This is a genomic window from Amycolatopsis pretoriensis (assembly GCF_900107925.1).
Lineage (GTDB): Bacteria > Actinomycetota > Actinomycetes > Mycobacteriales > Pseudonocardiaceae > Amycolatopsis > Amycolatopsis pretoriensis.
The window spans coordinates 57,672-111,909 of record NZ_FNUJ01000002.1 but is presented as its reverse complement, the minus strand read 5'-3'; the positions used below and the strand labels follow the sequence as shown (position 1 = coordinate 111,909).

The window sequence follows — 54,238 nt, the reverse complement described above, 5'->3', positions numbered from 1 at the left end:
CCTCGGGATCGCCGCGTACGTCGAGATCACCGGCGGTGACGCGGGCGGCGAGAGCGGCCGCGTCGACATCCACCCGGACGGCTCGGTCGTCGCCTGGACCGGCAGTTCGCCCCACGGGCAGGGCCTCGGGACGTCGCTGGCGATGCTCCTGTCCGACCAGCTCGGCGTGCCGCTGGAGAAGATCACCGTTCGCCACGGGGACACCGACGAGGTGCCCAAAGCCGTCGGCACGTTCGGCTCCCGGTCGCTGCAGCTGGGCGGTTCGGCGATCCGGCAGGCCGCCGACGAGGTCATCGCGCAGGCCCGCGAACTGGCCGCCGACCTGCTCGAAGCGGCGCCGGAGGACCTCGAGCTGGACGCCGAGCGCGGTGTCTGGCAGGTCCGCGGCGCGCCGTCGAGCACGGTGCTCAGCTGGGCGCAGGTCGCCGAAACGGCCGGCGGGGGCAAGCTCACCGCCGACGTCTGGTTCGGCGGCGGCAAGCCGACGTTCCCGTTCGGCGCGCACCTCGCCGTCGTCGAGGTCGACACCGAGACCGGCAAGGTCGAGCTGCGGCGCATCATCGCCGTCGACGACGCCGGCCCGATCGTCAACCCGCTGACCTTCCGCGGCCAGCGCCACGGCGGGCTCGGCCAGGGTGCCGCGCAGGCGCTCATGGAGGTCGTCACCTACGACGAAGACGGCAACCCGACGACCGCGACGCTGGCGGACTACTCGTTCGTCACCGCAGTGGAGCTGCCGGACTTCGAGCTGGTCGACATGGCCACCCCGACGGACCGGAACCTGTTGGGCGTCAAGGGGATCGGCGAAGCCGCGACGATCGGTTCGACGCCGGCGGTGCACAACGCCGTGGTGGACGCCCTGTCGTCCCGCGGGGTCCGGCACCTGGACATGCCCACGACCCCGATCCGGGTCTGGGCCGCACTTTCGAAGGGAAACGCGCGGTGAAGGTTTCGATCGAGGTCAACGGGCGCCCGGTGGCCGAGGAGGTGCCGGACCGGACGCTGCTGGTGCACTTCCTGCGCGACACCGCCGGGCTCACCGGCACGAACATCGGCTGCGACACGACGTCCTGCGGCGCCTGCACGGTGCTGCTCGACGGCGAGTCGGTCAAGTCCTGCACGGTGCTGGCCGCGCAGGCCGACGGCCACGCCGTCACGACCGTCGAGGGACTGTCCTCTTCGGACGGTTCACTGCACCCGGTGCAACGCGCGTTCCGTGACCAGCACGGGCTGCAGTGCGGGTTCTGCACGCCGGGCATGATCATGGCTTCGGTGTCGCTGCTGGCGGACAACCCGAAGCCGACGCGCGACGAGGTGCGCGCGGGGCTCGAGGGAAACCTGTGCCGCTGCACGGGGTACCACAACATCGTCAGCGCCGTGATCGACGCGTCGGGTCAGGAGGTGGACCGGTGATCCCGGCTTCGTTCTCCTACGAGCGTGTGTCCACAGTGGACGAAGCGCTGTCCCGGATGGCTTCTCTGGGCGACGACGCCAAGGTGCTGGCGGGCGGGCATTCGTTGCTGCCGTTGATGAAACTGCGGCTGGCGGCCCCGGAGTACCTGATCGACATCGGCCCGATCGACGAGCTGCGCTACGTCCGCTTGGACGGCGACGACGTCGTGATCGGCGCGTTGTCCCGCTACAGCGACCTCGTCCGGGACCCGGTGCTGCTGGAGCACGCGCCGTTGCTGGCGCACGTGTCGGGATCGGTGGGCGACCGCCAGGTCCGCCACCGCGGGACGATCGGCGGCTCGCTGGTGCACGCGGACTCGGCGGCGGACCTGCCGGCGGCGGTCCTGGCATCGGACGCGGTCCTGGTCGCCCGCGGCCCTTCGGGGGAGCGCCGGATCCCCGCGTCGGAGTTCTTCCTCGGCCCGTTCACGACGCCGTTGGAGCCGGACGAGCTGCTGATCGAGGTCCGGCTGCCGCGTCAGACGGGAATGGGCTGGGGCTTCGAGAAGTTCACCCGGCGCGCGATCGACTGGGCGATGGTCGGGGTAGCGGTCGTCGGCGGCCGCGTCGGCTTGGTGAACATGGGCGGAGTCCCACTGCGGGCGACGGCCACGGAGCAGGCGCTGGCGGCGGGGGAGTCCATCGCGGACGCGGCTTCGCAGGCGGCCGCGGACACGAACCCGCCCGACGAGCCCCACGCGACGGCGGAGTACCGCCGCCACTTGGCGCGGGTGCTGACCCGTCGTGCGTTGACTACGGCCGGCTGACGTCCGTCGATCACCGGCGCCGCCTGTTCGCGGCGCCGGTGATCGCGACGGCCGATTCCCGCCAGCCCGGCTTTCGCGCCTTGGGCAGGATCGAGGCGTGAACACTTCTGCGCACACGCCCATCGAGCCCGGAATCCTGTACTTCGGTACCCCGGTCGTCTTGATCTCCAGCGACAACGAGGACGGTTCGGCCAATCTGGCGCCGATGTCATCGGCGTTCTGGCTCGGGTGGCGGGCGATGCTCGGGCTTGGCGCTCGGTCCAAGACCACCCAGAACCTGTTGCGTACGCGCGAATGCGTACTGAATCTACCTTCGGACGACTTGGCCGCGGCTGTCGATCGGCTGGCTTTGACGACGGGTTCCGATCCGGTTCCGCCTGGGAAGGTGAAGCGGGGATACTTCCACGTCGCGGACAAGTTTTCCCGTGCCGGCTTGACTTCTGTTGCTTCCGAGACCGTTTCGCCGCCTCGGGTTGCCGAGTGCCCGGTTGCCATGGAGGCCGTTGTCGAGGCCGTGCATCCGATCGCCGACGAGGATCCTTCGCAGCGCGGGGGGATTGTGGCCATCGAGGTTCGGGTTCAACGGGTTTTCGTGCATGACTCGATCCGGGTTCCCGGCAGTCCCGACCACATCGACCCCGACGCTTGGCGACCGTTGATCATGAGCTTTCAGAAGCTTTATGGTTTGGGGCCGCAGGTTCATCCGTCTACTTTGGCCCGGATTCCCGAGCGGTTGTATCGGGGTCCTGATATCGATCGGGCCCGTTCTGTCGGTGCGGGGTCTCGTGGTTGAGCATTGCACGCCGCGGGGTCGCCAGGTCGCTTGTGTCGAGCGGCCTGGCGTCCGGAAGGCCTAACCCGCCGTCAAGTCACGTCGCGTCCAGCTGGGTCAACAGCGGCCCCAGCGTCTTGATCCCCGCCGTCACCGCCGCCCGGCCCTTCGCCGAACTCACCGCCGGCTGCTGCGTCAGCAACACGACCACATACCTCCCGCTCACCACCCCGGTCGTGTTCAACACCAGGGCGTTCCGCAAGATCATCCACCCCTGCTTGATCTGCCAAGACCGCCCCGCCAACCCGTCCGGAATCCCGAAGTACTGATCCCACCCGTCGTCCGCCGGGTTGCGCGCTCCGGCCAACGCCGCCAGCAACGGGGCCGCCACCTCGTCCGGGATCACGTCCAGCAAATACTCGTACGTCGCCACCACGTCCGACGCGCTCGTCCGGGCCATTCCCCACTGCGTCGGGTCCGTCGGCGGCGTTGTGTGCGTAAGGCCGATCAACGCCGCCGTTCGGGTCACTATCGCGTTGCCGCCGTTGCGCTCCCAAAACTCCGAGGCGATCGCGTCGTTGCTTCCCTCCAGCATGTCCGTCAGGTCCTCCACCGCGTCCGCGTCCGGCAACGCCCACGTCCCGTCCGCGTGCACCTCGTCGATCGCGATCAGGAGCTTGACCAGCGATGCCGTGTAGTACGAGCTGTCCGCGTCCAGCGAAGCCAGCTCCTTGTCCGACTCCCGGTCGTACAGGACGAACCCGACACTCGTACCGCGCGATGCCGCCGTCACCGCGTCGCTCACCTCGCGAGCCACCGAGGACAAGTCCGGGTACGGCGCCTCGGACGTCGACGCCACCGGGCTGATCGCCGTGTCTTCAGGCGCAGTTGCTACCGCAGGCGACACCGGTGCCGCCCGGTGGGCGTCGGTGGCCACCACCGTCCCGGCCGTCAGCGCGGCCGCCGTCAGGCCCGCGGCCGCCAGCGTCCGGCCGATCCGTCTTCCCATGCCCGCTCAACGTGCGGCACACCCCGATCGACCTGTCGTTTCGCTGTGTCTTGCTGTGGAAACGCTGTGGCCGGGAGCACAGCGGGCCGCCCGCGCGGCAGGCGTAGCGTCGACTCGTGAGCGATGTGAAGATTCTCGTGGTGGGCGCCGGCGCGACCGGCGGGTACTTCGGCGGACGGCTCCTGCAGGCTGGCCGGGACGTCACCTTCCTCGTGCGGCCGGCCAGGGCGAAGCTGCTGCGGGAACGCGGCCTGCGGATCGTCGGCCTCGGTGAAGAGACCACCCTCGACGCGCCGCTCGTCGAGACCGGTTCCCTCGACCGCGCCTACGACCTCGTGCTGCTCGCCGTCAAAGCGACCGGGCTGGCCTCGGCCATCGACGATTTCGCCCCCGCCGTCGGCCCCGGCACGCTGATCCTGCCGTTCCTCAACGGGCTCGCGCACATCGACGCCCTCGACAAGCGCTTCGGCGCGGACACCGTGCTCGGCGGCGTCGCCAAGGTGCAGACGACCGTCGACGACGACGGTGCCATCCGGCGGCTCGGCCCGTTGCAGAGCCTGGCCTACGGCGCCCGAGCCGAAGCGCCCGAAAAGCTCGCCGACGTCCACGCCGCTCTGAACGACGCCGGCTTCAGCGCCACCCTCGACGAGCGGATCACCGAGTCGATGTGGGCGAAATGGGTGTTCATCGCCGCGATCGGCGCCGTGAACAGCCTGATGCGCGGCACCATCGGCGACGTCGTCGCCGTCCCCGGTGGCGCGGAGTTCGCCGAAGCCGTCGTGGCCGAAGCGGCCGCCGTCGCCGCGGCCGCCGGGTACCCCGTGCCCGCCGCCGACCTCGCGGCCACCCGGAAGACCGTCACCGACCCCGCGATGGGGGGATCTTCGCTGTACCGCGACCTGCTCGGCGGTCACCCGGTCGAGGGGGAGCAGATCTTCGGCGATCTCACCGCGCGTGCCCGTGAGCTGGGCGTTGCGACGCCGCTGCTCGATCTCGTCACCCTCCAGCTGCGCGTGCACCAGCACCGCATCGGGTGACGTGATCACCTAGCGCGCTTTGCCCGCACAGGCCGGGGATCGTGGTCTTTCGGGCACCCGCGTGGCGGCGCCGACGCGGGGTTCCCGGGCACTGCTAACCTTCGGCAGGAAAGTTGCTTGAGGGTTTGACGAACGAATGCAGCGAGGGGAAATGGCGGACAGGTTCGAGTTCGTCCTCGAGGTCGTCGAAGCCCTCGTCGTCGGTCAGGCGACCGGCGGCGACATCCGGCGCTACCCGTTGCGCGCGGGCAACCTCCCAGCGGACCCGGTGCGGTTCGTGCGGGTCGCGCGCCAGGTGTACGACGCGCTCGAGGAGCGACGGCTTTCGGTGTCGGGCGAACTGCACCCGGGGGTGCGGACGGCGTTCGAGCTGCTGGCCGAGCCACGGGTTTCGGTTGCGGTCAGCGGGATCGACGGCCTCGGCGCCGACGTCGCCGTGCTCGTGGTCACCGACGGCGCCCAGGCGCTCGGGATCACCCAGGCCCCGGACAGCGACGACCTGCTGTTCTCGCTGTTCGCCGACGAGGAGCTGGTCGAGGTCGTCACCGGCGTCCTGCCGCCCGCCCCGGCCGCGACCACCGGCAGGCACGTCGTGCACCGGGCGGCCGGCCGCGAGGTCTCGGCCATGACGGCGAAGCGGATCGCGGACGCCGAATTCGACGAGGAAGAGACCGACGCCTTCGGCATGATCGAGGTCAAGGCCGTGGTGCGGCCGGGCCGCCGGCCGCCGGCGCCGAAGCCGTCGGACGTCGCGGTGCTCGAACGCGTGCTCGCCGAACCGCGGCTCGGCGGCGGCCACATCGCCGTCACCGCCCAGGGCCGGCGCGGCGAGCGGCTCGCGGGCGACCCGCTGAGCTGGCTGGACACCGCCGACGGCCGCTACCTGGTGCGCACCACGACCGGCGAGGCCGGCGAGCTGACCGCCGAGTACGTACCGGCCGGGCGGGCCGACCTCGCCCGCGCGATCCGCGACGCCATCGCCGCGGTGTACTGACCGGAAAGGGAACAGTCCTGATGACGGAAGAGACCCAGGCGGTGGCCCAGGCTCTCCAGGCGACGGCGCAGATGCAGGCCACGACCGACCCCGCCCAGAAGGCGATGGCGGCGGTCCGGGTCGGGCTCGCCGGCGCCCAGCTGAAGCGGCTCGCGCAGACCGGCGGCTTCGCCATCGACGACACCACGGGCAACCAGCTGATCGAGGCCCTGGAAGGCGTGCTCGAGTCGCTCGAGCAGCGCTGGGCGAACCTGCAGCGGCTGCACGACGCGCCGGCGATGAGCCGGACCGCGACCGGCCAGTGGGTCTCCGCGCACATGGTGAGCACCGCCGCCGACGAGAACGGCCTGGTCACCCAGCTGCAGGCGGCGCGCCAGGAGTTCCCCACCTACATCGAGGCCATCAAGCTGGCCAAGAAGAACTACAAGTCCCGGGAAGAGACCACGCGCGCGACGCTGACCTCGCTCCCGACCGCCGACCAGAGCTGAGGGAGACCGTGGCACCCACCGCCGAGTCCGTCTCGGACCCGTCGTCGCCGGACTACGACAAGCACAGTCCGCTCTACGACGTGACGGCCGATTCGTCGTCGAAGTACTACGTCGGGCCGCTGAAGACGGACAACACCCCCTCGGGTGACGAGATCCGCGAGATGGCCACCCAGCAGATCGACGACGAGATCCGGGCCGGCTGGCTCGGCCCCGCCGTCGACCCGGTGCTGCGCGACAAGAAGATCCAGGAGCTGTACCAGCAGCACCTCGACAACGCCAAGCACGGCCTCGACGAGGGTCTCACCATGCGTGAGAACGGCGGCGCCCCGAAGACGCTCTGGGCCAACGCCAGCCACGAGCAGATGAACGACGCCATCACCCAGGACGCCAACCCGGCGACCGTCGCGGAGACGTCGGAGGAGTGGGTGAGCGTCGGCAACGACCTCGGCACCCACCAGAAGACCCTCGGCGACGCGATCAACGCGAGCACCAGCAACTGGCAGGGCGACGCCGGTGACGCCGTCCGCGAGCACCTCGCCGGCGTCGGCAAGTGGCTCGGCGCGACCGCGCAGGGCGCGACGCTCGCCGGGCGCCAGCAGGAGATCCACTCCCAGGCGCTGAACGAGACCCAGCGGCAGATGGTCGCGAACCCGCCGGTGCAGTTCGACCTGCAGGCGACCAACCAGAAGCTGATGGCCATGACGGACCCGGTGCAGTACGCCGCGGCCGCCGGCGAGGCCATGCAGACCTACCGCGCCCAGACGGCCGCGCGGGACCACGCCGCGCAGATCATGAGCCAGTACGACGAGACCATCGGCGCCGCGGTCGCGACGCCGCGGTTCCCGGCCCCGCCGAAGCTCCCGACCGCCACCGCGTCGGCGCGCACGATGGGCACCGCGGCCGGCGGCGCGGGCACGAGCGGCGCCCAGCCGCTGATGGCGCGCACGGCGATGGACCCGGCGCTCGACCCCACGACCGCGGGCCGGACCCAAGCGGAGCTCGACGCCGCCGGGCTCGGCGGCGCGGGCGGCCCCGGCGGCAGCGGCGCGGGCATCCCCGGCGGGGGCGCGGGCGGCTCCGGCTTCTCCGGCAGCGGCATCCCCGGCGACGGTTCGGGTGCGGGCGGGTCCGGCTTCTCGGGCTCCGGCATCCCCGGTGGCGGCAGCGGCAGCGGTGCCGGCGGCTCGGGCTTCTCCGGGGCCGGCATCCCGGCCGCCAGCGGTGGCGGCGGTGCCGGTGGCTCGGGCTTCTCGGGTGCCGGCATCCCCGAAATCCCCGGCGGCAGCTTCACCGGCTCCGGCATCCCCGGCTCGTCGGTGCCGGGCTTCGACGACTCGACGACGTCGTCCGGCTTCACCCCGTCCGGGATCGGCGGGAACACCGGTGGCACCGGCGGCACGGGCTACACCCCGCCGTCGATCCCTAACATCCTGGACGTCTCGGGCGGGGGCGGCGGGGTCCGCGGCGGCAGCCCGATCCCCGGGTTCACCCCGCCGGGCATCGACCCGATCACCGGGCTGCCCACCGGTACCGGCCCCGGCGGTATTCCGAACAGCGGCATCCCGGGTGGCGGCAAGATGCCGACCATCGGCCGCGGCGGCGGGATCAACGGCGAGAGCATCGCGAGCCGGCTCGGCGGCATCGGCGGCGGGACCGGCGGCGGCTCCCTCGGCGGGATCGGCGGCGGTGGCGCGGGTGGCGTCGGCGGTGGCGTGCGCGGCACGGGCGCGGGCAACCTGGCCGGTGGTGCCGCGTCCGGCGCGGCCGCGGAGGCCGAAGCCGCGGCGGCGCGCAACGCGGGCCTGGCGGGCAAGTCCGGCGCCGCGGGCAGCCCGGGCATGGGCGGCATGGGTGCCGGTGCCCGCGGCGGCAAGAAGGACGACGACAAGGAACACAAGTCGGCCGATTACCTCGAGAGCGACGACCCGAACTTCTTCGCGGGCGAGCAGGCGGTCGCGCCGCCGGTGATCGGTGACTGGAAGAACCAGGATTGGAAGTGAACGCATGACGGCCGCGGGCTTCGAGGTCGAACCGGACGAGCTGGTCGCGCACGCGAGCCACGTGGAGAGCCTGATCGACCGGCTCGACACGGCGTCCGCCGCGGCGGACTCGGCGATGTCGGACCACGCCTACGGGCTGCTGTGCGCGTTCCTGCCGCCGATCATCCGGCCGACGGGGGAGAAGGCGAAGGAAGCGCTCGGCGCGTCGGCGGAAGGCGTCCGCGGGCTCGCGGACAACGTCAAGACGGCCGCGCAGTCCTACCGCGACGGGGAAGAGGCCAACGCCCAGCCGTTCGAGCGGCAGCTCGCCGCGTCGCCGCGCACGGCGGAATCGAGGGCGCAGGCATGACGTCCCCGAACAACAACGGCCTCGGCGACCTGATCCGGGACCCGGACGAGGCGATCCGCCGGATGGACGACTGGGCGGCCGGGTTCGCGGCGAAGGCCGAGCGCTACCAGGCGGCGCAGGAGGAAACCGAACGGCTGCGGCTGACCGCCAGCACCAGCGACGGCGCCGTCAGCGTCACCGTCGGCGCGGACGGCACCGTCACCGACCTGACGTTCAGCAACAAGGTCAAGTCCTTCCCGCTCGACGAGCTGTCCCGGGCCATCCTGACCACCATGCGGCGGGCGCAGTCCGGCATCGCCGAGAAGGTGGCCGGGGTGATGTCCGAGCAGCTCGGCGACGAGGACCGCGAGACCCGGACGCTGCTGCTGGACAACCTCCGCGGCCGCTTCCCCGACCCGGACGAGCCCGACGAGCCGCCGGCCGCCGAGCCGCCGCCCACCCCGCCGGCGCCGTCCGGCGGGGCCGCGACGCCGCCGGCGTCGGGGACGTCTCCGGGGCCGGCGACCCCGCCGCGCCGCGGGACCGGGGCCGATCCGGACGAGCAGGACAACAACCCCTGGTGACGAGCGGCTGAACGACCGCTCGACAAGGACGGCTTCCGGGGTCGACACTGATCCGATGACCGGTCTGATCCCCGGAAGCCGCGTCCGCCTGCGCCCCGCCGCAGCCGCGGACGCCGCCCGGTTCGAGGAGATCCTGTCGCACCCGGACATCGCCCGCTGGTGGGCGGACGCCGAAGAGCCGGTGGCCGACCAAGTGTCCTACCTACTGGACCCCGACGAGGGCACCACGACCTACGCCGTCGAGCACGATGACGTCGTCGTGGGCATCGAGCTGGCCTTCGAGGAGGCCGATCCGCAGTACCGGCACGCCGGCATCGACATCGCGATCCACCCGGACTGGCAGGGCCGCGGCCTCGGAACGGACGCGATCCGGACGCTGGCCGAGCACCTGTTCACCGTCCGGGGGCACCACCGGCTGGTGATCGACCCCGCGGCGGACAACAAGTCCGCGATCCAGCTGTACCAGTCGCTGGGCTTCCAGCCGGTCGGCCGGATGCGCGCGTACGAACGCGGTCCGGACGGCAGCTGGCACGACGGGCTGCTGATGGACCTGCTGGCCGAAGACCTCGTCCCCGCGCTGGCCGGCTCGTGAGCACCCCGGTCGCGGCACGACAGCTGCGGCGAGTCGCCGTGGCCAGCGCGATCGGGACCACCATCGAGTGGTACGACTACTTCATCTACAGCACGGCGACGGCGCTCGTGTTCGGCAAGCTCTTCTTCACCACGCTCTCGCCCGCGTCCGGCACGCTCGCCGCGTTCGCGACGCTCGGCGTCGGGTTCCTGGCCCGCCCGGTCGGCGGGATCCTGTGGGGCCACTTCGGCGACCGCGTGGGCCGCAAGGCGATGCTCGTGCTGTCGCTGCTCCTGATGGGGGTCGCCACGGTCGGCGTCGGCCTGCTGCCGACGTACTCCGCGATCGGCGTCTGGGCGCCGATCCTGCTGCTCGTCCTGCGGCTGCTGCAGGGGTTGAGCGCGGGCGGCGAGTGGGGCGGCGCGGCGCTGATGGCGGTCGAGCACGCGCCGGAGGGCCGGCGCGGGCGGTACGGCGCCTTCTCTCAGATCGGCGTCCCGGCCGGGCTGATCCTGGCGCAGCTGCTGTTCTTCATCCTCGGCCGGTCGCTGACCGACGCGCAGTTCGCGGCGTGGGGCTGGCGGGTGCCGTTCCTGGCGAGCATCGTGCTCGTCGGCGTCGGCCTGGTGATCCGGCTGCGGATCGAGGAGTCGCCGGTGTTCGCGCGGCTGCGCGAGGAAGGGGCGCGCAGCCGCCGGCCGATGGTCGACGTCTTCCGCGAGCGGCCGCGCTCGGTGCTGGTGGCGACGGGCAGTTTCATCGCCAACACCGCGATCGGCTACATCTTCCTGGCGTATCTGCTGTCCTACGGCACGTCGGTGCTGAAGATCGACCGCACCACGCTGCTGGTGGTGGTGATCGTCGGCAGCGTGACGTGGCTGGTGAGCATCCTCGTCACGGCGGCGTGGTCGGACCGCATCGGCCGCAAACCGGTGTACCTGGCCGGGTCGGTGCTGCTGGTCGTCTGGCCGATCCCGTTCTTCCTGCTGGTGGACACCAAAGCCGCGGTCTGGCTGATCGTGGCGGTGGTGGTGCTGAACATCGGGCTGGGCGCGACGTACGGGCCGCAGTCGGCGTTGTTCGCGGAGCTGTTCGAGCCGCGGTACCGCTACAGCGGCGCGTCGTTCTCCTACGCGGTGGGCGCGGTTCTGGGCGGTGCCTTCGCGCCGTTGATCGCGACGAAGCTGCAGGCGGTCACGGGCACCTCGTTCTCGGTGTCGCTCTACCTCGTGGCGGTGGCCCTGCTGAGCCTGGTGGCGGTGCTGTTCATCCCGCGCTCAGAGCCGGTCTAGCCGGACCGCGGCGGCCATCCGCTCGTAGCCCGCGTCGCCGGGGTGCAGGTGGTCGCCGGAGTCGTAGGCCGGCAGCATCCGGAGCGGGTCGGCGGGGTCGCGGACGGCGGCGTCGAAGTCGACGACGCCGTCGAACACCCCGCTGGTGCGGATGAACGTGTTCACCGCTGTGCGGGTCGCTTCGAGGGTTTCGTCGTAGACGCGCCAGCCCTTGAACGGCGTGAGCGTGCCGCCGAGGACCCGGATGCCGCGGGCGTGCGCCTGCGTCACCAGCTGGCGGTAGGCCGAGGTGATCGCGCCGGGGTCGGTCTGGTGCGGGTCCTGCTGGATGTCGTTGATGCCCTCCAGCACGATGAGCGTCCGGACGCCGCCGACGCTCAAGACGTCGCGGTCGAAGCGGGACAAGGCGTTCTGGCCCGCGCCGGACCCGGGGACGTCGAGCAGCAGCCGGTTGGCGCTGATGCCGGCGTTGAGCACGCCGAAGCGGCCGTGCAGCCGGTCGGCGAGGTAGTCCGGCCAGCGGTGGTTGGCGCCGGCGACCGAGCCGACGCCGTCGGTGATCGAGTCGCCGAGCGTCACGATCGAGGCTTCGGCACCGCCTTGGACGTCGACGCCGGAAACGTAGTGCCACACGGAGGTTTGCTCGGTGTAGGGCGCGCCCGCCTCGCTGCCGGCGAAGTCGCCCGCGCGGGTGAAGTAGGAAGTCTGCGACGCGGCCGGGTGATAGGTGACCGGGCCGGACTTCGTGGGCACGTAGGTCGTGACGAGCAGGTTGGCGTCCGCCGGGATCCGGGTGGCGACGGGGTCGCTGAGCGCTTCGGCACCGGCGGGGACGACGACGCTCGGCGCGCCGCCGAAGGTCAGCTCGCGCAGGGTGCCGGGGACGGCGTCGGGACCGGTGGCCTGCACCGCGATGGTGACGTGCCCGAAGGTCAGGGGAGCGGCGCCGAAGGCGTTCGAGAGGTGGACGCGCGCGCGGCCGCCGCCGGCGCTGGAGTGCACGACGTTGCGGATCGAGAAGCCGGGATAGCCGTCGGGGGTGTTGGCGACGGCGGCCGCGGGCGCGGCGGCCCAGGTGCCGACCCAGCCGTTGACGGCGTGCTCGGTGGCTGCGGGGAGAGCGCTTTCCGGATTCGCGCTGCCGGACGTCGTGAGGATGCCGAACCCCGCCAGGATCGCCGCGCTCACGGCCAGGAAGCGTCGCATGTACTCACAGTGTCGCGGCTGCTCCGGACCGGGGACCGCTGATCAGGTGAGCGAACCGGACAAAATCTCGGACAGCGTGGGAGCGGGCCCGTCCGGGATTCTGGGGATGCCGGACGGGCCCGCGCGAGGTGGCCGTTGCCGCGACGGCCGCTCGCCGGAGTGCCCGGATCCCGATCGGGCGGAGGCTGGCCCGGATCGTTGCGTCGTGGCAACCCCGGAGGGCGTGTGCGAGACGCCCTCACCCAGAGCACGGCCGGTGGTGCGGGGCGGTTCAGCGGGTGGGGTGATTTGGCCGGGAATCGCGGTATGCGCAGGTCGGGGGCGGGAGGAGGGGTGCCGGCGCTCGTGCCGGGCTCGTGACGAGCAGCCGACCCGGCGGTGCGGCGTCGGCAGGCAGCGGGCGCCGGTATCCGGCCCGCAGTGCGGGGTGGCGGATGGCGGCCTCGCGCCCGCACGCGGGCGGGCGTGGGGCAGCCTCGAGTAGCCGAGCTCGCGGTGCGGAGTGGCCGGCGGTGCGCGGGTGGCCGGAATCGGCGGCGGCGGCCCCGATGCGCGGCCGAGGTCGCCCTGCCTCGAAAAACCGGGCCCGCACAGGCCGATGGCCCGGCTCGCAAGCCGGGCCATCCACGAAAACTCAAGCGGCGGCCGGAAAACCGCCACCCAAAACACGGTGCCCGGCATCAGTCAGCTCGGCCGTGGCCCACTGGCCCGGCGACGGTGTCCCGGCCGCCCGGATCAACCCGGCGCGAGCCAGGTCGTGGGCGGTGTTCTGGTCGCAGCACGGCAACCCGTCCACGCGGAGGTCGGGTTCACAGCTGCAGCGGAGCTCGGCGCGCCCGTCGCGGACCGCCTTGAGCATGGCGATCGCGCGGCGGCTCAGCGCGTTCTGTGGGGTGGACATCGGTTTGGCCTTTCGGTGCGCGGCTGGGTTCTGGCGGCGAGTGCTGCAGCTCGTACTGAGGACTACGCGCCGGATGTGAGCGAGGTTCACTTCGATCGCCTCTTGACACCGACTGGCCCAGCGAGCAGGGTCAGTCATCGGATGAATCAGCCCCGCCAACGACAGAACAGCCAACAAAGGCTGCACTCTGTCGTCCTTCCGCCGTAGTCATCCGATCCCTGGAGGTTCAGTGACGACCTTCCCCCGCCGGCAAGCCCTCGGCATCGCGCTCGGTGGTGCCGTGGCCCTCGGCGCCGCCGGCCTCGGTCCGGCCGCCGCCGCCGTGCCCGTGGACGCCGCTCCGGACGGTCCCGGCACCCCGATCGTCCCGCCCCCGCCGCCCGTGCCCGTCGCGCTCGACGCGTGGTTCACCAACGACGGCATCGACAGCGCCTCCGCCACCGGTGGCGACTTCGACGGGTCCGGCTACACCTTCCCGGCCGAGCACCTGCCCGCCGGGCAGACCGCCACCGTCGGCGGCGTCCCGTTCACGCTCGGGTCCGCGGCCGCCGGCGCGAAGAACAACATCGCCGCCACCGGTCAGAAGATCGACCTGCCGAAGGGCCGCTACTTCGTCGTCTACTTCCTGGTCGCGGCCAGCTACGGCAGCACCGGCGGCACGGCCACCGTGCACTACGCCGACGGCAGCACCAGCACCGGCTCCCTCTCCGGCCCGGACTGGTACACCGGCACCGGCGCGCTCGTCTCGCCGTTCCGGTACGCGCCCGGCGGCGTCGTCGACAACAACCCGGTTTCCCTGGCCACCGGCCAGGTCTGGGTCGACCCGGCCCGTGAGGCCGTCGCCCTGACCCTGCCCGCCACGGCGAACCCGGCGCCGAACGTCTCCAGCCTGCACGTCTTCGCGCTGACCCTGCAGCCGGTGGCCGTGGGCCGCTCGGCGCTCGTCCTCGACAGCCGTTCGACGGCGAACCTGCTGTCCGACGGCGGTCCGCAGGCCGCCGAGGCGACCATCGTCAACGCCGGCACCGTGTGGCTCGGCGCCGGTGACCGGGTGAGCGTCACCGTCGACGTCCCCGGCGGCCGGACGACCGTGCCGGCGGCCCTGCGCGCGCTGGCGCCGGGGGAGCAGGCGACCGTGCGGCTCGGGATCGCGCCGAACGCGTCCGTGCCGCCCGGAACCACGACGAACGGCCAGGTCCGCGTCACGGCCGGCCGGGGGACCCTCGCCACCCAGCAGGTCCCGATCACCCTCGGGATCCCGGACTTCCGGCCGACCGACGCGTCACTCTCGACGCACCGCGCGCCCTACTGGTTCACCGACAGCAAGTTCGGCATCTTCATCCACTGGGGCGTCTACGCCGTGCCCGCGTGGGCGCCGGTCGGTCAGCAGTACGCCGAGTGGTACTGGCAGAACCAGCAGGACCCGAACGGCGCGACCTACGCCTACCACCGAGAAAAGTACGGCGAGAACTTCGCCTACGACGACTTCATCCCGATGTTCACCGCCGCGAAGTTCGACCCCCGCGCGTGGCTGAACCTGATCGCCGACGCGGGCGCCGAGTACTACGTCCTGACGTCGAAGCACCACGACGGCTTCGCCTTGTGGGACACCGAGGTCAGCGACCGCAACTCCGTCAAGCTCGGCCCGAAGCGCGACATCATCGACGAACTGTTCACCGCGTCCCGCAAGTACACGCCCCAGCTGCGCAACGGTCTCTACTTCTCGCTGCCCGAGTGGTTCAACCCGGACAACCCGTGGATGGGCCACGCGCCGCGCAACCCGTACACCGGTGCGCCGCTGCCCTACACCGGCTACACCGCGGGCAAGGACTTCGTCCGCGACTACCAGGCGCCGCAGGTGCTCGAGCTGATTTCGGAGTTCGACCCGGACGTCCTGTGGTTCGACATCGGCGGCGTCAACGACACGCGCACCACGATCACCGAGTACTTCAACCACGCGAAGAACCGCAAGCGCCCCAAGGACGTCACCTACAACGACCGCGGCGGCATCCCCGACCACGACTTCACCACGCCGGAGTACACGACGTACCCGAACACCGTGGTGGCGAAGTGGGAGGCGAGCCGCGGGCTCGACCCGTTCTCCTACGGCTACAACCGCGCGACCCCGGACGACCGGTACATGACGGCGGAGGAGGTCGTCCGGACGCTCGTGGACATCGTGTCGAAGAACGGCAACTTCCTGCTCGACATCGGCCCGGACTTCGACGGCACGATCCCGGACGTCATGCAGAAGCACCTGCGCGACGCGGGCGCGTGGCTGAAGGTCAACGGCGAAGCCATCTACGGCACGACGTACTGGTCGCGGATGGCCCAGCTCGGCGACCTGCGGTTCACGGTCAAGCAGAACGAGGCCTTCTACGTCCACTCGCTGGCGGCGCCGGGCAGCAGGCTGGTGGTCGACGCGCCGGTCCCGATCCGGGCCGGGGACCGCGTGACGCTTCTGGGCCACCGCGGGAACCTGCACTGGACCGTCGAAAACGGCTCGCTGGTGATCGACGTCCCGGCCGCGGCCCGGCAGGCCGGCCGGTACGCGTGGGTGTTCAAGATCGCCTGGAGCTAGAGGTCGGCGTTCTTGCCGATGTACAGCTCCGCGAACGCCGCCGCGGCCGCGGGCGAACCCAGCAGGCGGCGCATCCGGGCTTCCGCGATGCGCGCCTGGAACGGGTTGCCGCCCGTGGCCGCGGTGTGGTGGAAGATGTCCGACAGCCACTGGGAAAACTCCTGGTACTGCCACACCAGCGGCAGGCACGCGTCGGAGTACCCGGCCAGCCGCGTGGGATCGCCCGCGTAGTGCGCCTCGTACGCTTCGGCGAGCAGGAAAGCGTCGTGCAGGGCCAGGTTCATGCCCTTCGCCGCGATCGGCGCGACCAGGTGTGCCGACTCGCCGGCCAGGTGCAGGCGGCCATGGGACATCGGCTCGACGACGTAGTTGTGCATGTCGAGGATCCGCTTCTCGATCAGCTTCCCCTCGGTGATCGGCCCGTCCGGCACCGCCAGCCGGGCCTTCAGCTCCGTCCAGACGCGCTCGTCGGGCCAGTCCGCCTCGGTCTCGCCCGCCGCCGTCTGGAGGTAGAACCGCGTCACCGCCGGCGTGCGGGCCATGTGCGCGCCGAACCCGCGCGGGTGGATGCCGAACAGGACGCCGTCGGCGGACGGCGGCGCCTCCGCGAGCAGGGCCAGCCAGCCGATTCCGTAGTCGTGGTGGGCTTTCACGGTGGTTTCCGGCGGCAGGTACCCCTGCGTGACGCCGCGGGCGCCGTCGCAGCCCGCGACGAAGTCGCACTCGATCCGGTGTTCGCCGGCCGCGGTCCGGAACGTGACGGCGGGGGAGTCCGACGTCAGGTCGTGCAGCCGGACGTCGGAGACCTCGAAGACGGCCTCGCCGCCCGCGTCGGTGTACTGCGCGACCAGGTCGGTCACCAGAAGCTGTTGCGGGTAGACGAAATGCCGCTGCCCGGTGACGTCGCCGTAGCGGAAGGGGTGCCGGCGCCCGGCGAACCGGAACTCGAACGCCTCGTGCCGCGGCGCCTTCGCGACGAGCTGCTCGCCGAGGCCGCGCTGTTCGAGCCCGCGGACAGCCCACTCCTCGATGAACCCGGCCCGCGGCCGCTGTTCGATGAACGCCCGGCTCCCGGTTTCCAGCAGCACGCAAGGGATCCCCGCGCGCCGCAGGAGGTTCGCCACCGTGAGCCCGGCCGGACCCGCCCCCACCACGGCCACCGCCGTGCGCGTCGCCACCATGTGCCCGAGGGTAGCGCGAACCGGGCTCAGTAGAACTGCCGCAGTTTCGGCCACGCCGTCGACCACGGCTCGGTCAGCGTGCACAGCGAGAACGCGGTGCCGTTCTCGTCGTTGTCGACGCCTTCCGCGGTGTGGTACTTGGTGACCGGGCGGCACCCGGTGATCAGCCGCGACGCGGGCGACCCGCGTTCGAACCCGCCGACGAGCAGGACCGGGCCGACCAGCCGGTCCGGCGGCGGACCCCAGTCGGCGTAGGACATGTGCGGCGAGTACGGCTGGGGCAGCCCGAGCGCCGGCCCGTAGTGCTCGAGCGCGCCCGCCTCGCCGTAGTTGCCCGCGATGATCACCGCGGTGTCCCGTTCGGTCGCCGGGATCCGCGCCCATGCACCGGCGACGGACTCGGCGAACCCGGGCCAGCCGACCTGTTCGCCGGGTTCCTTGTTGACCGCGAGCAGCGGGCCGTTCAGCGCGGACACCGGCACGACCGGGAGTCCGGTGAGGACGGACACGACCACGCACACCGCGGCCGCCACGCCGGTCAGCGCGCGCCGGGCCGTGCCACCGCGGCCCAGCCACCGCAGCGCCGGGTCCGCGCCGAGCGCCACCAGCGGCAGCAGCAACGGCACCGAGTAGTACGGCTTCCCGCCCAGGACCAGGAGTTCGGCGCAGACGATCGGATAGGCGACGGCGAGGGCGCGGGCCCAGCGCACTGCCGGATCGCGCCACGGCCGCACGAGCCCGGCGATCCACACGGGCACCAGCACGGGGGAGAGGTAGACCAGCTGCATCGGCACGAACAGCGCGCGGTTCTCGCCGCCGTCGTCGTCGCTGATCCCGCCGGCGACGGTGAGCATCGGCCAGCCGTGCGACGCCTGCCAGACCACCACCGGCGCGGCCAGCACGACGGCGATCCCGACGCCCGCCGCGAGCCACCAGGTCCGCAGCACCCGGCGCGGCCCGGCGACGGCCACGCCGATGCCGAGCCCGGACAGCAGGAGCAGGACGAGCCACTTGTTCGCCAGCCCGACGCCGGCGGCGGCGCCGACGGCGAGCCACCACCGGCCGTCGCCGGTGCGCAGGAGCTTCAAGCCGAACAACGCGATCAGCGACCACAGCAGGACGTCCGCGGAGTTCGTCGCCAGCATGTGCGACACCACCAGGACGTACGCCGAGAGCGCCGTCGCGATCGCGGTGAACAGCTGCGCGCCGCGGCCGCCGCCGAACTCGCGCGCGATCAGCGCGACGACCACGACGGTCGCCATGCCGAGCAGCGTCGCGGCCACGCGCAGGCCACTCGGCGTCTCGCCGAACACCGCCGTCGACGCGCGCGCGAGCCACGGTGTGATCGGGGGGTTGTCGACGTAACCCCAGTCCGGCCGGTGGCCCGCCGCGACGAAGTACAGCTCGTCGCGGTGGAAGCCGTAACGGCCGGACAACGCGGTCAGCACGACCGCTTGGACGGCGACGACGATCCCCACCGGAAGCGCGGCGAACCGCGGTGGTTCCGGACTGGCCCCCATGACAGCCTCCCCTCGGCGTGCCCGGGATCGTACGCCGGTGATCACGCTTCCGGGAGCGCTCCGACGTATTCGGCACCCGCGTCCGCGACGAGCTCGGTGAGGGACTGCGCGCGGCGGATCGGCGTGAACTCGACCTCGCCGCGCTCGGTCACCGTGAAGCCGTGGACGGCCGGGCGCGGCAGCGTGTTGTAGGCGTAGTGCGCGCCGAAGTAGTAAGCGCCGGTGTCGTGCGCGACGACGAGGTCGCCCGGCTCGAGCAGCGGCAGCGGCCGTTCCTTCGCCAGGAGGTCGCCCGCGAAGCACAACGGACCGGCGATGTCCTGCGGCACTTCGGGTCCGGTCTTCGGGCGGCCCCGCGCGTCGAGTGCGGTGAGGCGCAGCGGCCAGTGCTCCGGCTGGAGGACCGTGCGGGCCGCGACCTGCGCGCCCGCGTGCGTCACGGCGATGGGCCGGCCGCCCGCGACCTTCGTGTACTCGACGGTGCTGACGAGGAAGCCGTTCTTCGCGAGCAGGGACCGGCCGAACTCGGTGACGAAGGTGTAGCGCCCGTCGGCGAGGGCGGGGACCTTCGCCAGCAGCGTCGCGACGTAGTCGGCGTACGACGGACCGGGGTCCTCGGAGGCGAAGTTCACCGGGAGACCGCCGCCGAGGTCGATGCTCGTGACCTGCCGGCGTTCGGCGTTGATCTCTTCGGCCAGCGCGTGGACCGCGGCGACGCCGTCGGCCATCAGCTCCGGCGGGCAGCCCTGCGAGCCGACGTGGACGTGCAGCCGGGTCAGCCACGGCCGCCGCGCGAAGGCGTCGATGATCGCGGTCCGGTTGTCCCGCAACGGAATACCGAACTTCGACGTCGGGGTCGCGGTGCTCGTGTCGCCGATCCGGCCGGCGCCGACCTGGGGGTTGATCCGGAGGCCGAGCACCGAACGAGGGGTGGTCACCAGGTCGTCGAGCCGGGCCAGTTCCTGGAAGTTGTCGGCGTTGATCGCGGTGCCCTCGGCCAGCGCGTGGGCGAGTTCGGCGCGCGTCTTGGCGGGGGAGTCGAGGACGAGCCGGGCGCCGCGCAGGCCGGCGGCTTCGGCGACCGCCGTCTCGCCGGGGCTCGCGACCTCGGCGTCGACCCCGAGGTCGCCGAGGTAGCGCAGGACCGGGGCCAGGCCGCACGCCTTGGCGGCGACGGTGTGCTGGACGCGGCCGAGCGGCGCGAACGCCTTGGTCAGGTCCTCGACGGATTCGCGGATCCCGGCGAGGTCGACGAAGCCGGCCATGGGGTCCGGGAGGTCCCGGCCGGCCGCGGCGGCGAGGGCGTGGAGCTTGCGATCGGTGCGGTTCACGTCGTCCAGTCTTCGGCTCTCTTGTGCGGGCGGTCCAAGACTTCCTCCCTCTTGATCTATAGGCCGGTCCTATAGTGGCTGGGTGGACCTGCGCCGATGGCACTACTTCGCCGTGCTCGCCGAGGAGATGCACTTCACGCGCGCGGCGGCGCGGCTGTTCGTCTCGCAGCCGTCGCTGAGCCAGCAGATCCGGGCGTTCGAGGCGGAGCTGGGGGTGGCGCTGCTGGACCGCTCGGGGCCGCGGTTCGCGCTGACGGAGGCGGGCCGCGTGGCTGCGGTCGAGGCGCGGGAGCTCTTGTCGCACCTGGACCGGGCCCGTGGGGTGATCGCGGCGGCGGGCCGGGGCGACGCCGGGCTGCTGCGGATCGCGTACACGCGTTCGGCGCCGGGCCCGCTGGCCGGCGACCTGGTGGCGGCGTACCGGGCAGCGTTCCCGGAGGTGGAGCTGGCACTGGAGACGGGCTGGACGAGCCTGAACCTGGCGCGGCTGGCGGCGGGCGAGATCGACGTCGGCTTCGTGCGGCCGCCGGTGGCCGCGCCGGGCGTCGAGGTGGCGGTGGTGGGGTCGGAGGAGGTGCTGATCGCGTTGCCGTCGGGGCACGCGCTGGCCCGCCGCCGCGGCCGGTTGCGGCGGGAGTGGATCGCCGCGGAGCCGGTGGTGTTCTGGCCGCGCGCGAACGGTCCCGGCCAGTACGACGCGATCAGCGCGCAGGTGTGGCCGCACGGGGTCCCGCCGATCGTGCGCGAGGAACCGGAGGACGAGCAGCTGATGCGCGCGGTCGCGGAGGGAGCGGGCATCGCGGCGGTCCCGGAACACCGGGCGCGAGGCTTGCGGCGGCGCGGGGTGGTGTTGCGGCGGTTGGCGGACCCGGTGCCGGTGATCGACCTGGGACTGGCTTGGCGGGCCGGGGTGGTGACGCCGGTGGTGCGGGCCTTCGTGGACCTCGCCCGCGGCTGAAGGGCACCTTCAACGCATCTGACGCAGTGAAGGGCACCTTCCTCTCGTCACATGCACCGAAGGTGCCCTTCAGCCGCAGGACTTCAGGACCGCGTCCGCCACTTCGCCCAGGTGTGCGGCCGCGCTGTGGCCCGAGACCAGCCGGTCCGTCAAGTACGCGAACACCAGCCGGCGCCCCGGGTCCGCCCACGCTATGCAGCAGTTGCTGCCGTTGTGCCCGAACGTCTCGCGCGCGCTCAACGTCCCCATCGGACGGCCGACCCCGCCCAGCTGGAAGCCCTGGGCCCAGCGGATGCGCGTGCCGATCGTGCGGTCGACCACCGCTTCGCCCGACGGGCGGCGGGCCTCCGCCACCGCCGGGCCCGCGAAACCGTCCAGCAACGCCTGGTAGAACCGGGCCAGGTCGCGGGCCGTCGTCGAGATGCCCGCCGCCGGGATCACCGCGCCGCGGACCGCGCGGCGGTTCACCACCCGGGCCACCAGCGGGCCGCCCAAGCCGTGGCCGCGGACCGGGACGTGCCGGGACCACAGCGACGACGGCAGCCCCAGGAACGTGTCGGCGAGCCCCAACGGACCGAGGAACTCCGTCGTGAGCAGCGAGCCCACGGACGTGCCGGTCACCCGGCGGACCAGCTCGCCCAGGATGTGCCCGAACACGATCGGCTGGTACGCCGGGACCGCGCCGGGCTCCCACCGCAGCGGGGCCCGCTCGATCGCGCGGACCGCACGCGGCCAATCGGTCATCGTGAGTGCGTCACGGGCGAACCCGCGGGCCGTCGCGAAGCCGGAGCGGTGCCGCAGCACCTGGCGGATCGTCACCGCGCCCTTGCCGCCGCCCGCGAACTCCGGCCAGTAGCGGGCCACCGGGTCGTCGAGGTCCAGATCGGACCGCGCCGCCAGCTCGTGCACCAGCAGCGCGACGAACGGCTTGCTCGCCGAGAAGATCCAGTACAGCGCGTCCGGCGGGCCGATGTCGAGCAGCACCCGGCCGTCCCGCAGGACGCAGAGGCTCGCCCGGGCCCCGCGCGCCCGCACCAGCTCGGCGACCTCGATCACCTGGGCGAGGGTACCCGTGCGGCGTATGCTCGCGGGCGGACAGGAGGGGAACTTCCCATGGCAGGCCACGAAATCACCGACCGCATCGCCGACCTGATCGACGAGGAGCACCGGCTGCGCAAGGGCGCCCTCCACCACGGCGGCCTGACCCCGGAGGAGCGCCTCCGGCTCAAGGACCTCGAACACCAGCTCGACGCCGCGGTCGACCTGCTGCACCGCCGCCAGGCGCTCTCGGTCTTCGACGACGATTGACGGGCTAGCCGTGGCGCAGGATGGCGCCGAAGCCCTCCCACAGGTCGACGCGCTCGTCCAGCACCACCACGTCCGCGCCGGTCGCCACCGCCGCGAACGGCAGAGCCTCGTCGGCCCGGCGCTGCTCGGGCTCGGCGACGCCCAGCGCCTGCAGCCCGGCCTTGCCCACGGCCACCTGCGCCGGGTCCGGGCCGCCGAACACCGTCGTGTCGCCCGGTGAACCGACCAGCAGCGTCTCGACGTTCGCTTCGGCCAGCGCGCCGGCCACCGCCTCCAGGCCGCTCACCGCGAGCCCCTCTTCGCGGCCCGAGCCGGCGCGGAACCGCTCGGCCAGGTCGTCCAGCTCCGCGAGGTGGCGGCCGGTCAGCAGCTCGCGCACCCGCCGGTCCAGCTCCGCCCGCGACGAACCCTCGGCACGGCTGCCGCCCTCGACATCCCGGGTGATCCGGCGGAGGTGCTCGGGCAACGCCTCGTGCAGCGCCGCGCGGGCCTGCTTCTCCCCGGCCAGGACGACGAGCCGCGCGCCGGAGCGCTCCACGGCCTTCGCCACGTGGTCGGCGACGGTCGCCAGGTTCCGCCGGGCCGTCTCCTCGGCCGCGTTCTGGAGGTGGTGGTGGGCCGGGCCGCCGCTGCGGACCTTGTGCACCGTCTGGTCGTCACCCTCGACCGTCTCCGTGCGCGGCTCGCCACCGGCGTGCTCGGTGATCTCGGCGCCGACCCGGTCGGTCACGACCAGGACGTACTTCGGCGTTTCCACGGCGTGGGTCGCCAGCGGCAACAGGTACGGCAGCGCCGAGAAGCGCGCCACCGTCGCCGGCGGCGGGGCGGCCAGGCGCCGGTCGAGCAGCACCTCGCCGTGCGCGGCGACGATGCTGCGGCCCGCCTTGCCGACCGGCGGCTCGCTGTCCCGCACGGCGCGCAGGACGGCTTCGATCGTCGCCGGGTCGGCCCGTTGGTCGCTCAGGCCGGCCTCGATCTCCTTCAGCCGGAGGCCGAGGAGCTTGGCGGCGTCCTCGGTGTCGTGCGAGAAGTCGAAGTGCGCGGACGCGAACGGCCCGTCCGCTTCGGTCAGGTCGCGCAGCGCGGTGGTGTCCACAGTGGACTCCCTTCGGGTCGGGGCGGGAACCGTCGTGCGCGGTTACCGCCCGGCCCGCGGGGCTAAACGTCGCCGAGCGCCGACCGCACCGCGGCCACGACGTCCGGGTGACCGAGCGGCAACGGCGGGGGCACCCGGTCCTCCGGGCCTTCGGTCGTCGACGCAATCACGCGCACCTCCGTGCCCGCTTCGCGCAGCTTCGCCACGACGTCGTCGTGTTCGGCCATCCAGTCTTCGTTCGCCTTCGCGGCGTCGCCGGAGGGCAGGAACGCGTCCGACGCCGGGTCGACCAGGAGCAGGTGGGCCGCCCCGCCCGCGTGGCGTTCGACGAGCTGCAGGGCTTCGGCCGCGAACGGGCCGCTCGCCACGACGGCGATTTCGGGGTCACCGGGCCCGTGGTCGCCCACGAGGTCGTCGGCCTCGGTCAGCGCGCCGCCGGCCGGGACCCGGCACCAGAAGATCCCGCGCTTCTCCGCCAGCGGGCGCCAGGTCGCGGGCAGCTCGTCGTGCCGCGCGGCGCCGGCCGGGTCGAGCACGATGATCTTCGGACCCGACGGGTCGCCCGCGGTCACGACCGACGGGCCTTCGGAACGAGCGGTTTCGGCGGCCATGACAGGTCCTCTCAGTGCCGGGGGAGTTCGGGGGAGTCGGTGTCGAGCGGCACCGAACCGGACCGGACGAGTCCCAATTGGACGGTCTGGCGGCCGGTCAGCCGTTCGAGCGCCCAATCGACCGCGGTCCGCACGCGGTTCCCGGGCATCGCCATGAGGTGGTAGGCGCGCGTGACGGCCTTCGCCGGGAGCCCGGACAGCGGGATGTGCAACGGGTTCGCCGCGGCGGCGCCGGCGCCCAGGTCGACGACGAAGCCGAGGTCGTGGTGCCGGTAGGTGCCCGGGCTCCCGTAGCCCAGCGACGCAGCCACGTTGCGCCCGGCGAGCTTGCCCTGCCGTTCGGCGTGCTGCGCGGTCATCGCGGTGTACTCGCCGGGCCGGGTGAGGTCGGGCACCGCGGCCGCGTCACCGCAGGCGAAGACGCCGTCGCGACCGGGCACGGCCAGCTGCTCGGTGACGACGAGCCGGCCCTTCGCCGTTTCCAGCCCGAGGTCGGCGACCAGCGGGTCCGGCCGCACGCCGACGCACCACACGAGCGTGTGGGTCGGCACCGGGTCACCGGTGGTCAACGTGACGCCCTTGGCGTCGGCGTGGTCGATCGAAGTCTTCATCAGCACCTCGACCCCGCGGGCGCGCAGCACCTCGTCGGCGGTCCGGCCCAGCCGTTTGCCGAGCTCCGGCAGCACGCGCTCGGCGACGTCGAGCAGCAGCCAGCGGATCTTCTGCCCGGCCAGCTCGGGGTGCCGCCGGGCGAGCGCCTCGGTGAACGCGGGTCCCTGCGCGGCGACCTCGGTGCCCGTGTACCCGGCGCCGACCACCACGAACGTGCAGCGCGCGTCGCGTTCGGCGGGGTCGTCGGCCGCCGCGGCGAGCTCGATCTGCCGCGTGATGTGGTCACGCAGGTAGAGCGCCTCGGGCACGCCGCGGAAGCCGTGCGCGCATTCCGGGACACCGGGGATCGGCAACAGCTTGTTGACGCTGCCCGCGGCGAGCACGACCCGGTCGTAGCGGATGCGGTGGTCCCGGTCCTCCGGATCGGAGTAGCAGACTTCGCGGGCGTCGAAGTCGACACCGGTCGCCTTGCCGAGCACGAGCCGCACACCCGGCAGCGTCTCGGGGAGGGACACCGTCACCCGCCGCGGGTCGAGGATCCCGGCCGCCACCTCGGGCAGCAACGGCAGGTAGAGGAAGTAGTCCGTGGGGTTGAGCACGACCACTTCGACGTCTTCGCCGGCGGTCTTCCGCAGGCTCTTGGCCGCGTGGTAGCCGGCGAACCCGCCGCCGACGATCACGACACGCATGGGTCTCCTTCCGGGGCGGATGTCCGTCTCCGCCGGTTACCCGAGGTCGGGACGCGGAAACCCCGCGGGGTTGACCTGGGGGCGCAGGGGCGTACGGTCAGGGGGTTGGCTGTTGTTCAGACTCACGTGCTCCGGTCAGCGCCCCTGCACGCTGCGATAGGGAGCGCAATGTACTGTTTTCGCACGCTCGACGAACCGTCCGGCTTGACCTTCACCAGCACCGTACGACCGGGCGAGGTCCGTGTCGTCACGCTGGTGGGTGACGTCGACGCCGCCACGGTCGGCACCCTCGACGAAGCTCTCGCGACCGGCGAGCGGCTGGTCGTCGACCTCACCCGCGTCGCCTTCCTCAGCTGCGCCGGCGTCCGTTCGCTGCTCGAAGCGAACACCCGCGCCGCACTCGCCGTCGTCGTCGGCGGCCACGCGGTCACCCGTTCGCTGGAAGCCACCGGCGCGGACCTGCTGCTGGACATCCACCCCCGGGTCGGCGCCGCGATCGCGGATCTGACGCCGGTTCCCGAGCCCGGCCGGGAGGCGTGACCGCCCGGCGGCCCCGCCTCCCGAACGTCCACTGTGGACAGCCGAGCGGTCAGTCGTCCGGCCAGTCGCCGGTGGCCTTCTGGTAGCCGATGGCGCCGGCCCGTTCGGTGGCGGCCTTGACGGCCGCGAAGATCGCGCCCTGCACCGCCGCCGCGATGATCACCTGCTGCCAGGTGTAGTCGCGGTCGGTGGCGTCGGGCGCGTCCTCTTCGCCGGCCACGCGCTTCCAGACCTGCTTGAACACCTGCCCGGCGAGGATGCCGCCGAGGGCGCCGACGACCCAGCTCAACGGCTTGTACAGCGCCTTGTTCACGAGTCGTTCCTCCGTCGCAGGATCAGCCGGATCACGATCACCAGGCCCAGCACGCCGGCGAAGACCGGCAGCGGGTTGCTCCGCACGACGTCGGCGCCCTGGCGGAACTTGACCGCGGTCGGCTCGTTCGTCACGTCGGCGACCTTCGCGGTCGCCTGGTCCAGCTTGTCGTCGACGCTTTCCTTGACCCGGGTCTTGACGTCGAGCTTCTGCCCGAGCGCCTCCAGGGTCTCGGTCAGCTCTTCACGGGTCGTGTCCCGGTCGAGCCGCGCCTCTTCGGCGTTCTTGGGGAAGTCCCCGCTCATGAGTGCACTCCCTGTTTCACGGTCTCCACGTCACCGCGGACGCCGCTGATGGCTTCTTCGGGCACCGGCGGCACGCCCTGGGTGACCTCCTTCTTCCCGATCAGCGCGGCGACCCCGGCGACCAGGAACAGCGCGACCGCGACGAGCACGGCGGCCAGCCAGCCCGGCACGACGAGCGCCAGCGCCAGCACGGCGGCCGCGACCAGCGTGCCCGCGCCGAACAACGCGAACAGGCCAGCCGCGCCGAACAACCCGGCGCCGACACCCATCTTCTTGCCCTTGCGCTGCAGTTCGAACACCGCGAGCCGCATCTCGTCCCGGACGAGCCGCTTGACCTCGTCGGTCAGGTCCGTCACCAGTTCACCGACCGAGCGGTCGGCCGCCGGCTTCTTGTTCACTTCTTCGATCACGGAACACCTCCTTGCCTGGCCGCCGTGTACCCGGGTCCGCGCGGGGTCAACCACGCCGGGTTTGACCGGTGCGGCACCGGGTAGCCGATTCCCCGTCACCACCCAAGAGGAGGAGTGCATGAGCACGATCACCGAAAGCGTGGACGTGGAGGTCCCCGTTTCGACCGCGTACAACCAGTGGACGCAGTTCGAGGAGTTCCCGCAGTTCATGGAGGGCGTCGAAGAGATCCGCCAGGTGGACGCCACCCACACCCACTGGGTGACGCGGTTCGGTGGCGTGACGCGCGAATTCGACGCGACGGTCACCGAACAGCACCCCGACGAGCGGGTCGCGTGGACGTCCGACTCCGGTCCCGACCACGCCGGCGTGATCACGTTCCACCGGCTCGACGACTCCCGCACCCGGGTCACCGCCCAGATGGACATCGACCCGGAGGGCTTCGCCGAAAACGTGGCGGACAAGCTCGGCGTGCTCGACCGCCGGGTGAAGGGCGACATGAACCGCTTCAAGGAGTTCATCGAACGCCGCGGCGGCGAAACCGGCGCGTGGCGCGGCGATGTGGACCGCCCGGGCACCTGATTCACACGATCGAGTGACACGGCGGGGCGGCTACCGCCCCGCCGTGTTTTGTGCCCGGAGCCCCCGGGTAGGCCGCAGGCATGACGACCACCGACGTCCCGGCCGTGGAACTGAACAACGGCGTGCGGATCCCGCAGTTCGGGTTCGGCGTCTTCCAGATCCCGCCGGAAGAGACCGCCCAGGCCGTGCGGACCGCGCTGGAAGCGGGGTACCGCCACATCGACACGGCGCAGATGTACCGCAACGAAGAGGGAGTCGGTGCCGGCATCGCGGAATCCGGGCTCGCGCGCGAAGACGTGTTCGTCACGACGAAGCTGGCGAACGACGCGCACGGGCACGACAACGCGATCACCGCGCTGGAAGGCAGCCTGCGCCGCCTCGGCTTCGACCACGTCGACCTCTACCTCGTGCACTGGCCGTTGCCGCACAAGGACAACTACGTCCGCACGTGGCAGGGCTTCGAAGACATCTTGCGGGCGGACAAGGCCCGCGCCATCGGCGTCTCGAACTTCCAGCCCGCGCACCTCGACCGGCTCGCCGAAGAGACCGGCACCGTGCCCGCGGTCAACCAGATCGAGCTGCACCCCGCGCTGCAGCAGACCGAACTGCGCGAGTACCACCGGGCGCACGGCATCGCGACCGAAGCGTGGAGCCCGTTGGCGCAAGCCGAAGTCCTCGACGACCCCGCGTTGAAGGAGCTGGCCGAGAAGCACGGCCGGACGGCCGCGCAGGTGGTGCTGCGCTGGCACCTGCAGCTCGGGAACATCGTCTTCCCGAAGTCGTCGTCGCCGGAGCGGATCCGGCAGAACATCGACGTCTTCGGCTTCGAGCTCGACGACGAGGACATGGCGGCGATCGGGAAGCTCGACGACGGACGCCGGACCGGGCCGGACCCCGACACCTTCACGGGGTGACCGCGGCGTTTCCCTCCGCAACCGGCCGGGTACTTCACCCGGAGAGGTCCCCCTGGAAGGAGCGTCCCGGCATGAGCACCAACGCGTACCTGTCGTTTCTCGTGATCGGGGTGGTGCTGGTTCTGATCGACGGGCAGATCATCTACCGCAGCGGCCGCCGCTACCTGGAGAGCTCCTACGGCGACCCGGCGGCCGGTGCTTCGATGACCCGCCTGGTCACGGTGCTGTTCCACCTCGCGACCCTGGGCGTGCTGGCCCTCGTGTCGACCATCAACCTCGGCGGCGACATCACGGGCGTGGTCGCCCGCATCGGCGTGCTGCTGCTGATCCTGGCCATCGCCCACGGGATCACGCTCGCCGTGCTGTCGCGCATCCGCGGTGAGCAGGAAGTGGAGGCGGTCGTCCAGCGTGGCCCCCGCCCGCAGCGGCCCGAGCCCGAGCAGCAGGGCCCGACCGTGACCCCGGTGCCGGGCCAGCCGGGTACCTACCCGGACGTCAGCCCGTCGCTGGAGAACCGCTCGCCGTACTCGGCCCAGTAACGCTCAAGACGAAAGGGCGGAGCTTTCACGTGAAAGCTCCGCCCTTCGGTCGTGTCCGGGTCAGTGCTCGGCGGCCGGGAGGTCGACCTCGGTGTGCCGGGTGGCGAGCGTCACGGCCAGGTCGGCCAGCTTGACGTTCAGGTCCTGGGACGCGCGGCGCAGCACGTCGAACGCCTCGTCGGCGGTGATGCCGCGCCGCTGCATCAGGATGCCCTTCGCCTGGCCGATCACGTCCCGGCTCTCCACCGCGCGGAGCAGGTGTTCCTGCTCCAGCTGGGCCGCCGCGACGGACTCCGTGTGGGCCAGCGCCAGCGACGCGTGCGTGGCCAGCAGGAGCGCCAGGTCGATCGACCGGCTGTCGAACGCGTCCGGCCGGCTCGAATAGATGTTGAGCGCTCCCGAACGGCGGGGCGGGCGGGCGTCCGGCAGCAGCGCCGTCGCCAGCACCGAGTGGTACCCGAAGCCGGCCGCGGCCGGACCGAACGACGGCCAGCGCGGGTCGTGTGCGAGGTCCTGGGACCAGCCGATGGCCGGGCCGTCCGGACGGGCCGATTCGACGCAGGGGCCTTCACCGTGGTCGTACTGCACCTGGTCCAGCCGTACCGCGACCGGATCGGTCTCGACCGGTGTGTGGTACGTGCCATCGGGCTCACGCAGCGTGACACTGACCAGGTCGGCGCCGGGCACGAGCGCGCTCGCGGCGCCGACGACGAGCCGCAGCACGCCGCCGACGGTCGGGGTCACTTCCAGCAGCGTGCGCGTGAGCTCGGCGAACTGCCGCGTCAGCGGGCCGGCCGGTGGCTCGCTGTCCGCTCCGAACCGCGCCCGCTCGCGCGCCCATTCGTCTTCACCGATGCTCATGCCGGTCGTCGTCCTCCTTCGGGTGCCGGTCCCCATTCAACCCGATCCCGGCGCCCCCGGCGCTCAACCGGGCGAGTCCGCCGCCCGGCGCAGCGCGTCCCGCGCCCGGTCGACGAAGCCCGGCCCCGGCCACAGCTGGTCGACCTGCGGCACGCGGTCGGACAGGTCCGGGTGCGGCACGGTCGCCGCGGCGTCCCGGACCGCGAGGACCTCCTTGCCCAGCTCGGCCCGCCGCTCGGGCGAGCAGGTGAGCCGGACCTGGCGGACCGCCGCCGGGCCCTCGTCGTGGACGTGCTTGCGGACGGCGCGGATCAGCCCGCCCAGCAGGCGCTCGAACCGGGTCTCCTGCGGTCCCGCGCCCTCCAGCTGCCGCATCAGGTCGTCCGCCTCGGCGAGCGCGCCGTCTCCGTCGAGAAAGGACTCTTCGGCGACGGCGTGCCGGACCAGCTCCGCGATGAGGTGGTCGGCGAGGTCCTTGCGGTTCTCCGGGCTGCCTTGACCGAGCTCGAGCTCGGTGCACAGCCGGTCCAGCTCCCGGTGGTCGCCGGCGAGGACGGTGGTCAGGTCGGTTGCGGGCTGGCTGCCGTTCATGCACGCTCCTGGTCCGGGCTCGGGGATTCGCGTCCGGGATACCCGCTGCTCGCGCGGCGAATCCCGTGTCAGGCCGCCGCACGCCGGGTATCCGTGGGGTGAACCGGTCCCAGAGGAGGATGATCATGGCAGCGCCGTCGTCGGTGACCGAACGCGAGCGCAAGTACGAGATCGTCGCGGGCAGCGGGGTGCCGCGGCTCGTCGGCGTCGCCGGTGTCACGACGCAGGACGATCCGGTGGAGCAGATCCTCGACGCGTCCTACTACGACACCGACACGTACCGGCTGGCCAGGAACGGCATCACGCTGCGGCGCCGCGTGGGCGGGCACGACGCGGGCTGGCACCTCAAGCTGCCGGTCTCCGCCGACGAGCGGCAGGAGATTCAGCTCCCGCTGGGCGGCGACCCGAACAAGGTCCCCGGGCGGCTGCGCCGGCTGGTCCGCGCGTTCACCCTGGGGGAGAAGCTGGTGCCGATCGCGCACCTGCGCACCGACCGGTTCGCCCACCGCCTGGCCGACGGCGACGGCCGGACGGTCGCGACGCTCACCGACGACCACGTCACCGGCGAGGCCGGTGGCGAGAGCGCGCGGCTCGACGAGTGGCGCGAGCTGGAACTGGAGCTCGAACCCGATACCGACCCCGGCCGGCTCGACGAGTTCGAGCGGGCGCTGGCCGAGGCCGGCGCGTCGGTCTCGCCGTGGCCGTCGAAGCTGCGGCGCCTGATCGGCGACCGCGTCCCGGCGCCGCCCCGGAGCCGCAAGAAACCGACGGCGGGCGACGTCGTGCTGGCGTCACTGCGCGACCACTACGTCCGCCTGCGCCGCGCGGACGTCGGGGTCCGGCTGGACGTCGAGGACTCCGTGCACCAGATGCGCGTCGCGACCCGGAAGCTGCGCAGTGCGCTCCGCACCTTCGGGTCCATTGTGGACAAGGAGGCGACCGCGCCGCTCGCGGCCGAGCTGAAGTGGCTCGGGCAGCAGCTCGCCCCGGCCCGGGACACCGAGGTCACCGAGCAGCGGCTGCGCGAGCGCCTCGACGACGTGCCCTCGGAGCTGGTCTTCGGGCCGCTGCGCCAGTACCTGACCCGTTACTTCGCCCGGGAGGCCGAAGAGGGCCGGACCCGGGCGATGGCGACGCTGACCGGCAAGCGGTACCTGAACCTGCTGCGCGCGCTGGACACCGTGGTCGAGGAACCGCCGCTGACCGGCCGGGCGCGCAAGCCCGCGAAGGAGGCGCTGCGCAAGCCGGTCCGCAAGGCCGCGAAGAAGCTGCGTAGCGCCGAAGCGGCGGCGCGCGGCCTGGACGGCCACGAGCTGGAGACGGCGCTGCACGAAGTCCGCAAGAAGGCGAAGCGGGCCCGCTACGCCGCCGACACCGTGAAACCGGTCTACGGCAAGAAGCTGCGGGCGTGGCGCAAGAACGTCAAGGCCGTCCAGAGCACGCTGGGCGAGCACCAGGACACCGTGGTCGGCCGGGATGTCCTGCACCACCTGACCATCGCCGGGCACGGTGAAGGGCAGAACACCTTCACGTTCGGGCTGCTCCACGCGCGTGACGCCGCGGAAGCCGACGAGCTGCGCGCGCGGTTCGCGGGGGAGTGGCGGCGGCTGCGCAAGGGCGGCCGGCCGGGCTGGCTCTGAGCAGCACAGCACCGTCTTGAATGAGTCATTCAGGACCGGGGAGATCCTGAATGACTCATTCAAGACGTTTTGCAGAGGGGGAGCGGGAGCCGGCGGGCGTCAGCCTTCGCCGGTGAGCTTCCCGCGGAGCTGCTCCAGCGTCTGCGACAGCAGCCGGGAGACGTGCATCTGGGAGATGCCGACGCGGTCGGCGATCTGGGTCTGCGTCAGCCCGCCGAAGAACCGCATCACCAGGATCGCGCGCTCCCGCTTGGGCAGTTCCTGCAGCAGCGGCTGGAGGGCCTCGTGGTTCTCGACCATGGCCATCTCGTGGTCGGGTTCCCCCATGGTGTCCGCCAGCGACAGCGCTTCGGCGTCGTCGTGCACCGGCTTGTCGACCGACAGGGCCTGGTAGGCGTTGCCGGCCACCAGCCCTTCGCGGACCTCTTCGACGTCCAGGCTCAGGTGCTCGGCCAGCTCGGTGGGCGTCGGGGCGCGGCCGAGGCGCTGCGACAGCACCGCCGAGCCCTGGCTCAGCGACAGGTGCAGCTCCTTGAGCCGTCGCGGGACCCGCACCGACCAGCCGGTGTCCCGGAAGTGCCGGCGCACCTCGCCCATGATCGTCGGCACCGCGAAGGACAGGAAGTCGTGGCCCCGGGTGGGGTCGAACCGGTCGACGGCGTTGATCAGGCCGATCCGCGCCACCTGGACCAGGTCTTCCCGGGGCTCGCCGCGCCCGGAGAACCGGGTCGCGATGTGCTCGGCCAGCGGCAGGAGCTCGGTGACCAGCTTGCTCCGGACGACTTCCCGCCGCGGATCGCCGTCGTCCAGGGTCCCCAGTTCCTCGAACAGCGGCTCACAGTGGGCGTATTCGTCCGGGCGGTGGAGGAGGGTTTTCCGCTCGCCGCTCACGCGCTCGTTCCCGGGTTCAGCACCAGCTCGATCGTGACGATGCCCGCGCCTCCACCGGGAAGGACGTCGCAGTGCGCGGCCACCGACCGGCTCAGCGTGGTGAGCACGTGCCAGCCGAACGTGCGGTCGCTGGGCGGCTGGGCCTCCGTCGACCGCGTGGAGACGACGACGTGCAGGCCGTCCTCCTTCTGCACGAACCGGCAGTGCAGCTGGGCGCCGAGCTCGGCCAGCTGGACGAGCTGCGCGCACGCCTCGTCGACGGCCATCTTCGCGTCGGCGATGGCGTCGAGCCCGAAGTCCGCGCGCGACACGACGCCGTGCGTGAGCATCCGGACCAGCGGGATCTGCTCCGCCATGGCGGGCAGCCGTAGCTCGACCGGTTCTTCGAGCAGCTCGTCCAGCGTCGGCTTTGCGCCGTGCGAGCTGCCGCTTCGTGTTTCTTCCATGCGGGAGGTACTACCCATCTGGGGGAATGACGACACTTGCTGATCAGGTGTTTCCGGTTTCGTCACCGGCCCAGCGCCCGTTCGAGTTCCTTCTTGGTCATCGTCGAGCGGCCGTTGATGTTCCGCTTCTTCGCTTCGTTGTAGAGCTGGTCCTTGGTCGGGCCGCCCGGGCCCTTGCGGTTGCCGGAGCGCTCACCACCGCGTTGCTGCGGCGACTTGTCCTTGACCGAGGTCTTGCTGGCCTGCCGGGACTCGCCCGACTGCGCGCGGTTCTTGTTCACGGTCCGGGCGGCGATCTCCTTCGCCCGTTTCGTGCTCGCCCCGCGGTCCTCGGCCGAGTCCTTGACGTGCTCATACTGCCGTTCGCGCTTGGCGCTCCACGACTGGGGCATGGCACACTCCCTTCTCTTCGCGGGCGGGATACCCGGTTGATCACCCGGTAAACCACCGCGAGGGTCGGTTACCCCTGCCCGCGGGCGGGTACGCGGGGGGCCGACCGAGAGGAGACGCCGATGAAGATCGGCTACACGCTGATGACCGAGCAGGCCGGCCCGAACGACCTGGTCCGGTTCGCCGCCGGCGCGGAACACGCCGGCTTCGACTTCGAGGTCATGAGCGACCACTACTCGCCCTGGCTGGACGAGCAGGGGCACGCGCCCTACGCGTGGAGCGTGCTGGGCGCGGTCACCCAGAGCACCGAGCGCGTCGAGCTGATGACCTACGTGACCTGCCCGACCATGCGGTACCACCCGGCGGTCGTGGCGCAGAAGGCGGCGACGATCCAGGCGCTTTCGGGCGGCCGGTTCACCCTCGGGCTCGGCGCGGGCGAGAACCTCAACGAGCACGTCGTCGGGCGCGGCTGGCCGCCGGCGAACGTGCGGCACGACATGCTGGCCGAGGCCCTGCAGATCATCGGCGGCCTCTTCGACGGCGGCTACTTCGACTACGAGGGCAAGCACTTCCGCGTCGACTCCGCGAAGCTCTGGGACCTGCCGGAGCGGCGGACGCCGATCGGGGTCGCGGTGTCCGGTTCGCAGTCGATCCGGCGGTTCGCCCCGGTCGCCGACGCGATGATCGCCGTCGAGCCGAAGGCGGAGCTCTCGAGCGAGTGGGACGCGACGAAGCTGGGCCCGCCGAGCCGCAAGATCGGGCAGATGCCCGTGTCGTGGGGCACCGACCGCGACGCCGCGGTCAAGCGCGCCCACGAGCAGTTCCGCTGGTTCGCCGGCGGCTGGAAGGTCAACGCCGAGCTGCCGGGGCCGGCCGGGTTCGCCGGCGCGACGCAGTTCGTCCGCGAGGACGACGTCGCCGGCTCGATCCCGTGCGGCCCGGACGTCGAGCCGATCGTCGCGGGCCTGCGCGAGTTCGAGGAGGCGGGCTTCACCGACGTCGCCCTGGTCCAGATCGGCGGCGACCAGCAGGACGGCTTCCTCGACTTCGCCGAAAAGGAGCTGCTCCCGGCCCTGCGGGGGTAGTTCCACCCGTTCGGGGGAACGCGGGGCGTGGTCATCAGGAGTAATACGCGGGTTACGGGACTGTCGGCGACAGGAGTTGCGGATGACCGAGGTGAAGCCGGCACCGAGCCTGCGGGCGGTGCCCCTGGCGGTGGCGCGACGCGGGCCGAAGGGCGGGACGCTGCTCGCCCTGTTCCGGACCACCGACCCGAAGACGATCGGCCTGCTGTACCTGACGACGTCGTTCGCCTTCTTCATGGCGGGCGGCGCGATGGCGCTGCTGATGCGGGGCGAGCTGGCCCGGCCGGGGCTGCAGTTCCTCTCGTCCGAGCAGTACAACCAGCTGTTCACCATGCACGGCACGATCATGCTGCTGCTCTACGCCACCCCGAACCTGTTCGGGTTCGCCAACTACATCCTGCCGCTGCAGATCGGCGCGCCGGACGTCGCGTTCCCCCGGCTCAACGCGTTCGCCTACTGGCTCTACCTGTTCGGCGGGCTGATCGTGATCAGCTCGTTCCTCACCCCGGGCGGCGCGCCCGACTTCGGCTGGACGGCCTACACGCCGCTGTCCAACGCGATCCATTCGCCGGGCATCGGCGGCGACCTGTGGATCATGGGCCTGATCGTGTCCGGGCTCGGCACGATCCTCGGCGGGGTCAACATGGTGACGACGATCGTGACCCTGCGCGCGCCCGGGATGACGATGTGGCGGATGCCGATCTTCACCTGGAACATCCTGTTCACCGCCGTGCTGATCCTGCTGGCGTTCCCCATCCTCACGGCCGCGCTGTTCGGCCTGGAGGCGGACCGCCGGCTGGGCGCGCACGTGTTCGACCCCGAGAACGGCGGGGCGATCATGTTCCAGCACCTGTTCTGGTTCTTCGGCCACCCCGAGGTCTACATCGTGGCGCTGCCGTACTTCGGGATCGTCACCGAGATCGTGCCGGTGTTCAGCCGGAAACCGCTCTACGGCTACCGGCTGATGGTGTTCGCGACCGTCGCGATCACCGGGCTGTCGGCGGTGGTGTGGGCGCACCACATGTACGCCACCGGCGCGGTGCTGCTGCCGTTTTTCTCGATCATGACGTTCTTCATCGCGGTGCCGACCGGGATCAAGTTCTTCAACTGGATCGGCACGATGTGGAAGGGGCACCTGTCGTTCGAGACGCCGATGCTGTGGTCGGTCGGCTTCATGGTGACGTTCCTGTTCGGCGGCCTCACCGGGGTGATCCTGGCGTCGCCGCCGCTGGACTTCCACGTCACCGACTCCTACTTCGTCGTCGCCCACTTCCACTACGTCCTGTTCGGCACGATCGTGTTCGCGACCTTCGCCGGGATCTACTTCTGGTTCCCGAAGATGACCGGCCGGATGCTCGACGAGGGCCTCGGCAAGTGGCACTTCTGGACGACGTTCATCGGCTTCCACACGACGTTCCTGGTCCAGCACTGGCTGGGGGACGAAGGCATGCCGCGCCGATACGCGGACTACCTGACCTCGGACGGTTTCACGACGCTGAACACCATCTCGACGATCGGCGCGTTCATCCTGGGCGCGTCGACGCTGCCGTTCATCTGGAACGTGGTGAGGAGCTACCGCTACGGCGAGCAGGTCCTGGTCGACGACCCCTGGGGCTACGGCAACAGCCTCGAGTGGGCGACGACGTGCCCGCCGCCGCGGCACAACTTCGTGGATCTGCCGCGGATCCGGTCGGAGCGGCCCGCCTTCGAGCTGCACCACCCGGAGGCGGTGGAGCGGATGAAGGAGGAGCGGTACGTCCGGTCGAAGCGGGCCAAGGCGAAGGTCCTCGACCCGGGCGCGGACCCGGCCGGGTCCCGCGAGGGGCACGCGGGTTCGGCGGGCTCGTCGCGCTGAGGCCCCAGCGCGCGCCACCACGGCTGATCGGGACTGACTGCCCGGACGTCATGAAAGAGTCGTTCATGACGTCCGGCGCGTTGAACGAGTCGTTCATGAACTCGCTTCGGCCGCCGGAGTCAAGCCGGAGCGGGCTCGGGCCGTCCGCTCGAGATCGCGAGGCGCTGATCCGCGCCGGTGACCTCCAACGCGCGCCGGACCAGTGGGTTCGTTCCCGTGTCCACCAGCAGTTCCGTGCCGTTCTGCCCGGCCTGCAGGGCCGCGTGCAGCAGCACCCGGACGCCTGCCACGCCGAGGAAGTCCACTTCGGACAGATCGAGGACCAGCCGGCCCGGGAGCGCGCGGAGGCGGTCGGACAGCAGGGCGCCCAGGTCCGCCGCCGTCGCGGTGTCGAGGGCGCCGCGGGCCGTGATCAGCACCGCGTGCGGGGCGGGCCACGTGGTGCGCAGCCTTAGTGCGGGATTTCGGGGTCGGGGGACCATCATGCCGGTTCGCCGCCGTCCTGGGTGCGCGGGCCGGGGCGCCGCGCTCGAGGGTGTTGCCGAGCCGGCTGCTGTGCTGAACCGTCACCCGAGCCTAACCACGTTCGGACCACCCGCAACCGGCGTTGCTCCGAACGGGCGCGTCGCCGCGCCGCGGCGGTGACCGCTTGTGCCTGCCGTGACCGGGATGCAGTAATCTCGCGCTGGACCCGTTAAAGCGCTAGCGGCCCACTAGTGGCGCGCGCCCGGGTCCTCCCTGGTTGAGAGCGCCCTGAGAACCGAGAAGAGGGGCGTCACCAGGATGACGGGCGGCGATGAGCAGCTCACCGCGCGGTTGGACGAGGTCACGCTGGCGATGGAGTCGCTGACCGCGATGCTGGACACCGAGCTGGACCTCGGGCAGATGCTGCAGTCGGTGTGCGACCACGCCGTGCAGGTGGTGCCGGGGGCCGACATGGCGAGCATCACGCTGGTGCGCGAAGGCGTGCCCGAGACGGTGGCCAGCACCGACCAGCGGGCGGTGAACTTCGACCGCGAGCAGTACCGGATCGGGGACGGGCCGTGCCTGCGCGCGGCCGAGACCGGGCAGCCGGTCCGCGTCGGCGTCGGGGCGGTGGGCGACGTATGGCCGCAGTTCGTGTCGTCGGCCGAGCAGCTGGGGGTGGCCAGCTTCCTGGCCGCGCCGCTGACCGTGGACGAGGACATGTCCGGCGCGGTGAACCTCTTCGGCTTCGGCGAGCACGGGTTCAGCGAACTGGGCACGAAGATCCTCGAGCTGTACACGGCGACGGTGGTGATCGGCCTGCGCAGCGCCCGCCGGTACTTCGCCGCCCGCGAGCTGATCGACCAGCTGAACCGGGCCCTCGAGACGCGCGCGGTGATCGACCAGGCCAAGGGGATCCTGATGGCCGCGCACCGGATCACCGCGGAGGAGGCGTTCCAGCGCCTGGTGAAGCGGTCCCAGGACGGCAACCGGAAGCTCCACGAGGTGGCGGCGGAGTTCGTGGCGGCGGTGGCGACCACGACGGCCTAGCCGGTGCGACCGGCCCTTCAGCCGGCCGGGACCTCGTCCGGCGGCGCTTCGGTCTCCGCCACCTCGGGTCTGTGGCGGCCGCGCTGGCACGTCGTGCAGATCAGCGTGCGGCCGAGGACGGTCCCGTCGTCGGCCACGACCTTGGCGACGTGCATCGTCGGGAAGCCGCACACTTCGCAGGGCAGCGACCCGTCCTCGCGGCTGATGCGGAGCTGGGTGCCCATCCGGCCTCCTGTGTGACGTGGGTCTCACCTACCTTGCCGGTTCCCACGTCAGAACCGGGTGAATTCACTCGTTCGGCCCACTCTCGGCTGTCTCCGGGAACCCGTTCGGTGCCTCTTGTGTTGGGTGGGATGAGACCGGGTAATCGGCCGGCGACAGGGTTCACCGGGGGATTGCCGGAGGGGAGCGAACATGCGAGACAAGCGGAACGACCTGCGACCGGTGGCGGACCTCCTCTTGGAGGGCGGGGACACGCCGGCCCAGGCCGACACCCGGCGCAAGGCGGCGCTGGCCGTCGCGGCGCGGGCCAAGGACCCCGAAGACTGCGCGCAGCTGCTCGAGATGCTGGGCCTGCACCGGTCCGGCGGCCGCAGCAGCGAAGTCGCCTGACGAACGACCCCGGAGCCCGCCGTGACCAGCCGGTCGCGGCGGGCTCCGGTGCGTCACCCTCCGCTACGACACGGCGTTTCGAGCCGCGGCCGCCCGGGTATCGCTGCCGGTGAGGAGGTCGACATGGCCAGACCGGTCTGGAGCGGTGCCCTGAGCCTGGGGCTGGTCACCGTCCCGGTGGAGCTGTACCCCGCGGTGGCGGACCACACGATCCACTTCCACCAGTTCGAACGCGGGACGTCGGACCGCATCCGCAACCGCCGGGTCAACGAGCGGACCGGCGACGAGGTCACCCAGGACGAGATCGTCAAGGGCTACGACGTCGGCGGCGGCGACCACGTGCTCGTCGAACCCGACGAGCTGGCCGAGCTCGCGCCCGAACGGTCCCGGCGGATCGACATCGAGCAGTTCGTCGAACTCGACGAGATCGACCCGTGGTTCTTCGACCGCACCTACTGGCTGAAGCCGGCCAAAGAGGACTTCGCCAAGGCGTACGGCCTGCTGCTGCAGGCGATGGACCGCAGCGAGAAGGCCGGGATCGCGAAGTTCGTGCTGCGCGGCAAGGAGTACCTCTCGGCGATCCGCGCCGGTGAGGACGTCATGGTGCTCAACACCCTGCACTTCGTCGCCGACCTGCGGAAGCCGAAGGACGTCATGGGCGGGCTGCCCAGCCTGCCCAAACCGCGGCCCAAGGAACTCGACATGGCGCTCGCGCTCGTCGACGAGATGACCGCGCCGTGGAAGCCCGACGACTACCGCGACGAGTACTCCGAACGCGTCGAGGAGCTCATCAAGGCCAAGGAGCAAGGCAAGGAGATCGCCCACGAAGAGGAGCCGGAGCCCTCGGCCGACGTCGTCGACCTGTTCGAGGCGTTGTCGCGCAGCGTGAAGAGCCGCAAGGGCGGCGGCAAGAAGCCCGCGAAGAAGAAGGCCCCGGACCTCGGGGAGCTGTCCAAGGCCGACCTCGACAAACTCGCCCGTGAGCAGGGCGTGAAGGGCCGGTCCAAGATGACGCGGGCCGAGCTGGAGAAGGCGCTGAAAGCCTCGTGAGTGGACCGGGCTGGCGCGAACCCACCTTGGCCACGCTCACCGACCGCCGCTTCTCCGACGACGACTGGATCTTCGAGCGCAAGCTCGACGGTGTCCGGGCGATCTGCGTGCGCGATTCGGGCACGCCGACGCTCTACTCGCGCAACCACAAGGTGATGGACAACGCCTACCCGGAGCTCGTCGAAGCGCTGGCGGCCCAGGGCGGCCCGCGGTTCGTGGCGGACGGCGAAATCGTCGCGTTCGACGGCGCCGGCACCAGCTTCGCGGCGCTGCAGCCGCGGATCCACATCAGCGACCCGGATCGCGCGCGGGCCACCGGCGTGCGCGTCTACTACTACCTGTTCGACCTGCTGTACTACGACGACCACGACACGACCGCGTTGCCCCTGCGGCAGCGGAAGGCGTTGCTGCGCGACGCGTTCGACTTCGCCGACCCGCTGCGGCTCTCGGCCCACCGCAACACCGAGGGCGAGAAGTTCTACGCGGAGGCCTGCCGGCGCGGCTGGGAAGGCGTCATCGCCAAGCGGGCGGACGCGCCGTACCACCACGGACGGTCCCCCGACTGGCTGAAGTTCAAGTGCGCGCAGGGGCAGGAGCTCGTCATCGGCGGCTTCACCGACCCGCAGGGCGCCCGCCACGGCTTCGGCGCCCTGTTGCTCGGCTACCACGAGGACGGCGTCCTCAAGTACGCCGGCAAGGTCGGCACCGGGTTCGACGAGCGGCTCCTGGCGTCCCTGCACGCCCGGCTGCGGGAGCGCGAGACCCGGGAGTCCCCGTTCGCCGAGGCGGTCGGGGAAACCGGTGCGCACTGGGTCCGGCCGGACCTCGTCGCGCAGATCGGCTTCTCCGAATGGACGCGCGACGGGCGGCTGCGGCACCCGCGGTTCGCCGGGCTGCGCGAAGACAAGAAGGCGGCGGACGTCGTGCGGGAGCGCGGATGAAGATTTCCCACGCGGACAAGGTGTACTACCCCGGCGACGGGCTGACGAAGGGCGACGTCGTCGAGTACTACCGCGCGGTCGCCGACGTCATGGTGCCGCACCTGCGCGGCCGCCCGCTGACGCTGCGGCGCTACCCCGACGGCATCGAGGGCCAGGGCTGGTTCCAGAAGCACCCGGGGGAGCACTTCCCGGACTCGATCCGTGTCGAGAGCGTTCCCCGGCGCGATGGCGGGACCGACGACTACGTCGTCTGCGAGGACGCCGAAACCCTGGAGTACCTGGCCGGGCAGGGCACGCTGGAGTTCCACGTCTGGCTGTCCACCGTGGCCGCGCCGGAGCGGCCGGACCGGCTGGTGCTCGACCTCGACCCGCCGGACGGCACGCCGGTCGCCGAGCTGCGCGCGGTCGCGCGGCGGATCCGCGACCACTACGAGAAGGCCGGGCTGACGCCGTTCGTGCAGGCGACCGGCGGCCGCGGCTTCCACGTGCTCGCGCCGCTGGACGCGAAGGCGGACACCGAAACCGTGCTCGAACTGTCCCGCGTGTTGGCCGACAACGTGGCCGCCGACGACCCGGACCGGCTGACGACGGCCCAGCGCAAGGACAAGCGCGGCGACCGGATCTTCCTGGACGCCAACCGCAACGGCTACGCGCAGACGTTCGTCGCGCCGTACTCGCTGCGCGCCCGCCCGGGCGCGGCGGCGGCCACCCCGCTGGACTGGCGCGAGCTGGGCAAGGCGGACCCGGCGGGGTGGAGCCTGGCGAAGGAGAAGCAGCGCCTGGCGCGCAAAGACGACCCGTGGCGGGACCTGGACGCGCACGCGGCGTCGGCCGCGACGGCGTTGAAGCGGCTCATTTGAGCAGGTCGTGCGCGGCCTTGAGGTCCTGGACGAAGGCCGCGTAGGCCTCGTCGCGGTCAGGGGCACGCAGGATCGCCGACGGGTGCACGGTCGCGACCGCGGACGGCACCAGGTCGGCCACGTCCTCAGGCGCCTCCACCGGTTCGCCGCGGTGGGCCGTCAGCTTGAACTTGGTGCCCAGCACCGACTGCGCGGCCGTCGCGCCCAGCAGCAGCACCAGGTCGGGGCGCACGGCGCGCAGCTCCGCCAGCAGCCACGGCCGGCAGGCGACGACCTCGGTGCGGCCGGGCTTCTGGTGGATGCGGCGCTTCCCGCGTTCGTCGCGCTTGAACTTGAAGTGCTTGACCGCGTTGGTGACGTACAGGGCTTTCCGGTCGAACCCGGCCTCTTCGAAGGCGCGGTCCAGGAGCTTCCCGGCCGGCCCGACGAACGGCTCGCCGGCGAGGTCCTCCTTGTCACCCGGCTGTTCGCCGACGACCAGCACCTTCGCGCGCTTGCTACCTTCGCCGAAGACGGTCTGCGTGGCGTCCTGGTACAGGGCGCACCCGTGACAGCCGGCCGCCGCCGACCGCAACCGGTCGAGATCGGTGGTGTCCGGCGGCTCGGCACCGCGGGTATCGGCCATGTGCCGGGAATTTCCCGCCGGGGCGGGCGGGTAAACCCGCGGGCCCCGGGTAGCCGCGCGGTGACGCTCGAGAACGGAAGGAGTTCACGATGACCACCGCACGCGAGATCATGACGTCCGACGCGACCTGCGCCCGGGCGTCGGACACCGTGCACGACGCCGCCCGGACGATGGCCCGCCTGAACGTCGGCGCGCTGCCCATCTGCGGCGAGGACGACCGGCTGAAGGGCATGGTCACCGACCGCGACATCGTGGTGAAGGTGCTGGCCGAGGGCAAGGACCCGCGCGCGATCCGCGTCGGCGACCTGGCGCAGGGCGAGGTCGTGACGATCGGCGCGGACGACGGCGCCGAGGAGATCCTGCGGACCATGTCCGAGCACCGCGTGCGCCGGCTGCCGGTGATCGACGGGCACGACCTCGTCGGCATCGTCGCGCAGGCCGATGTCGCCCGGGCGCTGACGAACCCGACGGCCGGCGAGCTCGTCGAAGCCCTGTCCTACGACTGAGCGACGGTGATTCCTCCCCGCGCGGCCCGGGTACCCCGCGGGTATGTCACGCAGCCGAGGAAAAGTCGAAGTCGCGACCCGCGTCGCCCTGGACAACCCCGACGATCTGGCCGAGCACTACACGCCGGGCGTCGCGGACCAGGCGAAGCGGGTCGGCGACGATCCTTCGCTCCTTGCCCGGGAGACGGTCAAGGGCAACTCGGTCGCCATCGTGTCCGACGGGTCCGCCCTGCTCGGGCTCGGCGACCGGGGCGCGGCCGCCGCGCTGCCGGTGATGGAGGGCAAGGCGGCGCTGCTCAAGCGCTTCGCCGACGTCGACGCCTGGCCGATCTGCCCGGTGAGCCGCGAACCCGACGACCTCGTCCGCACCGTGAAGGACCTGGCGACGTCGTTCGGCGCGATCAACCTGGAGGACATCGCCGCGCCGCGGTGCTTCACCGTCGAACGGCGGCTGCACGACGAGCTCGACATCCCGGTGTTCCACGACGACCAGCACGGCACGGCGGTCGTCGTGCTCGGCGCGCTGTACAACGCGCTGAAGCTGACGGGCCGCGAGCCCGGCGGCACGTCGGTCGTCATCGCCGGCGCGGGTGCGGCGGGCAGCGCCATCGCGCGGCTGCTGCTGCGCGCCGGCTACAGCTCCGAGGGCATCGTCGTCTGCGACAGCGACGGCGTGCTGCACCCGGACCGGGACCTGGTGGGGGAGAAGCACTGGCTGGCCGAGAACACCAACTCCGGGCGCGCCACCGGCAGCGTGCAGGACGCGCTGCGCGGCGCGGACGTGTTCGTGGGCGTCAGCGCGGGCGGCCTCCTCGACCCCGGTGACGTCGCCGCGATGGCGGACCGCGCGATCGTCTTCGCGCTGGCCAACCCGGACCCGGAAGTCGACCCGGAGGCGGCCGGCAAGCACGCGGAGATCGTGGCCACGGGCCGCAGCGACTTCCCCAACCAGATCAACAACGTGCTGGCGTTCCCGGGGATGTTCCGCGGGCTCCTCGACTCGGGCGCACAGCGGGTCACCGCCGAGATGCTGCTGGCGGCCGCGCACGCGCTGGCGGACGTTGTCGGCGACGACCTGGAGCCGGGCCGCATCGTGCCGAGCGTGTTCGACGAAGCGCTGGTGCCGGCGATGGCGGAGGCGGTGGCCGGCGCGGTCCGGGCGGCCGACTAGTCCACTGTGGACCCGGCCGCCGGGGTGCCGTCCTGAGTGGACTCGGCGGCCGTTTCGGAGCGGGCGATGTGCCACGCGACCAGCGCTCCGGCCCCGACCGTGCCCCAGAGCACGAGCGCGGCGTCGCGGGCGAACAGGCCGACGACGAGCATGACCGCCGCGGTGACGTCGCACAGCACGAGCAGCAGGTTCCACCGCTTGGCCTCGCGCAGGGTGCGGCCGGCGAAAGCGGCGGCGAACGCGGGATCGCTCGCCTGCAGCTCCGCCTCGATCTCGCGCAGGGCGTGGCGTTCTCGCTCCGGCAGCATGGTGGCCTCCTCGCCTCGGCTACCGCAGGGGTACCCCCTCCCGCCGCGTCCAAAGCGGCACTTTCACGTGAAAGTGCCGCTAGTGGTTGTCGCGGGGGATGCCTTTCGTCTTCGCGATCCGCTGGTAGGCCACCGCCGGGCGCAGCACCATGCCGTCGCAGAGCTGGTCGACCATCGACCGCTGGATCTCCTGCCACGGCGTCTGCGCGTCCGGGACCGGGTACCCGCCGGCCTCGGCCAGCTCCTTGTGGCGCAGCGCGAGCTCTTCGCCGGGGATCAGGACGTCGGCGGTGCCGGCGGCGAGGTCGATGCGCACGCGGTCGCCGGTGCGCAGCACGGCCAGCCCGCCGCCCGCGGCGGCTTCGGGGGAGGCGTTGAGGATCGACGGCGAACCGGACGTTCCGGACTGGCGGCCGTCGCCGAGGCACGGCAGCTCGTGGATGCCGCGCTTGATCAGCTCCGCCGGCGGCCGCATGTTGACCACCTCCGCCGAGCCCGGGTAGCCGAGCGGGCCGGTGCCGCGCATGACGAGCAGCGAGTGCTCGTCGACGCCGAGGTCCGGGTCGTCGATGCGGGCGTGGTAGTCCTCGGGGCCGTCGAACACGACGGCGGTGCCCTCGTAGACGCCGCCGGCCAGGTAGCGGCGGCGGAACTCGGGTGAGATCACGCTGGACTTCATGATCGCCGCGTCGAAGAGGTTGCCCTTGAGGACCAGGAACCCGGCGTCTTCGGTGAGGGCGGTGCCGAAGGTCCGGATGACGTCGCGGTCGCCGGCCTCGGCGGCGCGGCAGTTGTCGCCGAGCGTGCGGCCGTTGACCGTGCGGGCGGCTTCGTGGATCAGGCCGTGCCGCATCAGCTCGTGCACGACGGCGGGGACGCCGCCCGCGCGGTGGAACTCCTCGCCGAGGTACTTGCCGGCCGGCTGGAGGTCGACCAGCAGCGGGACGGCGTGCCCGAGGCGCTGCCAGTCTTCGAGGGGCAGCTCGACGCCGACGTGCCGGGCGATCGCGCCGATGTGGATGGGCGCGTTGGTCGAGCCACCGATCGCCGAGCTGACGACGATGGCGTTCTCGAACGCTTCGCGGGTCAGGATGTCCGACGGCTTGAGGTCCTCGCGCACCAGCTCGACGATCCTCAGCCCGGTCAGGTAGGCCATCCGCGCGCGGTCGCGGTGCGGGGCGGGGATGGCGGCGCAGCCGGGCAGGCTCATCCCGAGCGCTTCGGCGAGCGCGTTCATCGTCGAGGCGGTGCCCATGGTGTTGCAGTGGCCGGGCGAAGGGGCCGAGGAGGCGACGAGCTCCATGAACCCGGCGTCGTCGATTTCGCCCGCGGCGAGCAGTTCGCGCGCCTTCCAGACGATGGTCCCGGACCCGGTGCGTTCGCCGTTGTGCCAGCCGTTGAGCATGGGGCCGCCGGACAGCACGATGGCGGGGACGTCGACGGTCGCGGCCGCCATCAGGCAGGCGGGGGTGGTCTTGTCGCACCCGGTGGTGAGGACGACGCCGTCGATGGGGTAGCCGTAGAGGGTCTCGACGAGCCCGAGGTAGGCGAGGTTCCGATCCAGGGCGGCGGTCGGGCGCTTGCCCGTTTCCTGGATGGGGTGGACCGGGAACTCGATGGCGATACCGCCGGCTTCCCGGATGCCCTCCCGGGTGCGGTCGGCGAGCTGCAGGTGGTGCCGGTTGCAGGGGGAGAGGTCCGAGCCGGTCTGGGCGATGCCGATGATGGGTTTGCCGGACTGCAGTTCTTCGCGGGTGAGGCCCCAGTTCATGTAGCGCTCCAGGTAGAGGGCGGTCATCCCGGGGTCGGCGGGGTTGTTGAACCAAGCTTCGCTGCGCAGTCCCATACCGGACAGTTTGGCAACGGGGGCGGCGGAATGCACGCCTCTTTGCCCGCTCTGCCTTCCCAGCCTTGCCGCACCTATGCTGGGCCGGCCGCGGCTCTGCCGGGCGTTGCTGCGCTTGTCCCGCGTCCGGTCGGGCCACTGCTGCGCTCGTGCTGAGCCCTGTTGGGCCTCTGCCTAGCCCTGTTGCGCCTGTCCTCAGCTCTGCCGCGTCTTGCTGCGCTTGTGCTCGGCCCTGTTGAGCCTCTGCCTAGCCCTGCTGCGCCTGTCCCCAGCTCTGCCGAGCCTTGCCGCGCCCGTCCCCAGCTCTGCCGCGCCTGTCCCCAGCCAGTCGCGCCTTTACTCAGCCCTGCCGTGTCGGTGCCAGCCATGCCGCGTCTACGCCGAACCCTGCCTCGTCTGTGCCCGGCCTGCCGCGTCTCTGCCCTGCCCCATCGCGCCTCTGCCGCGCCCTGCCGCGTCTTGGTAGGCGGGTTTCTAAAAGCCCTTCCGGCACCCCGAAGCTGTCATTGTGACTACGGCCGGTAACACCGCGTCAAGGCGGGAAAGATGCCTTGACCCGGTGTTGCCGGCCGTGTTCTGGCTTCGGATCGGGGTGCGGGGGAGTCTGGGTTCTCGTCCGTGGCCGTTCTCGAGTTCCCCTTGCGTCTCGACGTTGGCGTGGGCGGCCTGCGAAGTCGGCCGGCGGGCCCGTGGAGCCAACCCGGCCGAGTGGTGTCGCGAATGGCGCATTGGGGGCGTCGGATGTCCCGAATGAGGCATTCGGGCCATCTGACGAGGCTGGCGGCCGGGCCCGGATCCCTCGGGCCCGGCCGCACCCCTCACCCACCCGGGCGGGCCACCCGCGCCGGTGGCCCGCCCGGCGTCTCAGCCCAGGCCGTTCAAGCCGATCACCCGGGAGTACCAGTGCGCACTCTGCTTCGGCGTCCGTCGCTGCGTTGCGTAGTCCACGTGGACCAGACCGAACCTCTTCGCGTACCCCTCCGCCCACTCGAAGTTGTCCAGCAGCGACCAGTAGAAGTACCCGCGCAGGTCCACCCCCGCCGCCAATGCGTCGTGTGCTGCCCGTAGGTGGGAGTCCAGGAACGCCACCCGGTCGGTGTCGACGATGTCGCCGCCGTCGGCCACCACGTCCGGGTAGGCCGCGCCGTTCTCCGTGATGTACAGCGGTACCCGGCGGTAGCCGCGGTGGACCTGCAGCAACGACTCCGTCAGGCCGGCCGGCTGGACCTCCCAGCCCGAGTCCGTCCTCGGGGCCGCCGGGTCCGGGACGAAGTGGACGTCGCCCGCTCCGACCCACTCCGGGCCCGCCGGCTCGCTGCCCGGCACCGGGCGGCCCGCCACCCGGTAGTCGCGGTAGTAGTTCACGCCCAGCCAGTCGACGTGCGCCGCGATGATCGCCGCGTCCTCCTCGCGCACCACGTCGGCGAGGCCGAACGGGGCCAGGTCGGTGACCAGGTCGTCCGGGTAGCCGCCGCGCAGGACCGGGTCGAGGAACAGCCGGTTCTGCAGGCCGTCGATGCGCCGGGCCGCGGCGACGTCGGTGACGTTCGCCGGGTCGTGCGGGGCGACCGGGTACAGGTTGAGCGTGATCCCGGCCGGGACGCCCGGCGCGTGCCGCCGGATGATGTCCATCGCCAGCCCGTGGCCCAGCAGCAGGTGGTGCGTGGCGGCGACGGCGGCCGGGTGGTCGGTGCGGCCCGGCGCGTGGATGCCGCCCGCGTAGCCGAGCATCGCCGCGCACCACGGCTCGTTCAGCGTCGACCAGCTGGCGACGCGGTCGCCGAGCCGGGCCAGCACGGTCTCGGTGTACTCGGCGAACCGGTACGCCGTGTCCCGGTTCGTCCAGCCGCCCTTTTCCTCGAGCGCCTGGGGCAGGTCCCAGTGGTAGAGCGTCGCCCACGGCTGGACGCCGGCCTCCAGCAGGCAGTCGACCAGCCGGTCGTAGAACGCCAACCCGGCGGCGTTCGGCGCGCCGCCGTCCGGCCGGACCCGGGGCCAGGCCAGCGAGAACCGGTAGGCGCCGAGGCCGAGCCGGCGCATCAGGTCGACGTCCTCGCCGTACCGGCGGTAGTGGTCGGCCGCCGGGTCGCCGGTGTCGCCGCCCACGACCGCACCCGGACGGCGCGCGAAGACGTCCCAGACCGAGTCGGTGCGGCCGTCGGCCGTGGTGGCCCCTTCCACCTGGAACGCCGCGGTGGCGGCGCCCCAGACGAAGCCGGGCGGGAACATCAGCGCGGTCTCCGTCCGAACACTGTCGGGATGTACGGACATGTTCACCCTTTCACGGCTCCTTGCATGATCCCGGCCACGATCTGGCGGCCGAGGAGGACGAAGACGATGAGGATCGGGATGGTGGCCAGGGTCGTTCCGGCCAGCACCAGCGAATAGTCGACGTAGTAACCGCTCTGCAGCTTCTCCAGCGCCACCTGGACGGTCGGGTTGCCCGCGTCCAGCACCACCAGCGGCCACAGGAAGTCGTTCCACGACATCATGAACGTGAACATCGCCAGGATCGCCGCAGCCGGCCGGACCGCGGGCAGGCAGACGTTCCAGAAGATCCGGATCATGCTGCAGCCGTCGACGCGCGCGGCCTCGATCAGCTCGTACGGCAGTGCGTCCACTGTGTACTGCCGCATCCAGAACACGCCGAACGCGGTGACCAGGTTGGGCACGATCACCGCCGTCAGGCTGCCCGTCCAGCCCAGTTCGGACATCGCGATGAACAGCGGGATGATGCCGAGCTGGGTGGGCACCGCGAGCGTGACGACGATGAACACGAACAGCTTGTTGCGCCCCCGGAACCGCAGTTTCGCGAAGGCGAACCCGGCCAGCGACGAGAACAGCACCGTCGTCAGCGTCACCGTGCCGGACACGATGACGCTGTTGGCCAGCGCCTTCCAGAACGGCACGGTGTCGAACACCCGCGCGGCGTTGGCGAAGAAGTTGCCGCCGGGCACGAACGGCGGGATGCGCTCGGTGAGCATCCCGTTGTCGCGGCTGGCCACGAGGAACGACCAGTAGAACGGGAACAGCGAACCGAGCACGAAGATCGCCAGCACGACGTAGGTCGCCTTGCGGGGCTTGCCGAGCGTGGCGACTCTTCGCCGGAGTCCACTCTGGAGTGTCGTCATTTCTTCTTCACCGCCTGGGGACGCGCGATCCGGCCGGTGAGGAAGAAGTTCACCAGCGCGATGAGCACGATGATCACGAACAGCACCCAGGCGATCGCCGAGGCGTAGCCGAGATCGGCGTTCTGGAACGCCGTCTGATAGAGGTACAGCGTCACGGTCTGGAACTGGTTGGTGGACCCGCCGTTGTTCGACCCGGGCATGGCGTCGAACAGCTTCGGCTCGGTGAAGATCTGCAGGCCGCCGATCGTCGAGGTGATGGTGACGAAGACCAGCGTCGGCCGGAGCAGCGGCAGCGTGACGTTCCAGAAGCGGCGCCACGTGCCGGCGCCGTCGATCACGGCCGCTTCGTGCAGTTCCTTCGGGATGGCCTGCATGGCCGCCAGCACGATGAGCGCGTTGTAGCCGGTCCAGCGCCAGTTGACCATGATCGCGATCGCGACGTGGCTGCCGAAGCGGCTGGCCTGCCAGTCGACCGGGTCCAGCCCGATGGTCTGCAGCACGCCGTTGATCAGCCCGTACTTCGGGCCGAACAGGTTGGCGAAGATGATGCCGATGGCGACGAGGCTGGCCGCGTACGGCAGCAGGATGCCGACCCGCCAGCCCGTCGCGCCGCGCAGCCGGGACCCGAGCAGCGCCGCCAGCAGCACCGCGATGATGAGCTGGGGGATGCTCGAGAGCAGGAAGATGCTGATCGTGTTCGTCAGCGCGTTCCAGAACTGCGCGTCGGCGAAGAGCTCCTTGAAGTTGTCGAGGCCGATGAAGTCGGGGTCGTCGCTCCCGGCTTCCCACTTGAACAGCGAGACGTACGCGGTGTAGAGCAGCGGGAACAGCCCGACGATCCCGAAGAGGATGAAGAACGGCGCGATGTAGAGGTACGGCGAGACCTTGACGTCCCACCGGCTCAACCGGTGACGGAAGGTGGGCCGGGGAGACGTGCGCTCCCCGGCCTTACTCCCTTCCGGCGCGACCTTGTCGAGGACGGTCATCGGCTCAGCGCGTGATCTTCTTCGCGGCGTCGACCATCTGGTTCCAGCCGTCGGCCGCCGACTTGCCCTGCTCGACCGCCTGCAGGGCCGGGCTGGACGCGTTCTCCTGGATCTGGCCGTCGCCCGGGCCCTTGTACTGCGGCTTCTGGACCTTCTTGGCCTGCTCGGCGAACAGCTCGCCGACCTTCGTGCCGCCGAAGTAGTCGTCGGTCTTGCTCAGCAGCGCGGGGTCGGTGAGGGCCTTGACCTGGCTCGGGAAGGTGCCCTTCGCCTGGAACGCCTTGATCTGCTGCTCCGGGGCGGTCAGCCAGGCCGCGAGCTCGGCGGCCTCCTTCGGGTGCTTCGACTGCGTCGGCACGGTCAGGTACGAGCCGCCCCAGTTCCCGCCGCCGCCGGGGAAGGCCGCGGTGACCGCCCACTTCCCGGCGTTCTCGGGGCCCGCCTGCTCCTTGATCACGCCGAGCATCCAGGCCGGGCAGACCTTCGTGGCGAACGCGCCCTGCTTGAAGCCGGTGTTCCACTCGTTGCTGAACGCGGTGAGCTTGGCGGACTCGCCCTTGGCGACCGCGTCGGTGACCTTGGTCCAGGCGTCCTTGATGCCCTGGTTGCTCTCGACGGCCAGCTTGTCGTCGGTGCCGATGTAGCCCTGGGGGAGCTGGTTGACCATGGCGTTGAAGTTCTGCGCGGCCGAGTCGAACCAGGCCTTCTTGGTCTTGGCGGCGAAGTCGGCGCCGGCCTGGAAGTAGCTGTCCCAGGTGGCGAACAGCGGCTTGACGGCCTCGGGGTCGGTCGGCAGGCCCGCGGCCTGGAACATGTCCTTGCGGTAGCACATGGCGAGCGGGCCGATGTCGGTGCCGTAGCCGATGAGCTTGCCGTCCTTGGTCTTGGCGGCGTCGTACTTCCAGCTCAGCCAGCGGTCGGGGGAGGCGTCGGCCGGCCCGATCTTGCTGAGGTCGTTGAACTTCGAGCCCTTGTCGAGGAAGTCGGACAGGTGACCCTCTTCGAGTGCCGTCACGTCGGCCAGACCCGAGCCGGCGGCGAGCTTGGTGACCAGGTCCTCGTGGTACGGGCCGCCCTGGCCGGTCTTGCGGTGGGTGATCTTGATGTTCGGGTGCAGCCGCTCGTACTCCGGGATGAGGGCCTCGTAGCCGAACTCGGTGAACGTCGCCAGCGTCAGGTCCACGTGCTCGTTCGGGCCCGCCGCGGGCGGGGTGCTGCTGTCACCGCCGCTGCCACAGGCCGTGGCGCCGAGCGCCGTCATCGTGATGCCCAGTGCGAGGACCAGGCCGTTCCGGATCGTTCTCACGTGTTCAACCACCTTGTTGACGGGAATGAGCGCTCTCACTGCTGGGAGCCCGACTGGGAGCGCTCCCAGGTGTCGCAGAGTCTGCTGGGGGCCTTCACCGGTGTCAAGGGGTCGTAACCGGAGCGTTTCCTGCGAGGAGCGCTCCCGGACGCGCGGGGGCGTGAACGTTAAGCTGGGGCGGTCAGGGTGGTAGCGGGTGGATGAGGGCGGTGCCGTGGGGCCTCGAGCAGGGGATGAAGAACGGCCGACGCTGGAGGACGTCGCGGCGTTCGCCGGCGTGTCGCGGTCGACGGCGTCGCGCGCGCTGAACGACGACGCGTACGTCAGCGCGGCGGCGCGCGAGAAGGTCCTCGCCGCGGCCCGCGACCTGGGCTACTCCCCGAACCAGGCGGCTCGTTCGCTGGTCACGCGCCGCACCGGCGCGGTCGCCGTGGTGCTGTCGGAGCCGGAGGCCCGACTGCTGGACGACCCGTACCGGACCGCGGTCATGCGGGCCGGCTACCGCGAGCTGGCCGACGTCGGCCGCCAGATGGTGCTCATCTTCAGCGACACGCGCGAGGACCTGAGCAAGACCGTCCGCTTCCTCGAAGGCGGCCACGTCGACGGCGCGCTGGTGTTCGCGCCGCACCGGGCCGACCCGCTGCCCAAGGCGCTGCGGCTGCTGCGGATCCCGGTGGTGTTCGGCGGCCAGGCGGCCGGGATCCGGCGCGGGGTGCACGTCGTCGACTTCGACAACGAGGGCGGCGCCCGACTCGCGGTCGAGCACCTGGTCGCGGCCGGGCGGCGGCGGATCGCCACCATCGCCGGCCCGCAGGACCAGAGCGCCCCGATCGACCGGCTCGCCGGCTGGCGCAAGACGCTGCTCGACGCCGGGCTCGACCCCGCCGACCTGGCCGAAGAGGCCGACTTCACGCTGTCCGGCGGCGCGACCGCGATGTCCGCGCTGCTGAACCGCCACCCCGACCTCGACGCGGTGTTCGTCGCCAGCGACATGATGGCGGTGGGCGCGTTGCGGACGCTGGATGCGGCCGGCCGCCGCATTCCCGAAGACGTCGCGGTGGTCAGCTTCGACGACAACGCGACCCTGGCCCCGGCGATGGACCCGCCGCTGACGTCGGTCCACCAGGACCCGCGCGAGCAGGTCCACGCGATGGTCGAGACGCTCATGCAGCTGCTCGACGACCAGGGCCTCAAGCCGCGGCAGCACATCCTCCCGGTTTCCCTGGCGGTCCGCGCCTCGAGCTGACCCGCGGGCTTAAGGCCACCTTCGTCGCATCAGATGGGACGAAGGTGCCCCTCAGCGCGTCACGTGCACTGAAGGTGCCCTTCAGCCGCGCGGTGATCTCGATAGCCGGGAGCGCTCCCTGTTCAGATCTACGCGTTCGGCGCTAAACACCGTTTCCGCGACACTCCGCGTGACCGTCGCGCTGGGCCGTTCGAGTGAATTGCCGACCATCGGCGGCGGCTGTTCAGGAGTGTTCAGCGAGCCCTCGTTCGCCGGGTGCGCCGATGTGACGTTCGCGTTCGCGGTGTCCTTCTGACTCGATTCTTTACATCCAGGTTTCCGGCTGGCTACCGTCTGCGCCTGGAAGCGCTCCCAGATCGCTGGCTCCCTACGGACAAAGGAGTTCCGCAGCCATGCGTTCCTCTCCCCGAATGCGCCGGTTGCGCGGCCGTACCCTGGCCCTGGCCTCGGCCACGGTCGCGGTCGCCGCCGCGCTGGTCGCCCCACCGCCCGCGCTCGGCGCGGACATCGCCTGCTCCGTCACCTACACCACCAACGACTGGGACACCGGGTTCACCGCCAACGTCTCGCTGCGCAACGACGGCGCGCCGCTCGACACCTGGAAGGTCGGCTGGACCTTCCTCGACGGCCAGAAGGTCCAGCAGGGCTGGAGCGCCACCTTCGCCCAGTCCGGGGCCGCGGTCACCGCCACGAACCTCTCCTACAACGGCCACCTCGACACCGGCGCGAGCACGTCGTTCGGCTTCAACGGGTCCAAGGGCTCCGCCAACCGTCCACCGACCGACTTCTCCGTCAACGGCAGCGCGTGCACCGGCGCGAACAAGGCACCGACGGTCACCCTGACCTCGCCCACGTCGACCGGCACGTACTACGCCCCGGCCACGATCCCCCTCGCCGCGACGGCCGCCGACAGCGACGGCAGCGTCAGCAAGGTGGAGTTCTACGCCGGCGACACGCTGCTGGCCACCGACACGGCGGCGCCGTTCGAGGGCAACTGGGGCAACGTCCCGGCCGGGACGTACTCGATCACCGCGAAGGCCTACGACAACAAGAACGCGTCGACGACGTCGACCCCGGTCAGCGTGAAGGTGCTGTCCGGTCCCACGATCGTCGCCACCCCGGCGACCGCGCAGGTCAAGCAGGGCGGCACGACGACGTTCGCCGTCAGCCTCGCGGGCGCCCCGACCGCTCCGGTCACCGTCGCCGTCGCCCGGACGGCGGGCAGCACCGACCTCACGGCGACGCCGGCGAGCCTCACCTTCTCGACGACGAACTGGAACACCCCGCAGAACGTCACGGTGAAGAGCGCCGACAACGGGGGAGACCTGGGCAGCGCGACCTTCACCGCGAGCAGCGGCGGCTACACCGCCGCGACGGTGACGGTCAACGAGATCTCGTCGTCCACTTCGGACTACCAGGTCGCGTTCCTGACCCAGTACAACAAGATCAAGGACCCGAACAACGGCTACTTCCGCAAGTTCGGGAAC

Annotated in this window: 59 protein-coding genes (2 of these 59 only partly in view); 32 read left to right on the top strand and 27 right to left on the bottom strand. The window is 71.5% G+C overall.

The features are described 5' to 3' along the window. The 4 genes from BLV96_RS07375 to BLV96_RS07360 form a co-directional block, all read left to right on the top strand. Positions 1-946: the 3' portion of a xanthine dehydrogenase family protein molybdopterin-binding subunit gene (locus BLV96_RS07375; protein WP_086676480.1), read on the top strand. 1,310 nt of this gene lie to the left of the window's left edge; 946 of the gene's 2,256 nt are visible here — the last part of the coding sequence; its start codon lies beyond the left edge, outside the window; it ends in the stop codon at positions 944-946. After that, on the top strand, positions 943-1,413 hold the full coding sequence (locus tag BLV96_RS07370) for a (2Fe-2S)-binding protein (RefSeq protein WP_086676481.1): 471 nt from the start codon (positions 943-945) through the stop codon (positions 1,411-1,413). The genes BLV96_RS07375 and BLV96_RS07370 overlap by 4 nt, the downstream gene beginning before the upstream one ends. Continuing rightward, positions 1,410-2,219 (top strand): FAD binding domain-containing protein, encoded by an 810-nt coding sequence (locus BLV96_RS07365; protein WP_086676482.1) that lies wholly within the window; start codon positions 1,410-1,412, stop codon positions 2,217-2,219. Before BLV96_RS07370 ends, BLV96_RS07365 begins: the two co-directional genes overlap by 4 nt. Before the next feature lie 97 nt (positions 2,220-2,316). Further along, positions 2,317-3,012 carry a flavin reductase family protein gene (locus tag BLV96_RS07360; protein ID WP_167379558.1) on the top strand — a complete coding sequence of 232 codons (696 nt, stop codon included), beginning with the start codon at positions 2,317-2,319 and terminating at the stop codon, positions 3,010-3,012. A 76-nt stretch (positions 3,013-3,088) separates the two neighbouring features. Here BLV96_RS07360 and BLV96_RS07355 read toward each other — a convergent pair whose 3' ends face one another. Further along, complete coding sequence (locus tag BLV96_RS07355; RefSeq protein ID WP_086676483.1) at positions 3,089-4,000, bottom strand: hypothetical protein; 912 nt, start codon at positions 3,998-4,000, stop codon at positions 3,089-3,091. 116 nt (positions 4,001-4,116) lie between these two features. Here BLV96_RS07355 and BLV96_RS07350 point away from each other — a divergent pair, with 116 nt between their 5' ends. From BLV96_RS07350 to BLV96_RS07315, 8 genes are all read left to right on the top strand, one after another. Then, positions 4,117-5,037, top strand: a complete 921-nt coding sequence (locus BLV96_RS07350; protein ID WP_208608169.1) for a 2-dehydropantoate 2-reductase — start codon at positions 4,117-4,119, stop codon at positions 5,035-5,037. Between the two features lie 151 nt (positions 5,038-5,188). Beyond that, the gene (locus BLV96_RS07345) at positions 5,189-6,031 is read left to right on the top strand and encodes an ESX secretion-associated protein EspG (protein ID WP_086676485.1); all 843 of its coding nucleotides are present in this window, start codon (positions 5,189-5,191) and stop codon (positions 6,029-6,031) included. A gap of 20 nt (positions 6,032-6,051) precedes the next feature. Continuing rightward, entirely contained in the window at positions 6,052-6,519 is a 468-nt protein-coding gene (locus BLV96_RS07340) for a hypothetical protein (protein ID WP_086676486.1), read from the top strand. Between the two features lie 8 nt (positions 6,520-6,527). Then, on the top strand, positions 6,528-8,519 hold the full coding sequence (locus BLV96_RS07335) for a PPE domain-containing protein (protein WP_091388904.1): 1,992 nt from the start codon (positions 6,528-6,530) through the stop codon (positions 8,517-8,519). Between the two features lie 4 nt (positions 8,520-8,523). Continuing rightward, positions 8,524-8,868: a type VII secretion target gene (locus tag BLV96_RS07330; RefSeq protein ID WP_086682634.1), complete on the top strand. Its 345-nt coding sequence runs from the start codon at positions 8,524-8,526 to the stop codon at positions 8,866-8,868. Next, entirely contained in the window at positions 8,865-9,431 is a 567-nt protein-coding gene (locus BLV96_RS07325) for a YbaB/EbfC family nucleoid-associated protein (RefSeq protein WP_086682631.1), read from the top strand. Before BLV96_RS07330 ends, BLV96_RS07325 begins: the two co-directional genes overlap by 4 nt. A 55-nt stretch (positions 9,432-9,486) precedes the next feature. Then, positions 9,487-10,023, top strand: coding sequence for a GNAT family N-acetyltransferase (locus BLV96_RS07320; RefSeq protein ID WP_086682628.1), 537 nt, complete (start codon positions 9,487-9,489; stop codon positions 10,021-10,023). A gap of 38 nt (positions 10,024-10,061) precedes the next feature. Beyond that, complete coding sequence (locus tag BLV96_RS07315; protein ID WP_244180092.1) at positions 10,062-11,294, top strand: MFS transporter; 1,233 nt, start codon at positions 10,062-10,064, stop codon at positions 11,292-11,294. Here the strand turns inward: BLV96_RS07315 and BLV96_RS07310 are convergent. Then, on the bottom strand, positions 11,280-12,500 hold the full coding sequence (locus tag BLV96_RS07310) for an SGNH/GDSL hydrolase family protein (protein WP_086682622.1): 1,221 nt from the start codon (positions 12,498-12,500) through the stop codon (positions 11,280-11,282). The two genes, BLV96_RS07315 and BLV96_RS07310, sit on opposite strands and share 15 nt — an antisense overlap. Before the next feature lie 634 nt (positions 12,501-13,134). Next, the gene (locus tag BLV96_RS07305) at positions 13,135-13,401 is read right to left on the bottom strand and encodes a hypothetical protein (RefSeq protein WP_091388901.1); all 267 of its coding nucleotides are present in this window, start codon (positions 13,399-13,401) and stop codon (positions 13,135-13,137) included. 229 nt (positions 13,402-13,630) lie between these two features. Between BLV96_RS07305 and BLV96_RS07300 the strand changes: the two genes are divergently transcribed. Continuing rightward, positions 13,631-15,982, top strand: coding sequence for an alpha-L-fucosidase (locus tag BLV96_RS07300; protein ID WP_086680352.1), 2,352 nt, complete (start codon positions 13,631-13,633; stop codon positions 15,980-15,982). Here the strand turns inward: BLV96_RS07300 and BLV96_RS07295 are convergent. From BLV96_RS07295 to BLV96_RS07285, 3 genes are read right to left on the bottom strand one after another with little or no spacing between them, the layout of a single operon-like run. After that, a complete protein-coding gene (locus BLV96_RS07295; protein ID WP_086680354.1) occupies positions 15,979-17,163 on the bottom strand; it encodes a 4-hydroxybenzoate 3-monooxygenase in 1,185 nt (394 codons plus the stop codon). The genes BLV96_RS07300 and BLV96_RS07295 overlap by 4 nt on opposite strands. Positions 17,164-17,189: 26 nt before the next feature. Beyond that, positions 17,190-18,683 carry an ArnT family glycosyltransferase gene (locus BLV96_RS07290; protein ID WP_086680356.1) on the bottom strand — a complete coding sequence of 498 codons (1,494 nt, stop codon included), beginning with the start codon at positions 18,681-18,683 and terminating at the stop codon, positions 17,190-17,192. 41 nt (positions 18,684-18,724) lie between these two features. Beyond that, complete coding sequence (locus BLV96_RS07285) at positions 18,725-20,014, bottom strand: type III PLP-dependent enzyme domain-containing protein (protein WP_211293436.1); 1,290 nt, start codon at positions 20,012-20,014, stop codon at positions 18,725-18,727. Between the two features lie 82 nt (positions 20,015-20,096). Here BLV96_RS07285 and BLV96_RS07280 point away from each other — a divergent pair, with 82 nt between their 5' ends. Then, positions 20,097-20,972 (top strand): LysR family transcriptional regulator, encoded by an 876-nt coding sequence (locus tag BLV96_RS07280; RefSeq protein WP_086680358.1) that lies wholly within the window; start codon positions 20,097-20,099, stop codon positions 20,970-20,972. A gap of 69 nt (positions 20,973-21,041) precedes the next feature. Here BLV96_RS07280 and BLV96_RS07275 read toward each other — a convergent pair whose 3' ends face one another. Further along, a complete protein-coding gene (locus BLV96_RS07275; RefSeq protein WP_158104209.1) occupies positions 21,042-22,028 on the bottom strand; it encodes a serine hydrolase domain-containing protein in 987 nt (328 codons plus the stop codon). A 57-nt stretch (positions 22,029-22,085) separates the two neighbouring features. On the opposite strand from BLV96_RS07275, the gene BLV96_RS07270 reads away from it, so the two are divergent. Next, positions 22,086-22,280, top strand: coding sequence for a DUF2630 family protein (locus BLV96_RS07270; RefSeq protein ID WP_091388895.1), 195 nt, complete (start codon positions 22,086-22,088; stop codon positions 22,278-22,280). Positions 22,281-22,284: 4 nt separating this feature from the next. Here BLV96_RS07270 and BLV96_RS07265 read toward each other — a convergent pair whose 3' ends face one another. The 3 genes from BLV96_RS07265 to BLV96_RS07255 form a co-directional block, all read right to left on the bottom strand. Beyond that, a complete protein-coding gene (locus BLV96_RS07265; protein WP_086680362.1) occupies positions 22,285-23,376 on the bottom strand; it encodes an Rv2629 family ribosome hibernation factor in 1,092 nt (363 codons plus the stop codon). A 62-nt stretch (positions 23,377-23,438) separates the two neighbouring features. After that, positions 23,439-23,987: a hypothetical protein gene (locus BLV96_RS07260; RefSeq protein WP_086680364.1), complete on the bottom strand. Its 549-nt coding sequence runs from the start codon at positions 23,985-23,987 to the stop codon at positions 23,439-23,441. A gap of 11 nt (positions 23,988-23,998) precedes the next feature. Continuing rightward, positions 23,999-25,288 carry an NAD(P)/FAD-dependent oxidoreductase gene (locus BLV96_RS07255; RefSeq protein ID WP_091388893.1) on the bottom strand — a complete coding sequence of 430 codons (1,290 nt, stop codon included), beginning with the start codon at positions 25,286-25,288 and terminating at the stop codon, positions 23,999-24,001. Positions 25,289-25,456: 168 nt separating this feature from the next. On the opposite strand from BLV96_RS07255, the gene BLV96_RS07250 reads away from it, so the two are divergent. Then, a complete protein-coding gene (locus BLV96_RS07250; RefSeq protein WP_086678157.1) occupies positions 25,457-25,828 on the top strand; it encodes an STAS domain-containing protein in 372 nt (123 codons plus the stop codon). Between the two features lie 49 nt (positions 25,829-25,877). Here BLV96_RS07250 and BLV96_RS07245 read toward each other — a convergent pair whose 3' ends face one another. From BLV96_RS07245 to BLV96_RS07235, 3 genes are read right to left on the bottom strand one after another with little or no spacing between them, the layout of a single operon-like run. Next, complete coding sequence (locus BLV96_RS07245; RefSeq protein ID WP_086678156.1) at positions 25,878-26,141, bottom strand: DUF4235 domain-containing protein; 264 nt, start codon at positions 26,139-26,141, stop codon at positions 25,878-25,880. After that, positions 26,138-26,446 (bottom strand): DUF3618 domain-containing protein, encoded by a 309-nt coding sequence (locus BLV96_RS07240; RefSeq protein WP_086678155.1) that lies wholly within the window; start codon positions 26,444-26,446, stop codon positions 26,138-26,140. Before BLV96_RS07240 ends, BLV96_RS07245 begins: the two co-directional genes overlap by 4 nt. Then, the gene (locus tag BLV96_RS07235) at positions 26,443-26,856 is read right to left on the bottom strand and encodes a phage holin family protein (protein ID WP_086678154.1); all 414 of its coding nucleotides are present in this window, start codon (positions 26,854-26,856) and stop codon (positions 26,443-26,445) included. The genes BLV96_RS07240 and BLV96_RS07235 overlap by 4 nt, the downstream gene beginning before the upstream one ends. A gap of 118 nt (positions 26,857-26,974) precedes the next feature. Between BLV96_RS07235 and BLV96_RS07230 the strand changes: the two genes are divergently transcribed. From BLV96_RS07230 to BLV96_RS07220, 3 genes are all read left to right on the top strand, one after another. Next, positions 26,975-27,436 carry an SRPBCC family protein gene (locus tag BLV96_RS07230; RefSeq protein WP_086678152.1) on the top strand — a complete coding sequence of 154 codons (462 nt, stop codon included), beginning with the start codon at positions 26,975-26,977 and terminating at the stop codon, positions 27,434-27,436. An 80-nt stretch (positions 27,437-27,516) separates the two neighbouring features. Beyond that, complete coding sequence (locus tag BLV96_RS07225) at positions 27,517-28,350, top strand: aldo/keto reductase (RefSeq protein WP_086678150.1); 834 nt, start codon at positions 27,517-27,519, stop codon at positions 28,348-28,350. Between the two features lie 71 nt (positions 28,351-28,421). Continuing rightward, positions 28,422-28,889 carry a hypothetical protein gene (locus BLV96_RS07220; protein WP_086678148.1) on the top strand — a complete coding sequence of 156 codons (468 nt, stop codon included), beginning with the start codon at positions 28,422-28,424 and terminating at the stop codon, positions 28,887-28,889. 60 nt (positions 28,890-28,949) lie between these two features. Here BLV96_RS07220 and BLV96_RS07215 read toward each other — a convergent pair whose 3' ends face one another. Both BLV96_RS07215 and BLV96_RS07210 read right to left on the bottom strand, forming a co-directional pair. Beyond that, positions 28,950-29,750 (bottom strand): GAF and ANTAR domain-containing protein, encoded by an 801-nt coding sequence (locus tag BLV96_RS07215; RefSeq protein ID WP_086678146.1) that lies wholly within the window; start codon positions 29,748-29,750, stop codon positions 28,950-28,952. Between the two features lie 63 nt (positions 29,751-29,813). Then, positions 29,814-30,341, bottom strand: a complete 528-nt coding sequence (locus BLV96_RS07210; RefSeq protein WP_086678144.1) for a hemerythrin domain-containing protein — start codon at positions 30,339-30,341, stop codon at positions 29,814-29,816. A 125-nt stretch (positions 30,342-30,466) separates the two neighbouring features. Between BLV96_RS07210 and BLV96_RS07205 the strand changes: the two genes are divergently transcribed. Further along, a complete protein-coding gene (locus BLV96_RS07205; protein WP_091389090.1) occupies positions 30,467-31,981 on the top strand; it encodes a CYTH and CHAD domain-containing protein in 1,515 nt (504 codons plus the stop codon). 99 nt (positions 31,982-32,080) lie between these two features. Here the strand turns inward: BLV96_RS07205 and BLV96_RS07200 are convergent, their stop codons facing one another. The 3 genes from BLV96_RS07200 to BLV96_RS07190 all read right to left on the bottom strand — a co-directional run bounded on the left by BLV96_RS07200 (position 32,081) and on the right by BLV96_RS07190 (position 33,710). After that, positions 32,081-32,872, bottom strand: a complete 792-nt coding sequence (locus BLV96_RS07200) for a SigB/SigF/SigG family RNA polymerase sigma factor (RefSeq protein ID WP_086676628.1) — start codon at positions 32,870-32,872, stop codon at positions 32,081-32,083. After that, entirely contained in the window at positions 32,869-33,318 is a 450-nt protein-coding gene (locus tag BLV96_RS07195; RefSeq protein WP_086676627.1) for an ATP-binding protein, read from the bottom strand. The genes BLV96_RS07200 and BLV96_RS07195 overlap by 4 nt, the downstream gene beginning before the upstream one ends. Before the next feature lie 62 nt (positions 33,319-33,380). Then, a complete protein-coding gene (locus BLV96_RS07190) occupies positions 33,381-33,710 on the bottom strand; it encodes a plasmid stabilization protein (protein WP_086676626.1) in 330 nt (109 codons plus the stop codon). Between the two features lie 120 nt (positions 33,711-33,830). On the opposite strand from BLV96_RS07190, the gene BLV96_RS07185 reads away from it, so the two are divergent. Both BLV96_RS07185 and ctaD read left to right on the top strand, forming a co-directional pair. Next, positions 33,831-34,793, top strand: a complete 963-nt coding sequence (locus tag BLV96_RS07185) for an LLM class F420-dependent oxidoreductase (RefSeq protein ID WP_086676625.1) — start codon at positions 33,831-33,833, stop codon at positions 34,791-34,793. Positions 34,794-34,875: 82 nt separating this feature from the next. Continuing rightward, entirely contained in the window at positions 34,876-36,648 is a 1,773-nt protein-coding gene (gene ctaD, locus BLV96_RS07180) for an aa3-type cytochrome oxidase subunit I (protein WP_244180091.1), read from the top strand. Between the two features lie 119 nt (positions 36,649-36,767). On the opposite strand, the gene BLV96_RS07175 is transcribed toward ctaD, so the two are convergent. After that, complete coding sequence (locus BLV96_RS07175) at positions 36,768-37,133, bottom strand: STAS domain-containing protein (RefSeq protein WP_086675068.1); 366 nt, start codon at positions 37,131-37,133, stop codon at positions 36,768-36,770. A 298-nt stretch (positions 37,134-37,431) separates the two neighbouring features. Between BLV96_RS07175 and BLV96_RS07170 the strand changes: the two genes are divergently transcribed. Next, entirely contained in the window at positions 37,432-38,163 is a 732-nt protein-coding gene (locus tag BLV96_RS07170; RefSeq protein WP_086675069.1) for a GAF and ANTAR domain-containing protein, read from the top strand. 17 nt (positions 38,164-38,180) lie between these two features. On the opposite strand, the gene BLV96_RS07165 is transcribed toward BLV96_RS07170, so the two are convergent. Beyond that, entirely contained in the window at positions 38,181-38,387 is a 207-nt protein-coding gene (locus BLV96_RS07165) for a hypothetical protein (RefSeq protein ID WP_086675070.1), read from the bottom strand. A gap of 190 nt (positions 38,388-38,577) precedes the next feature. Here BLV96_RS07165 and BLV96_RS07160 point away from each other — a divergent pair, with 190 nt between their 5' ends. From BLV96_RS07160 to ligD (BLV96_RS07145), 4 genes are all read left to right on the top strand, one after another. After that, a complete protein-coding gene (locus BLV96_RS07160) occupies positions 38,578-38,775 on the top strand; it encodes a hypothetical protein (RefSeq protein WP_086675071.1) in 198 nt (65 codons plus the stop codon). A 123-nt stretch (positions 38,776-38,898) separates the two neighbouring features. After that, a complete protein-coding gene (ku, locus tag BLV96_RS07155; protein ID WP_086675072.1) occupies positions 38,899-39,825 on the top strand; it encodes a non-homologous end joining protein Ku in 927 nt (308 codons plus the stop codon). After that, positions 39,822-40,766, top strand: coding sequence for a non-homologous end-joining DNA ligase (gene ligD, locus BLV96_RS07150; protein WP_086675073.1), 945 nt, complete (start codon positions 39,822-39,824; stop codon positions 40,764-40,766). Before ku ends, ligD (BLV96_RS07150) begins: the two co-directional genes overlap by 4 nt. Further along, the gene (gene ligD, locus BLV96_RS07145) at positions 40,763-41,626 is read left to right on the top strand and encodes a non-homologous end-joining DNA ligase (RefSeq protein ID WP_086675074.1); all 864 of its coding nucleotides are present in this window, start codon (positions 40,763-40,765) and stop codon (positions 41,624-41,626) included. The genes ligD (BLV96_RS07150) and ligD (BLV96_RS07145) overlap by 4 nt, the downstream gene beginning before the upstream one ends. Here the strand turns inward: ligD (BLV96_RS07145) and BLV96_RS07140 are convergent. After that, complete coding sequence (locus BLV96_RS07140; RefSeq protein ID WP_086675075.1) at positions 41,619-42,251, bottom strand: UdgX family uracil-DNA binding protein; 633 nt, start codon at positions 42,249-42,251, stop codon at positions 41,619-41,621. The genes ligD (BLV96_RS07145) and BLV96_RS07140 overlap by 8 nt on opposite strands. Positions 42,252-42,340: 89 nt before the next feature. Here BLV96_RS07140 and BLV96_RS07135 point away from each other — a divergent pair, with 89 nt between their 5' ends. After that, on the top strand, positions 42,341-42,757 hold the full coding sequence (locus BLV96_RS07135) for a CBS domain-containing protein (protein ID WP_086675076.1): 417 nt from the start codon (positions 42,341-42,343) through the stop codon (positions 42,755-42,757). 43 nt (positions 42,758-42,800) lie between these two features. Next, a complete protein-coding gene (locus BLV96_RS07130; protein ID WP_086675077.1) occupies positions 42,801-43,928 on the top strand; it encodes an NAD(P)-dependent malic enzyme in 1,128 nt (375 codons plus the stop codon). Here BLV96_RS07130 and BLV96_RS07125 read toward each other — a convergent pair. The 6 genes from BLV96_RS07125 to BLV96_RS07100 all read right to left on the bottom strand — a co-directional run bounded on the left by BLV96_RS07125 (position 43,925) and on the right by BLV96_RS07100 (position 51,505). Further along, positions 43,925-44,236 (bottom strand): DUF3040 domain-containing protein, encoded by a 312-nt coding sequence (locus BLV96_RS07125; protein ID WP_086675078.1) that lies wholly within the window; start codon positions 44,234-44,236, stop codon positions 43,925-43,927. The genes BLV96_RS07130 and BLV96_RS07125 overlap by 4 nt on opposite strands. A gap of 79 nt (positions 44,237-44,315) precedes the next feature. Next, entirely contained in the window at positions 44,316-46,082 is a 1,767-nt protein-coding gene (locus BLV96_RS07120) for an IlvD/Edd family dehydratase (RefSeq protein WP_086675079.1), read from the bottom strand. 864 nt (positions 46,083-46,946) lie between these two features. Next, a complete protein-coding gene (locus BLV96_RS07115; RefSeq protein WP_425266170.1) occupies positions 46,947-48,359 on the bottom strand; it encodes a GH1 family beta-glucosidase in 1,413 nt (470 codons plus the stop codon). Further along, positions 48,356-49,213, bottom strand: coding sequence for a carbohydrate ABC transporter permease (locus tag BLV96_RS07110; RefSeq protein ID WP_086675080.1), 858 nt, complete (start codon positions 49,211-49,213; stop codon positions 48,356-48,358). Before BLV96_RS07110 ends, BLV96_RS07115 begins: the two co-directional genes overlap by 4 nt. Then, on the bottom strand, positions 49,210-50,199 hold the full coding sequence (locus tag BLV96_RS07105) for a carbohydrate ABC transporter permease (RefSeq protein WP_086675081.1): 990 nt from the start codon (positions 50,197-50,199) through the stop codon (positions 49,210-49,212). Before BLV96_RS07105 ends, BLV96_RS07110 begins: the two co-directional genes overlap by 4 nt. 4 nt (positions 50,200-50,203) lie before the next feature. Continuing rightward, positions 50,204-51,505, bottom strand: coding sequence for an ABC transporter substrate-binding protein (locus BLV96_RS07100; RefSeq protein ID WP_086675082.1), 1,302 nt, complete (start codon positions 51,503-51,505; stop codon positions 50,204-50,206). Between the two features lie 250 nt (positions 51,506-51,755). Between BLV96_RS07100 and BLV96_RS07095 the strand changes: the two genes are divergently transcribed. The 3 genes from BLV96_RS07095 to BLV96_RS07090 all read left to right on the top strand — a co-directional run. Next, positions 51,756-52,751, top strand: coding sequence for a LacI family DNA-binding transcriptional regulator (locus BLV96_RS07095; protein WP_086675089.1), 996 nt, complete (start codon positions 51,756-51,758; stop codon positions 52,749-52,751). A gap of 169 nt (positions 52,752-52,920) precedes the next feature. After that, positions 52,921-53,046, top strand: a complete 126-nt coding sequence (locus BLV96_RS51185) for a hypothetical protein (protein WP_279627526.1) — start codon at positions 52,921-52,923, stop codon at positions 53,044-53,046. Between the two features lie 97 nt (positions 53,047-53,143). Then, on the top strand, positions 53,144-54,238 hold the beginning of the coding sequence (locus tag BLV96_RS07090) for a glycoside hydrolase family 48 protein (protein WP_086675083.1). 1,833 nt of this gene lie beyond the right edge of the window; only the first 1,095 of its 2,928 coding nucleotides appear in the window; it begins with the start codon at positions 53,144-53,146; its stop codon lies beyond the right edge, outside the window.

Excerpts from the sequence above, each read along its gene's own strand:
- BLV96_RS07250 (WP_086678157.1), top strand. The coding sequence starts at position 25,457 with ATGTACTGTTTTCGCACGCTCGACGAACCGTCCGGCTTGACCTTCACC.
- BLV96_RS07305 (WP_091388901.1), bottom strand. The coding sequence starts at position 13,401 with ATGTCCACCCCACAGAACGCGCTGAGCCGCCGCGCGATCGCCATGCTC.
- BLV96_RS07125 (WP_086675078.1), bottom strand. The coding sequence starts at position 44,236 with ATGCTGCCGGAGCGAGAACGCCACGCCCTGCGCGAGATCGAGGCGGAG.
- BLV96_RS07205 (WP_091389090.1), top strand. The coding sequence starts at position 30,467 with ATGGCAGCGCCGTCGTCGGTGACCGAACGCGAGCGCAAGTACGAGATC.
- BLV96_RS07170 (WP_086675069.1), top strand. The coding sequence starts at position 37,432 with ATGACGGGCGGCGATGAGCAGCTCACCGCGCGGTTGGACGAGGTCACG.
- BLV96_RS07210 (WP_086678144.1), bottom strand. The coding sequence starts at position 30,341 with ATGAACGGCAGCCAGCCCGCAACCGACCTGACCACCGTCCTCGCCGGC.
- BLV96_RS07330 (WP_086682634.1), top strand. The coding sequence starts at position 8,524 with ATGACGGCCGCGGGCTTCGAGGTCGAACCGGACGAGCTGGTCGCGCAC.
- ku (WP_086675072.1), top strand. The coding sequence starts at position 38,899 with ATGGCCAGACCGGTCTGGAGCGGTGCCCTGAGCCTGGGGCTGGTCACC.
- BLV96_RS07110 (WP_086675080.1), bottom strand. The coding sequence starts at position 49,213 with ATGACGACACTCCAGAGTGGACTCCGGCGAAGAGTCGCCACGCTCGGC.
- BLV96_RS07195 (WP_086676627.1), bottom strand. The coding sequence starts at position 33,318 with ATGGAAGAAACACGAAGCGGCAGCTCGCACGGCGCAAAGCCGACGCTG.
- BLV96_RS07325 (WP_086682631.1), top strand. The coding sequence starts at position 8,865 with ATGACGTCCCCGAACAACAACGGCCTCGGCGACCTGATCCGGGACCCG.
- BLV96_RS07230 (WP_086678152.1), top strand. The coding sequence starts at position 26,975 with ATGAGCACGATCACCGAAAGCGTGGACGTGGAGGTCCCCGTTTCGACC.
- BLV96_RS07320 (WP_086682628.1), top strand. The coding sequence starts at position 9,487 with ATGACCGGTCTGATCCCCGGAAGCCGCGTCCGCCTGCGCCCCGCCGCA.
- BLV96_RS07255 (WP_091388893.1), bottom strand. The coding sequence starts at position 25,288 with ATGCGTGTCGTGATCGTCGGCGGCGGGTTCGCCGGCTACCACGCGGCC.
- BLV96_RS07340 (WP_086676486.1), top strand. The coding sequence starts at position 6,052 with ATGACGGAAGAGACCCAGGCGGTGGCCCAGGCTCTCCAGGCGACGGCG.
- BLV96_RS07345 (WP_086676485.1), top strand. The coding sequence starts at position 5,189 with ATGGCGGACAGGTTCGAGTTCGTCCTCGAGGTCGTCGAAGCCCTCGTC.
- BLV96_RS07225 (WP_086678150.1), top strand. The coding sequence starts at position 27,517 with ATGACGACCACCGACGTCCCGGCCGTGGAACTGAACAACGGCGTGCGG.
- BLV96_RS07105 (WP_086675081.1), bottom strand. The coding sequence starts at position 50,199 with ATGACCGTCCTCGACAAGGTCGCGCCGGAAGGGAGTAAGGCCGGGGAG.
- BLV96_RS07310 (WP_086682622.1), bottom strand. The coding sequence starts at position 12,500 with ATGCGACGCTTCCTGGCCGTGAGCGCGGCGATCCTGGCGGGGTTCGGC.
- BLV96_RS07175 (WP_086675068.1), bottom strand. The coding sequence starts at position 37,133 with ATGATGGTCCCCCGACCCCGAAATCCCGCACTAAGGCTGCGCACCACG.
- BLV96_RS07290 (WP_086680356.1), bottom strand. The coding sequence starts at position 18,683 with ATGGGGGCCAGTCCGGAACCACCGCGGTTCGCCGCGCTTCCGGTGGGG.
- BLV96_RS07135 (WP_086675076.1), top strand. The coding sequence starts at position 42,341 with ATGACCACCGCACGCGAGATCATGACGTCCGACGCGACCTGCGCCCGG.
- BLV96_RS07185 (WP_086676625.1), top strand. The coding sequence starts at position 33,831 with ATGAAGATCGGCTACACGCTGATGACCGAGCAGGCCGGCCCGAACGAC.
- ctaD (WP_244180091.1), top strand. The coding sequence starts at position 34,876 with ATGACCGAGGTGAAGCCGGCACCGAGCCTGCGGGCGGTGCCCCTGGCG.
- BLV96_RS07160 (WP_086675071.1), top strand. The coding sequence starts at position 38,578 with ATGCGAGACAAGCGGAACGACCTGCGACCGGTGGCGGACCTCCTCTTG.
- BLV96_RS07120 (WP_086675079.1), bottom strand. The coding sequence starts at position 46,082 with ATGGGACTGCGCAGCGAAGCTTGGTTCAACAACCCCGCCGACCCCGGG.
- ligD (WP_086675074.1), top strand. The coding sequence starts at position 40,763 with ATGAAGATTTCCCACGCGGACAAGGTGTACTACCCCGGCGACGGGCTG.
- BLV96_RS07190 (WP_086676626.1), bottom strand. The coding sequence starts at position 33,710 with ATGCCCCAGTCGTGGAGCGCCAAGCGCGAACGGCAGTATGAGCACGTC.
- BLV96_RS07355 (WP_086676483.1), bottom strand. The coding sequence starts at position 4,000 with ATGGGAAGACGGATCGGCCGGACGCTGGCGGCCGCGGGCCTGACGGCG.
- BLV96_RS07165 (WP_086675070.1), bottom strand. The coding sequence starts at position 38,387 with ATGGGCACCCAGCTCCGCATCAGCCGCGAGGACGGGTCGCTGCCCTGC.
- BLV96_RS07215 (WP_086678146.1), bottom strand. The coding sequence starts at position 29,750 with ATGAGCATCGGTGAAGACGAATGGGCGCGCGAGCGGGCGCGGTTCGGA.
- BLV96_RS07270 (WP_091388895.1), top strand. The coding sequence starts at position 22,086 with ATGGCAGGCCACGAAATCACCGACCGCATCGCCGACCTGATCGACGAG.
- BLV96_RS07130 (WP_086675077.1), top strand. The coding sequence starts at position 42,801 with ATGTCACGCAGCCGAGGAAAAGTCGAAGTCGCGACCCGCGTCGCCCTG.
- BLV96_RS07220 (WP_086678148.1), top strand. The coding sequence starts at position 28,422 with ATGAGCACCAACGCGTACCTGTCGTTTCTCGTGATCGGGGTGGTGCTG.
- BLV96_RS07260 (WP_086680364.1), bottom strand. The coding sequence starts at position 23,987 with ATGGCCGCCGAAACCGCTCGTTCCGAAGGCCCGTCGGTCGTGACCGCG.
- BLV96_RS07295 (WP_086680354.1), bottom strand. The coding sequence starts at position 17,163 with ATGGTGGCGACGCGCACGGCGGTGGCCGTGGTGGGGGCGGGTCCGGCC.
- BLV96_RS07240 (WP_086678155.1), bottom strand. The coding sequence starts at position 26,446 with ATGAGCGGGGACTTCCCCAAGAACGCCGAAGAGGCGCGGCTCGACCGG.
- BLV96_RS07140 (WP_086675075.1), bottom strand. The coding sequence starts at position 42,251 with ATGGCCGATACCCGCGGTGCCGAGCCGCCGGACACCACCGATCTCGAC.